The 57,671-nt window shown below is 72.4% G+C and carries 44 protein-coding genes (1 of these 44 running past the window's edge); 10 read left to right on the forward strand and 34 right to left on the reverse strand.

Translation table 11 applies throughout. The features are described 5' to 3' along the window. Nucleotides 1-202 precede the first annotated feature (202 nt). The 5 genes from ACWFR1_RS28385 to ACWFR1_RS28405 form a co-directional block, all read right to left on the reverse strand. On the reverse strand, nucleotides 203-397 hold the full coding sequence (locus ACWFR1_RS28385) for an acyl-CoA carboxylase subunit epsilon (protein WP_453555907.1): 195 nt from the start codon (nucleotides 395-397) through the stop codon (nucleotides 203-205). A gap of 15 nt (nucleotides 398-412) precedes the next feature. Further along, on the reverse strand, nucleotides 413-1,996 hold the full coding sequence (locus ACWFR1_RS28390) for an acyl-CoA carboxylase subunit beta (protein ID WP_453555909.1): 1,584 nt from the start codon (nucleotides 1,994-1,996) through the stop codon (nucleotides 413-415). A gap of 164 nt (nucleotides 1,997-2,160) precedes the next feature. Next, on the reverse strand, nucleotides 2,161-4,491 hold the full coding sequence (locus ACWFR1_RS28395) for a polysaccharide lyase 8 family protein (protein ID WP_453555911.1): 2,331 nt from the start codon (nucleotides 4,489-4,491) through the stop codon (nucleotides 2,161-2,163). A gap of 156 nt (nucleotides 4,492-4,647) precedes the next feature. Next, complete coding sequence (locus ACWFR1_RS28400) at nucleotides 4,648-8,520, reverse strand: endo-alpha-N-acetylgalactosaminidase family protein (protein ID WP_453555913.1); 3,873 nt, start codon at nucleotides 8,518-8,520, stop codon at nucleotides 4,648-4,650. A gap of 130 nt (nucleotides 8,521-8,650) precedes the next feature. Then, nucleotides 8,651-9,160 (reverse strand): hypothetical protein, encoded by a 510-nt coding sequence (locus ACWFR1_RS28405; RefSeq protein WP_453555915.1) that lies wholly within the window; start codon nucleotides 9,158-9,160, stop codon nucleotides 8,651-8,653. A gap of 262 nt (nucleotides 9,161-9,422) precedes the next feature. Between ACWFR1_RS28405 and ACWFR1_RS28410 the strand changes: the two genes are divergently transcribed. Further along, on the forward strand, nucleotides 9,423-10,034 hold the full coding sequence (locus tag ACWFR1_RS28410; protein WP_453555918.1) for a YceI family protein: 612 nt from the start codon (nucleotides 9,423-9,425) through the stop codon (nucleotides 10,032-10,034). 83 nt (nucleotides 10,035-10,117) lie between these two features. On the opposite strand, the gene ACWFR1_RS28415 is transcribed toward ACWFR1_RS28410, so the two are convergent. Together ACWFR1_RS28415 and ACWFR1_RS28420 are read right to left on the reverse strand one after the other, a co-directional pair. Continuing rightward, a complete protein-coding gene (locus tag ACWFR1_RS28415; protein ID WP_453555920.1) occupies nucleotides 10,118-11,275 on the reverse strand; it encodes a serine hydrolase domain-containing protein in 1,158 nt (385 codons plus the stop codon). Nucleotides 11,276-11,342: 67 nt separating this feature from the next. After that, on the reverse strand, nucleotides 11,343-11,789 hold the full coding sequence (locus ACWFR1_RS28420) for a DUF4267 domain-containing protein (RefSeq protein WP_453555922.1): 447 nt from the start codon (nucleotides 11,787-11,789) through the stop codon (nucleotides 11,343-11,345). A gap of 155 nt (nucleotides 11,790-11,944) precedes the next feature. On the opposite strand from ACWFR1_RS28420, the gene dnaN reads away from it, so the two are divergent. Continuing rightward, a complete protein-coding gene (dnaN, locus tag ACWFR1_RS28425) occupies nucleotides 11,945-13,048 on the forward strand; it encodes a DNA polymerase III subunit beta (RefSeq protein ID WP_453555924.1) in 1,104 nt (367 codons plus the stop codon). 45 nt (nucleotides 13,049-13,093) lie between these two features. On the opposite strand, the gene ACWFR1_RS28430 is transcribed toward dnaN, so the two are convergent. From ACWFR1_RS28430 to sigJ, 5 genes are all read right to left on the reverse strand, one after another. Next, entirely contained in the window at nucleotides 13,094-14,446 is a 1,353-nt protein-coding gene (locus ACWFR1_RS28430; protein WP_453555926.1) for a hypothetical protein, read from the reverse strand. A 64-nt stretch (nucleotides 14,447-14,510) separates the two neighbouring features. After that, a complete protein-coding gene (gene cimA, locus ACWFR1_RS28435) occupies nucleotides 14,511-16,142 on the reverse strand; it encodes a citramalate synthase (protein WP_453555928.1) in 1,632 nt (543 codons plus the stop codon). 283 nt (nucleotides 16,143-16,425) lie between these two features. Next, the gene (locus ACWFR1_RS28440) at nucleotides 16,426-17,766 is read right to left on the reverse strand and encodes an MFS transporter (RefSeq protein ID WP_453555930.1); all 1,341 of its coding nucleotides are present in this window, start codon (nucleotides 17,764-17,766) and stop codon (nucleotides 16,426-16,428) included. Between the two features lie 75 nt (nucleotides 17,767-17,841). Continuing rightward, nucleotides 17,842-18,387, reverse strand: a complete 546-nt coding sequence (locus tag ACWFR1_RS28445) for a TetR/AcrR family transcriptional regulator (protein WP_453556015.1) — start codon at nucleotides 18,385-18,387, stop codon at nucleotides 17,842-17,844. A gap of 118 nt (nucleotides 18,388-18,505) precedes the next feature. Then, complete coding sequence (sigJ, locus tag ACWFR1_RS28450) at nucleotides 18,506-19,432, reverse strand: RNA polymerase sigma factor SigJ (RefSeq protein WP_453555932.1); 927 nt, start codon at nucleotides 19,430-19,432, stop codon at nucleotides 18,506-18,508. A 124-nt stretch (nucleotides 19,433-19,556) separates the two neighbouring features. On the opposite strand from sigJ, the gene ACWFR1_RS28455 reads away from it, so the two are divergent. After that, nucleotides 19,557-19,952: a hypothetical protein gene (locus tag ACWFR1_RS28455; RefSeq protein WP_453555934.1), complete on the forward strand. Its 396-nt coding sequence runs from the start codon at nucleotides 19,557-19,559 to the stop codon at nucleotides 19,950-19,952. On the opposite strand, the gene ACWFR1_RS28460 is transcribed toward ACWFR1_RS28455, so the two are convergent. Genes ACWFR1_RS28460 through ureA form a run of 3 tightly spaced genes read right to left on the reverse strand, consistent with a single transcriptional unit; the run spans nucleotide 19,894 to nucleotide 23,356 of the window. Continuing rightward, nucleotides 19,894-20,943: an agmatine deiminase family protein gene (locus tag ACWFR1_RS28460; protein WP_453555936.1), complete on the reverse strand. Its 1,050-nt coding sequence runs from the start codon at nucleotides 20,941-20,943 to the stop codon at nucleotides 19,894-19,896. The genes ACWFR1_RS28455 and ACWFR1_RS28460 overlap by 59 nt on opposite strands. A 20-nt stretch (nucleotides 20,944-20,963) precedes the next feature. Continuing rightward, nucleotides 20,964-22,646 carry an urease subunit alpha gene (locus ACWFR1_RS28465; protein WP_453555938.1) on the reverse strand — a complete coding sequence of 561 codons (1,683 nt, stop codon included), beginning with the start codon at nucleotides 22,644-22,646 and terminating at the stop codon, nucleotides 20,964-20,966. Continuing rightward, a complete protein-coding gene (gene ureA / locus ACWFR1_RS28470) occupies nucleotides 22,646-23,356 on the reverse strand; it encodes an urease subunit gamma (protein WP_453555940.1) in 711 nt (236 codons plus the stop codon). Before ureA ends, ACWFR1_RS28465 begins: the two co-directional genes overlap by 1 nt. A gap of 136 nt (nucleotides 23,357-23,492) precedes the next feature. Between ureA and ACWFR1_RS28475 the strand changes: the two genes are divergently transcribed. After that, a complete protein-coding gene (locus ACWFR1_RS28475) occupies nucleotides 23,493-24,917 on the forward strand; it encodes a cytosine permease (RefSeq protein ID WP_453555942.1) in 1,425 nt (474 codons plus the stop codon). 34 nt (nucleotides 24,918-24,951) lie between these two features. Here ACWFR1_RS28475 and ACWFR1_RS28480 read toward each other — a convergent pair whose 3' ends face one another. The 4 genes from ACWFR1_RS28480 to ACWFR1_RS28495 form a co-directional block, all read right to left on the reverse strand. Further along, nucleotides 24,952-26,040 (reverse strand): branched-chain amino acid aminotransferase, encoded by a 1,089-nt coding sequence (locus ACWFR1_RS28480; protein ID WP_453555945.1) that lies wholly within the window; start codon nucleotides 26,038-26,040, stop codon nucleotides 24,952-24,954. Between the two features lie 259 nt (nucleotides 26,041-26,299). After that, nucleotides 26,300-27,340 (reverse strand): 3-isopropylmalate dehydrogenase, encoded by a 1,041-nt coding sequence (locus tag ACWFR1_RS28485; RefSeq protein ID WP_453555947.1) that lies wholly within the window; start codon nucleotides 27,338-27,340, stop codon nucleotides 26,300-26,302. A 114-nt stretch (nucleotides 27,341-27,454) separates the two neighbouring features. After that, nucleotides 27,455-27,586 (reverse strand): hypothetical protein, encoded by a 132-nt coding sequence (locus ACWFR1_RS28490; protein ID WP_453555949.1) that lies wholly within the window; start codon nucleotides 27,584-27,586, stop codon nucleotides 27,455-27,457. A gap of 252 nt (nucleotides 27,587-27,838) precedes the next feature. Continuing rightward, complete coding sequence (locus tag ACWFR1_RS28495) at nucleotides 27,839-28,747, reverse strand: LysR family transcriptional regulator (protein WP_453555952.1); 909 nt, start codon at nucleotides 28,745-28,747, stop codon at nucleotides 27,839-27,841. Nucleotides 28,748-28,848: 101 nt separating this feature from the next. Here ACWFR1_RS28495 and ACWFR1_RS28500 point away from each other — a divergent pair, with 101 nt between their 5' ends. After that, nucleotides 28,849-29,853, forward strand: coding sequence for a zinc-binding dehydrogenase (locus ACWFR1_RS28500; RefSeq protein WP_453555954.1), 1,005 nt, complete (start codon nucleotides 28,849-28,851; stop codon nucleotides 29,851-29,853). 91 nt (nucleotides 29,854-29,944) lie between these two features. Then, a complete protein-coding gene (locus ACWFR1_RS28505; RefSeq protein WP_453555956.1) occupies nucleotides 29,945-30,832 on the forward strand; it encodes an alpha/beta fold hydrolase in 888 nt (295 codons plus the stop codon). Between the two features lie 81 nt (nucleotides 30,833-30,913). Here the strand turns inward: ACWFR1_RS28505 and pruA are convergent, their stop codons facing one another. Both pruA and ACWFR1_RS28515 read right to left on the reverse strand, forming a co-directional pair. After that, complete coding sequence (gene pruA / locus ACWFR1_RS28510; RefSeq protein WP_453555959.1) at nucleotides 30,914-32,545, reverse strand: L-glutamate gamma-semialdehyde dehydrogenase; 1,632 nt, start codon at nucleotides 32,543-32,545, stop codon at nucleotides 30,914-30,916. A gap of 33 nt (nucleotides 32,546-32,578) precedes the next feature. Next, nucleotides 32,579-33,505: a proline dehydrogenase family protein gene (locus ACWFR1_RS28515; protein ID WP_453555961.1), complete on the reverse strand. Its 927-nt coding sequence runs from the start codon at nucleotides 33,503-33,505 to the stop codon at nucleotides 32,579-32,581. Between the two features lie 183 nt (nucleotides 33,506-33,688). Between ACWFR1_RS28515 and ACWFR1_RS28520 the strand changes: the two genes are divergently transcribed. Then, the gene (locus ACWFR1_RS28520; RefSeq protein ID WP_453555963.1) at nucleotides 33,689-34,801 is read left to right on the forward strand and encodes a PucR family transcriptional regulator; all 1,113 of its coding nucleotides are present in this window, start codon (nucleotides 33,689-33,691) and stop codon (nucleotides 34,799-34,801) included. Here ACWFR1_RS28520 and ACWFR1_RS28525 read toward each other — a convergent pair. The 9 genes from ACWFR1_RS28525 to ACWFR1_RS28565 form a co-directional block, all read right to left on the reverse strand. Then, on the reverse strand, nucleotides 34,798-38,961 hold the full coding sequence (locus ACWFR1_RS28525; protein WP_453555966.1) for a trypsin-like peptidase domain-containing protein: 4,164 nt from the start codon (nucleotides 38,959-38,961) through the stop codon (nucleotides 34,798-34,800). The two genes, ACWFR1_RS28520 and ACWFR1_RS28525, sit on opposite strands and share 4 nt — an antisense overlap. 6 nt (nucleotides 38,962-38,967) lie before the next feature. After that, nucleotides 38,968-39,279 carry a trypco2 family protein gene (locus ACWFR1_RS28530; RefSeq protein ID WP_453555968.1) on the reverse strand — a complete coding sequence of 104 codons (312 nt, stop codon included), beginning with the start codon at nucleotides 39,277-39,279 and terminating at the stop codon, nucleotides 38,968-38,970. A 130-nt stretch (nucleotides 39,280-39,409) separates the two neighbouring features. Then, entirely contained in the window at nucleotides 39,410-39,988 is a 579-nt protein-coding gene (locus tag ACWFR1_RS28535) for a TetR/AcrR family transcriptional regulator (RefSeq protein ID WP_453555970.1), read from the reverse strand. Between the two features lie 89 nt (nucleotides 39,989-40,077). Further along, nucleotides 40,078-41,667, reverse strand: a complete 1,590-nt coding sequence (gene serA, locus ACWFR1_RS28540; protein WP_453555973.1) for a phosphoglycerate dehydrogenase — start codon at nucleotides 41,665-41,667, stop codon at nucleotides 40,078-40,080. A 237-nt stretch (nucleotides 41,668-41,904) separates the two neighbouring features. Next, nucleotides 41,905-42,906 carry a ketol-acid reductoisomerase gene (ilvC, locus tag ACWFR1_RS28545; protein ID WP_453555975.1) on the reverse strand — a complete coding sequence of 334 codons (1,002 nt, stop codon included), beginning with the start codon at nucleotides 42,904-42,906 and terminating at the stop codon, nucleotides 41,905-41,907. Nucleotides 42,907-43,025: 119 nt separating this feature from the next. After that, on the reverse strand, nucleotides 43,026-43,553 hold the full coding sequence (ilvN, locus tag ACWFR1_RS28550) for an acetolactate synthase small subunit (RefSeq protein WP_121833425.1): 528 nt from the start codon (nucleotides 43,551-43,553) through the stop codon (nucleotides 43,026-43,028). Nucleotides 43,554-43,584: 31 nt separating this feature from the next. Beyond that, complete coding sequence (locus ACWFR1_RS28555) at nucleotides 43,585-45,435, reverse strand: acetolactate synthase large subunit (protein ID WP_453555978.1); 1,851 nt, start codon at nucleotides 45,433-45,435, stop codon at nucleotides 43,585-43,587. A gap of 227 nt (nucleotides 45,436-45,662) precedes the next feature. Continuing rightward, complete coding sequence (locus tag ACWFR1_RS28560; protein WP_453555981.1) at nucleotides 45,663-48,494, reverse strand: putative bifunctional diguanylate cyclase/phosphodiesterase; 2,832 nt, start codon at nucleotides 48,492-48,494, stop codon at nucleotides 45,663-45,665. 437 nt (nucleotides 48,495-48,931) lie between these two features. Then, entirely contained in the window at nucleotides 48,932-49,897 is a 966-nt protein-coding gene (locus tag ACWFR1_RS28565; RefSeq protein ID WP_453555984.1) for a 2-hydroxyacid dehydrogenase, read from the reverse strand. Nucleotides 49,898-49,972: 75 nt separating this feature from the next. On the opposite strand from ACWFR1_RS28565, the gene ACWFR1_RS28570 reads away from it, so the two are divergent. From ACWFR1_RS28570 to ACWFR1_RS28580, 3 genes are all read left to right on the forward strand, one after another. After that, on the forward strand, nucleotides 49,973-50,995 hold the full coding sequence (locus ACWFR1_RS28570) for an aldo/keto reductase (protein WP_453555987.1): 1,023 nt from the start codon (nucleotides 49,973-49,975) through the stop codon (nucleotides 50,993-50,995). A 103-nt stretch (nucleotides 50,996-51,098) separates the two neighbouring features. After that, on the forward strand, nucleotides 51,099-52,232 hold the full coding sequence (locus tag ACWFR1_RS28575; RefSeq protein WP_453555989.1) for a PQQ-dependent sugar dehydrogenase: 1,134 nt from the start codon (nucleotides 51,099-51,101) through the stop codon (nucleotides 52,230-52,232). Between the two features lie 14 nt (nucleotides 52,233-52,246). Next, nucleotides 52,247-52,528 carry a DUF6191 domain-containing protein gene (locus ACWFR1_RS28580; RefSeq protein ID WP_453556018.1) on the forward strand — a complete coding sequence of 94 codons (282 nt, stop codon included), beginning with the start codon at nucleotides 52,247-52,249 and terminating at the stop codon, nucleotides 52,526-52,528. Here the strand turns inward: ACWFR1_RS28580 and ACWFR1_RS28585 are convergent. From ACWFR1_RS28585 to ACWFR1_RS28600, 4 genes are all read right to left on the reverse strand, one after another. After that, the gene (locus tag ACWFR1_RS28585) at nucleotides 52,412-55,468 is read right to left on the reverse strand and encodes a helix-turn-helix transcriptional regulator (protein WP_453555991.1); all 3,057 of its coding nucleotides are present in this window, start codon (nucleotides 55,466-55,468) and stop codon (nucleotides 52,412-52,414) included. The genes ACWFR1_RS28580 and ACWFR1_RS28585 overlap by 117 nt on opposite strands. 7 nt (nucleotides 55,469-55,475) lie before the next feature. Beyond that, a complete protein-coding gene (locus tag ACWFR1_RS28590) occupies nucleotides 55,476-55,673 on the reverse strand; it encodes a hypothetical protein (RefSeq protein WP_453555994.1) in 198 nt (65 codons plus the stop codon). A gap of 161 nt (nucleotides 55,674-55,834) precedes the next feature. Continuing rightward, nucleotides 55,835-56,413, reverse strand: a complete 579-nt coding sequence (locus ACWFR1_RS28595) for a hypothetical protein (protein ID WP_453555997.1) — start codon at nucleotides 56,411-56,413, stop codon at nucleotides 55,835-55,837. 120 nt (nucleotides 56,414-56,533) lie between these two features. Continuing rightward, nucleotides 56,534-57,671, reverse strand: partial view of an MMPL family transporter gene (locus ACWFR1_RS28600; protein ID WP_453555999.1) — the 3' portion only. It continues 1,127 nt past the right edge of the window; only the last 1,138 of its 2,265 coding nucleotides appear in the window; its start codon lies beyond the right edge, outside the window — the gene reads right to left on this strand; the stop codon is at nucleotides 56,534-56,536.

Consider the following 57,671-nt stretch of genomic DNA (forward strand, 5'->3'; position numbering starts at 1 on the left):
CGTCGAGACCGTTCGCCCATCCTTCCCCGACGGCCCGCTTCCCGCCGCCGAGGTACGCGACGGCCGCCTCCTTCGTGCGTACGGCGGGCGTACAGCGGGCGTGCAGGAGCCGTACGGCGGGCGTCCGGCGGGCTCGTGCGGGCCGTGGTACGCCGAAGGCCCCCGCTCCGGGTGGGAGCGGGGGCCTTCGGTGCGGCGGGGGTCAGCCCTGCCAGGAGTGGGAGGGGCGGAAGCCCGACTGGCGCTCAAGGCGGCGCCAGCCGGCCGTGGAGCGGCCGTCGTACGTCTCGGTGGGCTGAGCGGACGCACGGGCGAGCAGGACCGCCGTGATGGCGGCGAGCTCCTCGGGGTCGGCGAGGCCCTTCTCGACACGGAGAAGATTGGCAGGGGTGGTCACGTGGGGTGGCTCCTCTTACTGAGGCGGGTTGCCGTGCTTGCGGGACGGCAGGTCGGCGTGCTTGGTGCGGAGCATCGCGAGGGACCGGGCGAGCACCTGGCGGGTCTCGGCGGGGTCGATGACGTCGTCGACCAGGCCGCGCTCCGCCGCGTAGTACGGGTGCATCAGCTCGGCCTTGTACTCCTTGACCATGCGGGCACGCATGGCGTCGGAGTCCTCGGCCTCGGCGATCTGCTTGCGGAAGATCACGTTGGCGGCGCCCTCGGCGCCCATGACCGCGATTTCGTTGGTGGGCCAGGCGTACGTCAGGTCGGCGCCGATGGACTGGGAGTCCATGACGATGTAGGCGCCGCCGTAGGCCTTGCGCAGGATCAGGCTGATCCGGGGCACGGTCGCGTTGCAGTACGCGTAGAGCAGCTTCGCGCCGTGGCGGATGATTCCACCGTGCTCCTGATCGACGCCCGGCAGGAAGCCGGGCACGTCCAGAAGAGTGATGATCGGGATGTTGAACGCGTCGCACATCTGCACGAAGCGGGCGGCCTTCTCGGAGGCCTCGATGTCGAGGACACCGGCCAGCGACTGGGGCTGGTTGGCCACGATGCCGACGACCTGGCCGTCGAGCCGGGCCAGGGCGCAGATGATGTTGCGCGCCCAGCGCTCGTGGATCTCCAGGTAGTCGCCCTCGTCGACGAGCTCCTCGATGACCTTGTGCATGTCGTACGGGCGGTTGCCGTCGGCGGGCACCAGGTCGAGCAGCACGTCGGAGCGGCGGTCCGCCGGGTCCTCGGAGGCGACGGTGGGCGGGTTCTCGCGGTTGTTCTGCGGGAGCATCGACAGGAGGTAGCGGACCTCGGCGATGCAGGTCTCCTCGTCGTCGTACGCGAAGTGCGCGACGCCGGAGGTCTCGGCGTGCACGTCGGCGCCGCCGAGGCCGTTCTGGGTGATCTCCTCGCCGGTGACCGCCTTGACGACGTCCGGTCCGGTGATGAACATCTGCGAGGTCTCACGGACCATGAACACGAAGTCGGTCAGCGCGGGGCTGTACGCGGCGCCGCCGGCGCACGGGCCGAGCATCACCGAGATCTGCGGGATGACCCCGCTCGCCCGGGTGTTGCGCTGGAAGATGCCGCCGTAGCCGGCGAGCGCCGAGACGCCCTCCTGGATACGGGCGCCCGCGCCGTCGTTCAGCGAGACCAGCGGCGCACCGGCCGCGATGGCCATGTCCATGATCTTGTGGATCTTCGTCGCGTGGGCCTCGCCCAGCGCACCGCCGAAGATCCTGAAGTCGTGCGCGTAGACGAAGACCGTACGGCCCTCGACCGTGCCCCAACCGGTGATCACACCGTCGGTGTACGGCTTCTTCGCCTCCAGCCCGAAACCCGTCGCCCGGTGCCGGCGCAGCTGCTCGACCTCGCTGAAGGAACCGGCGTCGAGCAGCAGCTCGATGCGCTCGCGAGCGGTCAGCTTGCCCTTGGCGTGCTGGGCCTCGGTGGCCCGCTCGCTCGGGCCGCGGAGCGCCTGCTCGCGCAGGACGTGCAGCTCGGCCACTCGGCCACGGGCGTCAGCGGGCTCGCTCGGGATCTCGTCCACAACGGTCATGTGTCGACCCTACGAAGCCGGACAAGAAAACCCCGCCGTCGACTCCGTACAGTCTCCCGTGTCGATTCCTGGTGGGGCTGGACAGAACCGTCACCTGTCCAGCCCGAGTCAACAGCCAGGGACCCCCCGTGTTTGTAGGGTTCTCACACAGGCCGAGTCGGCGCCTAGACGAGGACCTCGCAACGGTGCGTGGCACCCGCCGTACCGGGGGTGATCCGCAGACGGAGCGAGCCGCCCGTCCCGAGCACCTCCACCGAGGGGTCGTGCGCCAGCACCCGGCGGACCGGGCGGTCCCAGGTCAGCTCGATCGGCTGACCCGTGCGGGGCGGTTCGGCGACCCTCAGGTCGAGCATCGAGCGGTGCCTGCGGACGAGGACGCTCGCCGGGGCGGTGACCGTGAGCGGCCCCACCGTACCGGCCTGCCAGAAGTTCGCGGCGGTCAGTCCGACGGACGGGACGGCGACCGCCTGCCGCTCGGCGGTGTTGTCGAGAACACGCAGCCAGTCCGGGTCGGCGGCGCGGGCGGCGACCCGGGCCCGGGAGGCGCCGGGCAGCAGCGCGTACACGTAGGAGGCGGCGACCGGGTCCGTGCCGTGGTCGAGCCAGAGCGTCCGGTACCGGCGGGTGCGGCGCTCGGTCGAGCTGGTGGTGTTGATGTCGCTCCAGGCGCCGGTGCGGTCGTCGAGGACGGTGCGGAGGTTCGCCGTGCCCTCGGGGAGGACCCAGCCTCCGTGGCCGTCCAGGTGCGCCCAGCGGTCTCCCGTGGCGAAGGCCTGGGTGCCGGCCTCGCCGAGGAGGCGGTTGTCGACGACGGTCTCGACGGGCACCCCGTCGGTCGCGGTGATCCCCGCGCCGAGGCAGATGACGGCGTCCGCCGCGCAGAACCAGGACTTCCGGGCCTCCAGGGTGGAGCCGAGGCCCTTGAGGTGCTGGCCGACGGCCGCGTACTCGCCGTCGGTGGCCCCGCCGACCCACCGGACGGCCGGCCGGGGCGCGCCCCACTCGCCGCCGGCGCGGTCGGCGAGCCGCTTGGTGGAGACGGTGGTGCCGGGGAGGCGGTACGGGTCGACGGTGGGCCAGAACCAGTCGGTGTACTGGTCGCCGAGGTCGGGCGTCCACCAGGAGAGCATGCCGGCGCCGGTGTGCCAGCCGCGCGGGTTCTCGCCGTTGCCGCACTCGTAGTACGAGATCCGCTGCGAGGCCATGGCGATGTTGGCGGCCCAGCCGGGGCGGCGGTGCACGGCCCGGTCCATGGCGGCGAAGAGCCGGTGCCCGGTGGGTTCGGGGGCAGCCGGGACGGGGGCCGCGGCCACGGCGTGCAGCCGGGCGAGGTCGGCGACGCCGAACTGGCGGGCGGCGAGGATCGGGGAGACGGTGTCGCGCTCGATCCACCCCTTCACGCGCGCGTGCCAGCGGTCGCGTTCGGCGGCGGAGGCCCCGCCCGCGAGGAGGGCGACGGCCGCGATGACGCCCTGGCCGTGGAAGTGGTCGGAGCGCATGATCTGGCGGTCGTCGTTCTTGAGGTATCCGCGGCTGATGGCGCGGCCGTTGACGCTGTCCATCATCAGGCCGTCGTAGATGAGGGGCGCGTAGGCCTTCTCGACGCTGTCGAGGACGATCTGGCGGTTCGGGTCGGTGACGGCCCAGCTGGAGCCGGCGAGGAGCGAGAAGAGGCGGCCGAGGCCGTCGAGCATGACCTGTCCGTACGTGCCGGAGTAGGCGACCCAGGTGTGCTGGACGAAGGAGCCGTCGGCGTAGAGACCGTCGCCCTGGGTCACGTACGGGAAGACGGGCGAGAGGGCGTCGCGGGCGAGGGCGATCTTGGCGGGGTTCGCGCCGAGGACCCCGCGCAGGGCGACCGAGCGGCACAGGTCGACGCGGTTGGCGCCGGTGGAGGTGCCGCTGTAGTTCGTGAGCACCGCGTCCGGGACGAAGTGGTCGACGGCGGCGCAGGCGGCGGCGATCCGCTCGGCGCCGAGGTGCGGGTGGAGTGCGGCGACGATGTCCATGAGGAGGCGGGGACTGCCGATCTGCCACTCCCACCAGTTGCCGTAGCGCGGTGCGCCCGCGCGGTAGACCGTGGCGGAGAGGTGGTCGAGTCCGGTCAGGACGTCGGCGAGCAGGGCCGGGTCGCCGGTGAGGCCGGTGCCGGGCTGCGCGTACGCCTGGGTCATGGTCCACAGGCGGCTGTAGCTCTGGGTGATGCCGGCCGGCGGGTCGAAGGTGACGCCGGGCCAGAGGGAGGTGGGCGCGGGGGCCATGGAGGCGCGGAAGGCGCGGGCGAGCGTGCCCGTCTCGGCGAGCTTGGAGGCGTAGGGCTCGGCCCCGGCGTCGAAGCCGGAGCCGAGCTGGAGGTCGAGCCAGCGGAGGCGGAGCGCCTCGAACTCCCCTTCCGCCTCCGCCGCGTGGGCGGTGGGGAGAGGGAGTCCGAGGGCCGCGGTCGCGGCGGACGCGGTGATCAGGAACGTACGGCGGGACCAGGCGGGGACGGACACGGGAGCCTCCCGGGGGAAGTGGTGGAGACCGTTCGACGCCTGGTGTAACACCGGTTTTCCGACGCAATCAATGAGCACGACAGGGAGGAGCGAAAGCGCTTTCCGCCTTGCCTCGGCCACTCGGCCGCCGCGTCACCCGCCGCATCGGCCGCCGCTTCAGCTCCCGCAGTGGAAGCGGGCGTTCCCCCAGTCCGCGTGGTCGTTGCCGTTGCCGTCGCCGCCGTCCCCGACCACCAGGTCGACGTAGGAGGCGCCGGTGACGTCGGCGGTCAGCGACCAGGCGGTGTCCGTGGCCTTGAGGACCGGGGACTTCACCTTCTCCGTGCCGTCCGCGAGGACGCTGAACTGGACGGTGCCCCGGCTGGCCTGGACGTCGTCGACCCCGACCTCGGCGGTGAGGGAGGTGCACCGGCCGCCGAGGTAGTAGCGGACCTTGGCGGGGGCGTGGCTGCCGAGCCCCTTGGCGTACGTCACTCCCCCGATCCGCAGCGCGGAGCCGTCGCCGGTGCCGGTCTCGCCGTTGGAGAGGTCGCGCTCGACGGGTCCCCAGCCGTTGGCGGCCGAGGTCCAGTCGAGGTCGCTCGCCCAGCTGTCGGCGGTGGGCGGCGGGGGCAGGGTGCGGACGGTGGTGGCGGCGGTGAGCTTCCGGGCGCCTCCCCCGAGGTCGTACGTGACCTCGGCGCCGAGCGTGTACGGGCGGTAGGGGGCGTCCACGGGCGGGGTGACCCGCCAGGTGACGGTGGCGCTGCCGCCCGCCGCGACCGGCTCGACGGCGACGGGCGCGGCCGGTTCGGCGGTCCAGCCCTCGGGGAGGGCGATCGCGGCCCGGGCGCCGGTGATCGCGGCGGCCTCGTCGTTGGTGACGGTCGCCGTGACCTCGTTGGCGCGGCCGGGCTCCAGGGTCTCCGGGGCGGTGACGGCGAGGGTGCCGCAGGCGGCCCGATCGGCGGCCGGGCCGAGGTCGGTGACGGTGAAGGAGTCGAGGACGAAGTCGGCGCCGTCGGGGGCGTCGCCGCGCTTGCGGAGTCCGGTCCAGGTGTCGCCGCAGCCGGCCGTCACGGTCTCGGAGAAGTGCCCGGTCGTCCGCTGCTGCCCGATCGGGGTGCGGCGGGTCTCGACGGCCGGTCCGCTGCCGCTCGTCCGGTCGTAGCCGGTGACCCACTCGTAGGCGCCGGCGTGGCTGGACTGGTAGTCGTACGCGACGCGGTAGCTGTGCCCGTCCTTCATCGGGACGGTCCAGGGCGCGGTGCGGTAGACGAGCCCGCTGTTCTCGTCGTGGGACTTGAGGGACTCGGCGCCGCCGATGACGTCGTCGATCAGCTTTCCGTTCCAGCCGGCCTGGGTGTAGGGCGCGTGCAGCTGGGCGATGTGGGTGCGCGGGTCGGTCGTCCCGCCGGAGTCGCCCTTGAGGAAGGGGCCCCAGCCCTGGTCGACGGCCTCGAAGTCCTCGTACGCGACCGCTCCGGCCTTGGTGGCGGGGTCGTTGGCCACGATCCGGACGTCGTCGGTCCGGACGGTCGCGGTGCTGCCGCTCGCGGCCTCGATCCGCAGCGGGGTGGACCCGTCGGCGGGGGCGGTGAAGGTGACCTTGGCGCGCTGGAAGCGGGTGCCGTTCCAGTCGGAGGCGGCGACCCGGTCGTCGAGGGCGGAGCGCTCGACGGTGACGGACTGTCCGCCGATGGAGAGGGTGGTGGGGCGGGTCTTGCCGGCTTCGACCTCCACGAGGGCGGAGGCGGTGTACCGCTCGCCGGGGGTGAGGCCGGTGATCCGCTGGTGGACGGAGGCGGCGGCGGTGCCGGTGAGCTTCGCGCTGTTGCGGCCCTGGGCGTCGGTGTCACGGGCGACGGTGCCGGTCTTCGACCAGGCGCCGAGCCGGCTGTCGTTGAAGCCGGGGTCCTTCACCGGGGTGCCCTGACCCCAGAGCGGGTCCTGGGCGACGGGGGCGGCGCGGTAGAGGACGTACGGCTGTCCCGCGACGGCGTCGAGGGTGATGCGGCCGTTGACGGGCCGGACGGTCGCGGTCTGGGTGCGGCCGTTGTCGGTGAGCTTGTGGACGGTGTACGAGGCGGTGCCGGGCACGGCCCAACTCGTCTTCCCGCCCGTCTTGTTGTAGTGGTAGAGCTTGGTGCCGCCGGCCCAGGGGAGCAGGTAGGCGTCGCCGTCGAGGACCTTGCGGCCGTTCTCGTAGAAGGTGCGGCGGCCGTTCTCGACGGTGCCGCGGACTCCCCCGGTGAAGGTGAGGTCGTTGCCGTTCCAGCGGGTGATCTTCTGCTGCTGGAGGTACTTGGCGGGCAGGTTGCGCTGCCAGATGTTGGCGGTGAAGTCGTTCCAGTCGGTCTCGCCGGTCCAGCCCTCGAAGTCGACGAGCGCGGTCTGGCCGAGGACCGGGTGGTTGTTCCAGACGTCCTTCTCGCCGTTGCGGATGAAGCGGACGATCTGGGAGTTGAGGCCCTTGTTGGTGGCGCCGCCGTAGTCGAGGTCGTTGGCCCAGTGGGACCAGAGGGAGGCCCGCTCGAACTTCTCGGACCACTCGGTGGCGACGTTCCAGCCCTGCTTCTGGACGGCCTGGACCGTCTTGTCGGCGATCCAGCCGTGCGTGTAGTAGACGTCGATGTAGAGCGCGGAGAGGTTGGGGTCGGTCTCGTCGCGCAGCTGCTGGAAGCGGCGGGCGAGGTCGCCGCTGTTGATGTCCCGGCGCTGGTCGATGTAGTAGCTCTGGTTGAGCCAGTTCCAGCCGGGCTTCGTCCGGTCGACGAGGGTCTCGCTGAAGTTCTTCGCCTCGGGGTACGACTCGGTGGCGTTGACGTGGACGCCGAATCCGGCGCCCCACTTCCTGCCCTCCTTGAGGAGGACGTTGAGGTCGTCGAGGCCGCCGGCGCGCTTGTTGTAGTTGCCGCCGTAGTCGGGGTGGGCCGAGTCGTGGCCCTCGGAGCCGTACCCCTTGAGCAGGGCGAACTGGCCGAGTCCGTCGGTGGCGAGCGAGATCCGCTTGACGTCGTCGAGGGTGCGCAGGAAGGGGTGGGTGGCCTGCGAGGCGAAGTTGAACGGGATGTGGGCGACGACCCGGCCGGGGGTCTGGTCGCTGCCGGGGGCCTTGATCCCGATCGTACGGAAGGCGACGGCGCCGTCCTGCCAGTCGGTGGCGCCGTCGGCGTTGGCGTCGGGGGTGACGACGACCTTGGCCCAGGGCAGGTCGTCGCCGCTCTCGGGCTGCGGGGCGCCGGCGCCCCGGTAGGTCCACTGGCCGGACCAGACGCCGACGCGGGTCTCGGTCGCGGTCGTCCTGGCCTGGTGCCAGAAGCGGGCGCCGTCGCGGGCGGAGGCGCCGGAGGGCTTGTCGTAGCTGGAGTTGGACTCGACGGCGGCGGCCAGCTGCCCGGTGTTGACGAGCGCGTAGCTCGCGCCGACGGGCGCGGTCTGCGCCGGGGTGCCCGCGGTGACCTGGGCGAAAACGTCGGCGGTGCGGGTGGAGTCCGGGTCGAGGCGGGTGAAGGCGGTGGCGGCGCCGCCGTCCGACGAGCCCACGGAGACGAGGTCGTGGCCGGGTATGTCGAGGGTGCCGACGCGGAAGGTGTCGGTGTCGCGGACGGCGGTGACCCGGAAGGTGGTGGTCCGGCCCTGGACGCTCAGGCTCGCGTCGATCTCGACGCCGGGCAGGTCGGGGAAGGCGAGGGTGTACGCGGCGGAGGAGGCGGTCAGGACGGGGGCGCCCTTGGCCTGGACGGCGTAGGGGGTGCCGTTGAGGACGACCCGCGTCACCGGGGCCGTACTGCCGAGGAGGCGGGCGCCGCCGGCGCGGTCGGTGTACGAGAGGACGCGGGGGAAGTCCTCGGCGACGGCGACGGAGAGCTGGGCGGAGGCGATGACGGCGCCGGCCGTGGTGGTGGCCGCGGCGGCGGCTGCGGCTGCGTCCTCGGCGAGGGGGGTGCCGGCCTCTGCCAGCGCCGGGCCGGACAGGGCGAACACGGCGGATGAAGCGGCGGCGAGCGCGCAGGCCGCACGGATTCTTCGCGACTTGGGGAGGGGCATGCGCACTAGTTGGCCCCGTCCCCCCGGCACCGTCAACGAGATCGCGCCGCACGGGCCCCTCCAGTCCAAGAACCCCCTCCGGTTAGTCCAAGTGACCATCGGAGAGGGCCTTTTCGGGCGGGGCGTACGGTCAGCAGCCGCCGCAGTTGTAGAAGGTCACGTCCCAGTGGTTGCCCTCGTCGGCGTAGATGTTGCCCGCGCCGGACTTCCACTGCGGGGAACCGTCACCGCGCAGGCCGATGTAGGTGAACGTGTTCTTGATGTAGCTCCCGACGCACGTGTACTTGCTGAAGTCGAGCTTGTAGCCGTTCCAGTGCGAGTACGTGCCGCTCGCGTGCCCGGTCTCGGTGCCGCCCGTGACGTTGAGGGCGCAGCCGCTGGCGCTCTTGAGGGTCTGGGCGCCCTGGGCGGTGGCGAGGTTGAGCTGCTCGAAGGACGTACAGGTGGAGTTGTAGCGGTCGGAGCAGCCGCCGGACGAGGACCAGGTGATGCCGGAGTTGCGGAACATCGAGGTCGCGGTGGCGTGGCTGATCTTGGTGACCGCGTGGGCCTCGCCCGGGGCGGTGAGGACGCCGACGCCGGGGGCGAAGAGCGCCCCGAGGACGAGGGCGAGGGCGGTGAGGACGGAGCGGAGCTTCATCGGGAGTGCCTCCTGCTGGTGACCGTGACGGTTAGGGACGGCGGTGCAGGTGGTGCCGGTGGCGCGGAGGAATCAGTGACGCAGGGAGATGGTGCCGTAGTTCTACGCGCGTCCGAAAGAGGGCCTCGGCGCCCTGGCGGCCTCGATCGGGTGAACGGTTTCCAGAGATGTTGAAAGTTGAACGGAATGGGGTTACAGTCATTCTCGTTGAAGGTTCAACAAGAACCGCTCAGCACACATCCCGATCAAGGAGCTGTCAGTCATGGGTCTGTTCAACCGCAAGAGCAACGAGTCCGCCGTCGCCACCGCCACCCTCCCGGTGGACCCCGCCCTGGCCGCCCTGACCGGTGACTACACCATCGACCCGGCCCACAGCAGCATTGGCTTCACCGTCCGTCACGCCATGGTCACGAACGTCCGCGGCACCTTCGCCGAGCACGAGGGCGCGCTGAAGCTCGACGGCTCGAACCCGGGCGCCTCCTCCGCCTCCATCGATGTCAAGATCGCCTCCATCGACACGGGCATCGGCGACCGCGACGGTCACCTGCGCAGCGGCGACTTCTTCGACGCCGAGCAGTTCCCGCTGATGAGCTTCCGCTCGTCGACCGCCGAGCAGCTGGGCGGCGACAAGTACCGGATCACCGGCGACCTGACCATCAAGGACGTCACCAAGCCGCTCTCCATCGACCTGGAGTTCAACGGCACCGCGACCGACGTCTACGGCAACGAGCGCGTCGGCTTCGAGGGCTCCGCCGAGATCCTGCGCTCCGCCTGGGGGCTGACCTGGAACGCGGCCCTGGAGACCGGCGGCGTGATGGTCAGCGACAAGGTCAAGCTGAACTTCGACATCTCCGCGATCAAGAACGCCGCCTGACCCCGGCTTCGCCCCGGACGACACACGAGCGCGCCCGCCCTCCGCGACAGCGGAAGGCGGGCGCTCGGCGTTCCCCCTACGGCTCAGACGGCCCGCTCGGCCGCCTCGACGACCGCCGGGACCAGCCGGTCGTTCTCGGCCGCGCCCGGGCCCGCCATGAAGCCGAAGCGGCGGCGCGCGTAGCTGTACGCGAGGCCGGTCGCCGGGTCGGCGAAGGCCTGGGAGCCGGGAGCGCCGCTGTGGCCCACGGCCGCCGGGCTCAGGGAGGGGTGGCGGGTGGCGAGCGGGACGAAGCCGAGCCCGAAGGCGTTCTCCGAGCCGGTCACGAGGTCGGTGCCCTCGGAGTGGATCCGGGCGACCTCGGCGAGCGTGTCGGGCGCGAGGAGCGGGGGCCGGCCGTCGAGCTCGCCCGCGATCGCCGCGTACATCCGGGAGAGGCCGCGCGCGGAGCCGATGCCGCCGCCGGAGAGGGGTGCCCGCTCCCGTACCGCACGGGAGTTGGCGTAGCCGACGATGTCGAAGGGCGGGTCGGCGTGGAAGTTGAACGCGATGGCCAGGAGGCTGTCGGGGGCGATCGGGTTCGCGGCGAGGAGTGCCTGCTCGGCAGGGGTGGGCAGCATCGGCAGGGCCGTACGGAAGCGGGGCTCCAGCTCCTCGGGCAGGCCGAGGTAGTAGTCGATGCCGTACGGGGCGCGGACCCGCTCCTCGTACAGCGCCTGGACCGTCCGGCCGGTGGCCCGCAGGACCACCTCGCCGACCAGGGCGCCGATCACCAGGGCGTGGTAGCCGTGGCCGGTGTCCGGCTCCCAGAAGGGCCGCTGGCCGGCGAGGCGGGCGGCTGTCAGACGGTCGTCGGCGAGCTCCTCGAGGGAGAGGCCGCCGTCGGCGCCGATCACGCCGGAGCGGTGGGCGAGCAGCTGGCGGAGCGTGATCTTCTCCTTGCCCTCGGCGGCGAACTCGGGCCACCAGGAGGAGACCTCGCGGTCCAGGTCGAGGGCGCCCTCCTGGACGAGGAGGGCGGCGATCAGGGCCATGGCGCCCTTGGAGGAGGAGTAGAGCCCGAGCAGGGAGTCCCCGTCGACGCCGTCACCGCCCCAGAGGTCGACGACGAGCCGGCCGCGGTGGTGGACGGCGAGCTGCGCGCCGCCGTCCCGTGCCTCGTTCGCGGCGACCTCCGCGAACGCCTCTCGTACGGACTCGAATCCGGGCTCCACCGTGCCGTGGACGCGGACGTCACTCATCGCGTGCTCTCCCCCTGCTGCCTGTTTGCTGTTTGTTGCTGCCTGTTGCTGTCGGTCGCTGTCGTGATCAGACGGTAGAACCCGCAAGGACCCGATTCCCTTCCCGCACCGGCGCGTTCGTCCCGACCCCGTCCCGGGACGTCACGAAGAGCAGGCCGGCCGTGAGGAGGACGACGACGCCGGTCGCGGCGTGGATGCCGAGCGCGGCGGCGTAACCGCCTCCATGAGTGAGGACGGCGAGGCAGTCCCCGAAGGGGACGATCGCGAGGAGCAGCATCACCCAGGCCAGCGGGCGGCGCTTGCCGAGGGCGAGCAGGGTGAGCACGACCGCGCCGTTGGCGAGGTCGCGAACCGCCTTGACCGTGAAGTACCCGGCGGCGTCGCCCTGGGGCCAGGCGGGGATGCCGAAGCCGGTGGCCGCCCACTCCGGGGCGAACAGGAAGTTGATCCCGAACCAGAGGCAGGCGAGGCCGAGCAGGACGGACAGGACGGTGGCGAGGCGGTGTGTGGCCATGATTCCCCCAGAGGATCGATCTAGCGGCGCTAGGACTGGTGGCAACACTAGACCTAGCATCGCCCCCATGTCTAGCAGCGCTAGAACCCTGTGTGAGGTACGCCTGAATCCGCTGGTCGACGCCGTTGTCAGTGGGGGTCGCTAGCGTCGGGGACATGGAATTCCGTATCGACAGCGGCGTGTTGACCGACGCCGTCGCCTGGGCCGCGCGTGTGCTGCCCGCCCGCTCCCCGATGCCCGTCCTCGGCGGCCTGCTCCTGGAGGCGTCGGAGGGCCGGCTGCGGGTGTCCGGACTCGACCACGACGCCTCCGCCCGCGTCGAGGTCGAGGCCGACACGATCGTCGAGGGCCGCGCCCTGGTGCTCGGCCGCCGCCTGCTCGACATCTGCAAGGTGCTGCCGCACGGCCCCGCGGAGCTCGCGGTGGAGGGCGCCCGCCTCGCCGTGACCTCGGGCGGCGCCCGCTTCGGCCTCTCCCTGCTGCCGCTCGACGACTACCCCGCCCCGCCCGCGCCGCCCGAGGTCCGCGGCCTGGTGGACGGGGACGCCTTCGCGGCGGCGGTCGGCCAGGTGGCCGTGGCGGCGGGCCGGGACGACTCCCTGCCGGTCCTCACCGGGATACGGCTCGCCCTGGACGGTACGACCATGACGGTGGCGGCCACCGACCGCTACCGCTACGCGGTCCGCACCCTGGAGTGGAAGCCCGAGGGGGACGCCGACCCGGAGCCCGCCGACGTGGTCGTCCCGGCCCGCCGGCTGGCCGAGATCGCCCGCTCCCTCGCGGGCGGCGGGCCGGCCCGCCTCGCGCTCGACTCCGGCTCGATCGGCTTCGCGAGCGCGGGCATGCGCACCACCACCCGGCTGCTCGACGGCCGGCTCCCCCGCCACGACAAGCTCTTCGCCCTCGGCGACCACGTCCTGGCGGTCACGGAGCGGGCGCCGCTGACCGAGGCCGCCAAGCGGGTGGCGGTCGTCGCCGAGGGCGACAGCCCGGTCCAGCTGACCTTCACCGCCGCGGGAGTCCACCTCCAGGCGGGGTACGAGGACGACGTGGCCTCGCAGCACGTCCCGGGCACCCTCACCGGGACGGACTCCATGACGGTCGCCTTCAACCCCGGCTACCTCCTGGACGCGCTGACCTCGCTGGACGCCCCGGAGGTCCGCTTCCACCTCCTCGGCCCCGGCCAGCGGGCCCTGCTGACCGACGCCGAGGACCCGACCCACCGGCACCTGCTGATGTCGGTGAAGCCGCTGGTCTGACGTCGGTCGAGCGGTGCGCCGGTGCTGTTCCGCACGAGGGTGCGGTCAGAAGCCTCCGCCGCCGTCGAATCCGCCGCCGCCCCCGAAGTCGCCGCCACCGAAGCCACCGCCTCCGCCGAAGTCGCCACCGGAGAAGTCACCGCCCGAGAAGTCGCCACCGGAGAACTCGCCGCCCCCGAAGTCGCCGCCGCCGTACTCGGTGGCGTACGCCGGGGTGGCGAGCGCGGAGCCGAGCATGGTGCCCACGAGGAGGCCGGGGAGGAGGCCGCCGCCGAAGTAGCCGCCGGCCCAGGGGCCGTAGGCAGGGCCCGCCTCCCAGTAGGGGCGGCGGCCCGAGTCCGTGTCGACGGTGCGGGTGAGGGGGTCGAGGCCGTCGTCGAGGCGGGCGGCGTCGGCGGCGCAGACCGGGACCTGGCGGGCGGCACTGCCGGCGGGCCGCCACTCGCGGTCCTCGGTGGAGGGGCCGTGGCGCGGGTCGAAGAAGCAGGGGGCGCGCCGCTCGGGCAGCGGGCGGGATTCGCGGCGGGCGGCGAGGAGGGCGAGGGAGAAGCGGCCGTCGTCTAGGGCCTGCGTGACCGCGCGGACGTCGTGCGGGTGGGTCGCGGAGCCCATGAGGGACTTGGCCTTGTCGTACGAGTCGAGGGCGCGTTCGTAGTCGCCGCGCTTGGCGTCGTCGGCGCCGGGCTCGGCGGGGTGGAAGTCGAGGCGTTCGAGCTCCTCGCCGAAGGCGGTGATGTCCTCGTCGACGACGACCCGCAGCTTGTCGAGGGCCTCGCGCTCCTCGGCCTCCTTGCGGAGCCTCTTGCGGCGGACGACGGTGTACGCGGCTCCGCCGCTCACGGCGACGACCGCGCCGAGGGTGACGAGTCCGGCGACGGGGACCCCGGAGTCGGCGCCCACGGAGCCCCAGGTGGCGGGGGCGGAGCCGCGCATGGCGGGGAGGGCCTGGTCGGCGAAGTTGTTCAGCTCGGTGGCCGCGTCGACGCCCGGCTGACGTACGGAGGAGACGAGGTTCTGGACGGCCCGCTGCGAGAGGACCGAGGAGTCGGCCTTCGCGTCGAAGCCGTCGCCGAGGCGGATCGCGTACAGGCCGGTGACACCGGTCTGGGTGCGCAGGATCTGGAAGAGGTCCTCCGGCGGGAACGCCGCGTTCGCCGGCAGGACGGCCACGAAGAGCGGCTTGTCCGCGTCCTTGATCTTCTGGGCGAGGGCGTCCGCGTCGGCCTGCGAGAGCTGGGCGGCGGCACCCGGGTCGACGTACACCGGGCCCTGCTTCAGGGCGGCGGCGACGTCGGGTATCCCCGTGGCCCTGGCACCCACGGAGGGGGCCAGGGCCAGGAGCAGCAGGAGTATCAGCCCGGCGAGGGCCGACAACGCGGTGAGCGACCTGGTCCTCATGTCTCGACGCTACCCGAACGCCGCAGAACAAGACATAGCGGACCTGTCGGTTTATTTCGACGAACTACTCGGCGGGGTCGATCCCGGCCCGCAGCAGTCCGTACGTGAAGGCGTCCTCCAAGGCCTGCCAGGAGGCCGCGATGACGTTCTCGCCGACGCCGACCGTCGCCCACTCGCCGTTGCCGTCGCTGGTGGTGATCAGGACCCGGGTCGTGGACTCGGTGCCGTGGCGGCCCTCCAGGATGCGGACCTTGTAGTCGACCAGCTCGAACTTGGCGAGCTGCGGGTAGATCCGCTCCAGGGCCGCCCGCATCGCCAGGTCGAGGGCGTTGACCGGGCCGTTGCCCTCGGCGGTGGCGACGATCCGCTCGCCCTTGGCCCAGAGCTTGACGGTGGCCTCGTTGGCGTGGGTGCCGTCGGGGCGGTCCTCGACGATCGCGCGCCAGGACTCCGTACGGAAGTAGCGGCGGGCCCGGCCCTCGGCCTCCTCGCGGAGCAGCAGCTCGAAGGAGGCGTCGGCGGCCTCGTACGTGTAGCCCTGGAGCTCGCGCTCCTTGACCCGCTCGACGACGCGGGCGACGAGCGCGCGGTCGTCGCCCAGGTCGACGCCGAGCTCCTTGCCCTTGAGCTCGATCGAGGCCCGGCCGGCCATGTCGGAGACGAGCATCCGCATGGTGTTGCCGACGAGCTCGGGGTCGATGTGCTGGTAGAGGTCGGGGTCGACCTTGATGGCGGAGGCGTGGAGCCCCGCCTTGTGCGCGAAGGCGGAGACGCCGACGTACGGCTGGTGCGTGGAGGGCGTGAGGTTGACGACCTCGGCGATGGCGTGCGAGATCCGGGTCATCTCGGCGAGCGCGCCCTCGGGCAGGACCTTCTTGCCGTACTTGAGCTCCAGGGCCGCGACGACGGGGAAGAGGTTGGCGTTGCCGACCCGCTCGCCGTAGCCGTTGGCGGTGCACTGGACGTGCGTGGCGCCCGCGTCGACGGCGGCGAGGGTGTTGGCGACGGCGCAGCCGGTGTCGTCCTGGGCGTGGATGCCGAGGCGGGCGCCGGTGTCGGCGAGGACGGTGGCGACGACGGCCTGGATCTGGGCGGGGAGCATGCCGCCGTTGGTGTCGCAGAGGATGACGACGTCGGCGCCGGACTCGTACGCGGCGCGGACGACGGCCTTGGCGTAGTCGGGGTTGGCCTTGTAGCCGTCGAAGAAGTGCTCGCAGTCGACGAAGACGCGGCGGCCCTGGGAGGCGAGGTGGGCGACGGTGTCGCGGACCATCTCCAGGTTCTCGTCGAGGGTCGTGCGCAGGGCCAGTTCGACGTGCCGGTCGTGCGCCTTGGCGACGAGGGTGATCACCGGGGCGCCGGAGTCGAGCAGCGCCTTGACCTGCGGGTCCTCGGCGGCGTTGCCGCCGGCCCTGCGGGTGGCGCCGAAGGCCACGAGCTGGGCGTTCGTGAACGTGATCTCCTGGCGGGCGCGGGCGAAGAACTCCGTGTCGCGCGGGTTGGCGCCGGGCCAGCCGCCCTCGATGAAGCCCACGCCGAACTCGTCGAGGTGGCGCGCGATGGTCAGCTTGTCGGCGACGGTGAGGTTGATGCCCTCACGCTGCGCCCCGTCACGCAGCGTCGTGTCGAAGACGTGGAAGCTGTCGTCGACGTGGCGGTCGTCGAGGCTCGGGCTCTCGCCGTTCTCCGTGGTCATGACTGTGATGGCTCCTGTCGGATGTGGCTCCGGAAGGTCTGGATCCACTTGCCCCCATTCTCACGCGCTGTACGTCTCCGGCGTGGGTGGGGCCGGAAAACGAAAAAACCCCTCGCGGGTGCGAGAGGTCTGCGCGCGGGTCTGAGGCACGGTGTCCACTGCCGCGGGAGTTGTGCCGCGGAATCAGTGGCCACTGCGGACCGGCGCGCCGCTGCCGATAATCATCGTGGTAGCAAGCACGCCGGAAGTCTGACACAGGTGGGGAGCCGCCGGGACGGCGGTCTCACGATACGGGCAGCTGATCCCGCTTCTGTCCGGGCAGGGTCCCGGGGCCGCCGGAGCCCGCGGCGCCGACCCGGCCCAGGTCGATGTCCCGGGTCTCCCGCATCGCGAGATAGACGACCAGGGAGACGGCCGCGCAGCCCGCGACGTACCAGGAGAAGCCGGATTCGATGCCGGCGTCCTTGAACCACAGCGCCACGTACTCGGCGGTGCCGCCGAAGAGCGCGTTGGCGATCGCGTACGGGAGGGCGACGCCGAGGGCGCGGATGCCGGTCGGGAAGAGCTCGGCCTTCACACAGGCGTTGATGGAGGTGTAGCCGGTGACGACGAGCAGCGCGAGCAGGGAGAGGCCGAGGGCGGGCCAGAAGGAGCCCGCGTGCTTCAGCATCGCCAGGATCGGCACGCTGAGGAGGGTGGAGCCGACCGCGAAGGTGATGAGGAGCGGGCGGCGGCCGATCCGGTCGGAGAGCCGGCCGGCCAGCGGCTGGAGGCAGGCGAAGACGATGAGGGCGCAGAAGGAGACCAGGGTCGCGGTCTGCTTGGGCAGGCCCGCGGAGTTGGAGAGGTACTTGGTGAGGTAGGTGGTGTACGTGTAGTAGGCCACGGTCCCGCCCATGGTGAGCGCGACCACGAGGAAGGCCTCGCGCCGGTGCGCCCAGAGCGCCTTGAGGGTGCCCTGTTCGCCGGCGGCGACGCCGTCGCCCGCGGTCTCCTCGTACACCTCCGTCTCCAGCATCGTGCGGCGCAGGTAGAAGACGACGGCCGCGCCGAGGGCACCGATGACGAACGGGATGCGCCAGCCCCAGCTGTGCAGGGCCGCGTCGGACATCGTCCGCTGGAGGACGATCAGCAGACCGAGGCCGAGGATCTGGCCGGCGGTCATCGACACGTACTGGAAGCTGGAGGCGAAGCCGCGGTGCTCCGGCGCCGAGGCCTCCGTGAGGTAGGTGGCGCTGGCGGCGTACTCGCCGCCGACGGAGAGGCCCTGGAGGAGGCGGGCGATCAGGAGGACGGCGGCGCCGCCGTAGTCGGCGACGGCGTAGGTGGGGGCGACGGCGATCAGGAGCGCCGAGGCGGACATCAGGGTGACGGTGAGGGTGAGCGCCGTCTTGCGGCCCTTGCGGTCGGCGACCCGGCCGAGGAGCCAGCCGCCGACGGGCCGCATGAAGAAGCCGACGGCGAAGATGCCGGCGGTGTTCATGAGTTTGGCGGTGTCGTTCCCCTCGGGGAAGAAGGATCCCGCGAAGTAGGTGGCGAAGCTCGCGTACACGAACCAGTCGAACCACTCGACCATGTTGCCGGCGGAGCCGACCCAGATCTTCTTCCAGTGCTCTCGTCCCATGGACCGGAACCGTGCCGGAGTTCCCGCCCGGGCAACAAGGCTGTAGCGCGCAACGATCCTGTGTACTTACGTGCGTTACGGTCGCGGCAGCAGGTCCTGCTCGATGAACTCCCGTACGTGGGCGAGGACTTGAGGCCTCCCGGTGCCCGGGATCCCGACGGCCACATGCACACTGAAGCCGTCGAGCAAAGCCCTCGTGCGGGTGGCGAACCGGTCCGGGTCGACCGCCCGGAACTCCCCCCGCGAGACGCCCTCGGCGAGGATCGCGACCAGGTCCCGGTGCCAGGCCCCCTCGATGGCGGCCTGCCGGGCGCGGGCGTCGTCGTCGGCGTTCTGCGAGCGGTTCCAGACCTCCAGCCACAGGGTCCAGTGCGGGTCGCGCGGCCCGTCGGGCACGTACACGTCGACGTATCCGTCGAGCCGCTCGCGCGCGGTCCCCGGCCGGGCGAGCAGGGCGCTCCGCGCGGCGCCGAGCCGTCCCTCGCTCCACTCCAGGGTCTGGAGCAGCAGCTCGTCCTTGGTGCGGAAGTAGTAGAGCAGGTGCCCGCTGCTCATCCCGACCTGTCGCCCGAGCCCGGCCATGGTGAGCCCGTCGAGCCCGCGCTCGGCGATGGTGTCCATCGCCGCGGCGAGCACGTCCTCGCGGGGCGGGGCGGCCTGGTTGCGGCGGCGGGGAGGGGGTGGGGTCGGGTCGCTGCTCTGACTCACCCGTATGTTCTACAGGATGGCCCCGCGGAGGTCAGACCGGGCCGGTCCCGGTCCACGCACGGAGTTTCTCGGGGTTGCGGACCGCCCAGATGCGGCTGACGCGATCACCGTCGAACCCGAAGGCGGCCACGGTCACGGTCACGCCGGTGTGCTGGGCGACGAGCCCGGGCACGCCGTTGACCGTCCGTTCCAGGAGCTTCAGGCCGGGGGCCTTGTCGGCGATGTGGATCAGGTACGCCGCGACCTCCTCGCCGCCCTCGACCGGGTGGAGGACGGTGCCGACCAGACCGCCGCCGTCGGCGACCATCGCGGCGTCCGGGTCGAGGAGGCCGACGAGGGCCTCGATGTCCCGGGCCTCCCACGCCTCCTTGAAGTGCCGCACCAGACCGGCCTGCCCCGCCGAGGGCGCCGCCGGGGCCTGCGCGGCGCTGACGCGCCGACGGGCCGAGGTCGCCAGCTGGCGGCAGGCGGCGGACGTCCGGCCGATGATCTCGGCGATCTCCGCGAAGGGGTAGCGGAAGACGTCGTGGAGGACGAACGCCACGCGTTCGGCCGGTGTCATCGACTCCAGGACGACGAGGAAGGCCATGCCGACCGACTCGTCCAGGGTGATCCGGTCGGCGGGGTCGTCCCCGGCGGCCCACTCCGCGCGGTCGGGCAGCGGCTCGGGTATCCAGGCGCCGACGTAGCGCTCGCGCCGGGCCCGCGCGGAGCCGAGCACGTCGAGGCAGATGCGGCCGGCCACCGTCGTCAGCCAGGCGCCGGGCGACAGGATGGCCGCCCGCTCCCGCTCCGACAGGGCGTACCAGCGGGTGTACGTCTCCTGCACGGCGTCCTCGGCCTCGGCCAGCGAGCCGAGCAGCCGGTAGGCGACGTCGGTGAGATGGCGCCGCTCGCCGACGACCGCGCTCGGGTCCGGCTCGGACCGGTCGTGCCCCGGCTCCGTCTGTGTGCTCATGGCGACGACCGCCCCCCGCTTCCCCGTGAGACCGACGCCTCACCTCACATTTCGCGGGGCTGCGTCGTCGGACAGTCGAGAGAGTACCGATCCACCGCCGCGAGGCAGAAGAAGGGACCACATCATGGCCGTACGGACGACGCCGTCGCCGGGCAGGTTCACGTTCCCGCAGGTCGCGGTCGCCCTGCAGACCCTGGCCCTCTTCTTCCAGTCGGTCACCGCCGGGATGCTGCTGTCCGGGTCCGTCGGCCTCACGCTGCACGACGCCGGATCGAAGGTGATGTACGGCGCCTCGATGCTGTACGTGATCGCCGGGGTCCTGGCGTGGAAGCCGGGCGGAGGGTCCCCCCGCCCGGCCCTGTACGCCACCGGCTTCCTCGTGCTCGCCTCGGTGCAGGTGGTGCTCGGCGTGACGCACCAGCCGGCCTTCCATGTCCCCCTGGGCATCGTGATGTTCGCCCTCAGCGTGCTGGCGCTGGCCGCCACGGTGCGGACTGCACGCGCGGCTGCTGCTGCGTGATGCAGTGGATGCCGCCGCCGCCCGCGAAGATCGCCCGTGCGTCGACCAGGGTCACCGTGCGCTCCGGGAAGAGGCGGCGGAAGATCTCGGCGGCGAGCTCGTCGTGCGGGTCGTCGAAGGCGCACAGGACCACGCCGTCGTTGCACAGGTAGTGGTTGATGTAGGAGTAGTCCACCCAGTCGCCCTCCTCGTCCTTGAGGACGGTGGGGGCCGGGATCTCGACGACCTCCAGGGGGCGGCCCTGGGCGTCCGTCTGGCCGCGGAGGATGCTCACGTACATCCGCGAGCGCTCGTAGTCCGGGTGGGCCGGGTCCTGCTGGCTGTGGACGAGGACCGTGCCCGGGCGGGCGAAGGCGGCGACGATGTCGACGTGCCCCTGGGTGCCGAAGAGGCCGTAGTCGCCGCTGAGGCCGTGCGGGAGCCAGATCGCCTTGGTGGTGCCGAGCTTGGCGTGGATCTCGGCCTCGACCTGCGCGCGGGTCCACTCCGGGTTGCGGCCCGCACCGAGCTGGACGGTGTCGGTCAGCAGGACCGTGCCCTCGCCGTCGACGTGGATCGCGCCGCCCTCGTTGACGAGGGGGGAGGAGAGCACGGGGACGCCGGCGAGGTCCGCGACATGGCGGGCGATCTTGGAGTCGTGCTCCCAGCGGGCCCAGTCCTGGGCGCCCCAGCCGTTGAACACCCAGTCCACGGCGGCCAGTTCGGTGCCGTTGGTGACGAAGGTCGGGCCGATGTCGCGCATCCAGGCGTCGTCGAGGTCGCGCTCGACGAGCTCCACGTCGTCGCCGAGGAGGGCACGCGCGGAATCCGCGTCGCCGGGGGCGACGACCATCGTCACCGGCTCGTAGCGGCGTACGGCCCGGGCCACGGAGGCCCAGGCGGCGCGCGCCTCGGCGAGCTCCTCGTCGTTGGTGAAGGTGGGGTTGGTGCTGGGCCAGGCCATCCAGGTGCGCTCGTGCGGCGTCCACTCGGCGGGCATGCGGTACGTCATGAGTCAGGTCCTAGAGGGAGTCAGAGGAAGTAGAGGCGGTTGAGGGAGACGGACTCGGCCGGCTCGGAGCGGATCGGCGATCCGTCGAGCGAGACGAGGCCCGTACGGCCGTCGACCTGCACGTCTCCGGTGCGGGAGTTGAGCACCAGGTCCGCGGGGCCGATGCCGCGCGTGCCGCGTACGGGGACGCGGCGGCGGCGGGTCGGCATGGCGTCGGAGCCGAGGTCGACGGCGGCCCGGGCCACGAACGCGACGGAGAGGTCGGCGGCCGTGGCGCCGTGGGCGCCGAACAGCGGTCCGAGGACGAGCGGTTCACAGGTGTCGGTGGCGGCGTTCGGATCGCCCACGACCCCCCACGCGGGGAAGCCGGACTTCAGCACCAGCTGCGGCTTGGCACCGAAGAACTCCGGCCGCCACAGCACGATGTCGGCGAGCTTGCCGACCTCGATCGAGCCGATCTCGTGGGCGAGGCCGTGGGCGATGGCGGGGTTGACGGTGAGCTTGGCCAGGTAGCGCAGGACGCGCGCGTTGTCGTCGTGCGCGCCGTCGCCCTCCATGGGTCCGAGCTCGGCCTTCATCTTCCCGGCCATGGCGAAGGTCCGGCGTACGGTCTCGCCGGCCCTTCCCATCCCCTGCGCGTCGGAGGAGGTGATCCCGATCGCGCCGAGGTCGTGCAGGACGTCCTCCGCGCCCATCGTCCCGGACCTGATCCGGTCGCGCGCCATGGCGGCGTCGCCCGGGAGGTCGGTCTTCAGGTCGTGGACGGAGACGATCATCCCGTAGTGCTCGGCGACCGCGTCGCGGCCGAAGGGCAGGGTCGGGTTGGTGGAGGAGCCGATGACGTTCGGCACGCCCGCCATCTTCAGGACGTTCGGTACGTGCCCGCCGCCGCAGCCCTCGATGTGGAAGGCGTGGATCGTCCGCCCGTCCAGGACCCGCAGGGTGTCCTCGACCGACAGGCACTCGTTCAGGCCGTCGCTGTGCAGGGCGACCTGCACGTCGTGCTCCTCGGCGACCCGCAGGGCGGTGTCCAGGGCGCGGGTGTGGGCACCCATGTCCTCGTGGACCTTGAAGCCGGACGCCCCGCCCTCGGCGAGGGCCTCCACGAGCGGCGCCGGGTCCGAGGAGGAGCCGCGGGCCAGGAAGCCGATGTTCACCGGCCAGGCGTCGAAGGCGTTGAAGGCGTGGCGCAGGGCCCAGGGCGAGTTGACGCCGACGCCCCAGACCGGGCCGAACTCCTGGCCGATGATCGTGGTGACACCGCTCGCGAGCGAGGCCTCCATGATCCGGGGGGAGAGCAGGTGGACATGGGTGTCGACGGCTCCGGCGGTGGCGATGAGGCCCTCGCCGGAGACGATCGAGGTGCCGGTGCCGACGACGACGTCGACGCCGTCGAGGGTGTCGGGGTTGCCGGCTCGGCCGATGGCGTGGATCCGGCCCTCGCGGATGCCGACGGACACCTTGCGGATGCCCTGCACGGCGTCGATGACGAGGACGTTGCTGATGACGACGTCGCAGGTCTCCCGGACGGCGGCGGCCTTGAGGTGGAGGCCGTCGCGGGCGGTCTTGCCGAAGCCGGCGAGGAACTCGTCGCCCTGCTTCTGGGAGTCGGACTCGACGCGGACGACGAGGCCGGAGTCGCCCAGGACGACCCGGTCGCCGGCGCGGGGGCCGTGCACGGAGGCGTACTCGTACGGGTCCATCAGTTGCCCTCGATTCCCAGGTAGCCGCACGCCAGCGCCCTGCGCAGGGCCTCTTCCTTCGCGCCGGGCGCGTCGAGCGGGCCGTCGACCAGGCCCGCGAAGCCGATGGCGACGCGCGCGCCGCCGATCGGCACGAGACCGACCTCGGCCTCGCCGCCCGGGTCGAAGCGGAAGGAGGCGCCGGCCGGGATGGCGAGCCGCATGCCGTAGGCAGCGGCGCGGTCGAAGTCGAGGCGCGGGTTGGCCTCGAAGAAGTGGAAGTGGGAGGTGACGCTCACGGGCACGGTCGCCGTGTTCCGTACGAGGAGGGTGACCTCGGGCGCGGGCTCCGGGTGCTCGGGGCCGGGGAGCAGGGCGCCCGGCGCCTGCGCGCCCAGCCGTCCGCCCCCCGCCTCGTGGGGGGACCCCCAGCCGATCGGGTCGGAGACGACCGCGAGGCGGGAGCCGTCGTCGAAGACGGCCTCGACGTGGACCTCGGTGACCACGTCGGCGACGCCGGGAAGGACGTCGTCGGGGCCGAGGACCGAGCGGGCCTCGGCGATCGCGTCGGCGAGTCGCTTGCCGTCGCGGGCCGCCTCGCAGACGGCGTCCGCGATGAGCGCGGTCGCCTCGGGCACATTGAGCCGCAGGCCCCGGGCCCGGCGGGCACGGGCGAGCTCGGCGGCGCCGAAGAGCAGCAGCCGGTCGCGTTCCGTGGGGGTCAGTCGCACGTCCGAAACACCTCCTGTTTGAGCGACACTCTAAATGTTGAGACGCTGCGAGCCAAGGATTGACGTGGCTGACAGCCGTAGGTCACATTGAGCGCCACTCTAAAAGCACCTCCCACTCCCCTCCCCAGGAGTCCCCATGCCGATAGAACAGCGCGGAGTCGACACCATTCCCGAGGCCGAACGCACCAGCGGCCCCCGCGATCTCGTCTCGATCCTGCTCGGCTCCAACCTCTGTCTAGGGGTGATCGTCTTCGGCTGGCTCCCGGTCTCCTTCGGCCTCGGCCTCTGGGCCTCGGTCACCTCCGTCGTCGCCGGGACGGTCGTCGGCGTCGCCGTCACGGCCCCGCTCGCCCTCGTCTCCCTGCGCACCGCCACCAACCTCTCCACCTCCTCCGGCGCCTTCTTCGGCGTCCGCGGCCGGCTCGTCGGCTCGGTGGTCGGACTGCTGCTGTCCCTCGGCTACACCGCGCTGACGCTGTGGATCGGCGGAGACGTGATGGTGGGCACGCTGGCCCGGCTGGTCGGCCTGCCGACCGGCGGCGTCTCGCACGCCGTCGTCTACGCGCTGCTCGCCGCGGGCACGGTCGTCGCCGCGGTCTACGGCTACCGGCTGCTGCTCAAGCTGAGCAAGGCCCTCGCGGTCGGCATGACCCTGCTCCTGGCGCTCGGCCTGGTCGCGTACGCCGGGGACTTCACGACGGCCGCCGTACCGGAGACCCCGTACCTGCTCGACTCGTTCTGGCCGACCTGGCTGCTCTCCGCGGTCGCCGCCGGGCTCAGCGGACCGGTCGCCTTCATCACCCTGCTCGGCGACTACACCCGCTACATCTCGCCCGAACGGCACAGTGAGAGGAAGGTCTGGCGCGCCACCTGCCTCGGCCTCCTCGTCGGCCTGCTGATCCCCCAGCTCTTCGGCACGTTCACCGCTCTCGCGGCCCGCGGGGGCCTCGACTACGCCGGGCCGCTCGTCGACGCCTCCCCCGTCTGGTACCTCGTGCCGCTGCTCCTCGCGGCCACGGCCGGCTCCGTCGGCAACGCCGGACTGATGCTGTACTCGATGGGGCTCGACCTCGACGCGATCCTGCCCCGGGCCACCCGGGCGCGCGCCACGCTCGTCGTCGCGGCGGTGGCGACGGCCTTCGTCTTCCTCGGCCACTTCGCCTCGGACGCCCAGACCGCCATGACCTCGTTCGTCCTGCTGCTCACCGCGATCGGCACCCCGTGGGCCGTCATCACCCTGACCGGGCACGCGCGCTGCGGGGGGACGTACGACCCGGAGGCCCTCCAGGTCTACAACAACCGCTCGCGCGGCGGGATCTACTGGTTCTCGGCGGGCTGGCACCCGCGTGCCACCGCCTCCTGGGCGATCGGCGCGGTGGTCGGCCTGGCCGGGGTGTCGACGCCGCTCTACGAGGGGCCGCTGCTCGCCCTGACGGGCGGGATCGACTGCAGCTTCGTGCTGTCGGGGCTGGTGGGCGGCGCGCTGTACGCCGTACTGACGCCGACGAGGGCCCCCGAGACGGTTCCTGCCGTCCCCGAGGCCCTCGCGGAAGTGGAGTAGCGACCAGCCGGAGTAGCGCCGGCTGGTCCAGCGACTAGCCCAGCTCGTGCATCCAGCCGTGGACGTCCTCGGACTTGCCCGTCTGGATGGCGAGCAGCGCCTCGCGCAGCTTCATCGTGACCTCGCCGGGCTCGCCGCCCGACTGCTGCCACTCGCCCCGCTCGGACTTGACCGTGCCGACCGGGGTGATCACGGCGGCGGTGCCGCAGGCGAAGACCTCGGTCAGGGTGCCGTTCGCGGAGTCGGCCTGCCACTGGTCGATGGAGACGCGGCCCTCCTCGGCCTCGTAGCCGAGGTCCGCGGCGACCTTGAGGAGCGAGTCGCGGGTGATGCCCGCGAGCAGCGAACCGGTGAGGGTCGGGGTGACGATCTTGTTCCCGTACACGAAGTACAGGTTCATGCCGCCGAGTTCCTCGACCCACTTGTGCTCGACCGCGTCGAGGTAGGCGACCTGGATGCAGCCCTTCTCGGCGGCCTCGGCCTGGGCGAGCAGGGAGGCGGCGTAGTTGCCGCCGGTCTTGGCGTCGCCGACGCCGCCGGGGACGGCACGGACGCGGTCCTCGGAGGCCCAGATGGCGACCGGCTTGACGCCCGCCGGGAAGTACGCGCCGGCCGGGGAGGCGATGACCACGAACAGGTACTCGTTGGCCGGGCGGACGCCCAGGCCGACCTCGGTCGCGATCATGAAGGGGCGCAGGTAGAGAGACTCCTCACCGCCGTGCGCCGGGACCCAGGACCGATCCTGACGGACCAGGGCGTCACAGGCCTCGATGAAGGTCTCGACCGGCAGCTCCGGCATGCCGAGCCGACGCGCGGAGTACTGGAAGCGGCGGCCATTGGCGTCGGGGCGGAAGGTGGCGACCGTGCCGTCAGGGCGGCGGTACGCCTTCAGCCCCTCGAAGATCTCCTGGGCGTAGTGAAGGACGCTGGTCGCCGGGTCCAGGTGCAGCGGGCCGTACGGCACCAGCTGACCGTCGTGCCAGCCGCGGCCCTCGGTCCACCGGATGGTGACCATGTGGTCGGTGAAGTGGCGGCCGAATCCGGGGTTGGCCAGGATCGCCTCGCGCTCCGCGTCGGACAGCGGGCTGGAGGAGGGCTTGAGCTCGATCGTGGGCGTCGTCATGAGTGCGTGTCCTTCACCGGTTGTGTGTGTAGGACCGCGCTCCCGCCTCAGTCATCGGCTGACGTCCGTGACTGTGTGGACGTCCGAGCATGCCCGCATGCCGCGGCCCCACGTTCGATTATCGCTCGCGGGGGCCGGTGCACGAAACGGGTGAACGCGGTCCAGGGTTCGATGGTGGCACCCTTCGGCCGCACAGGTACAGCCGCCGGGTGCAGGTGTGACCCGGCGGCTGCTGTCAGATGTCAGTCGGCTGCGCGGGTCAGCTCGCTACTCGCGCGGCGAGCGCGTCGCCGATCTCGGCCGTCGTACGGACGGCGGCGCCCCGCTCGGTCAGGTCGGCGGCGACGGCCTGCTCGACCCGGACGGCCTCGGACTCGTAGCCGAGGTGGCGGAGCAGGAGGGCGACGGAGAGGACGGTGGCCGTGGGGTCGGCCTTGCCCTGGCCCGCGATGTCCGGCGCGGAGCCGTGGACCGGCTCGAACATGGACGGGAACTCACCGCTCGGGTTGATGTTGCCCGAGGCGGCGACGCCGATGCCGCCGGAGACGGCCGCGGCGAGGTCGGTGATGATGTCGCCGAAGAGGTTGTCGGTGACGATGACGTCGAAGCGGGCCGGATCGGTGACGAGGAAGATCGTCGCGGCGTCGACGTGCAGGTAGTCGGTGGTGACCTCGGGGAACTCCGCTGACACCTTGGTGAAGATGTTCGTCCAGAGGTGGCCGGCGAAGGTCAGCACGTTGTTCTTGTGGACCAGCGTCAGCTTCTTGCGCGGACGGGCCTGGGCGCGGGCGAAGGCGTCCCGGACGACCCGCTCGACACCGAACGCGGTGTTGACCGAGACCTCGGTGGCGACCTCGTGCGGGGTGCCCTTGCGGATGGTGCCGCCGTTGCCCGTGTACGGACCCTCGGTGCCCTCGCGGACCACGACGAAGTCGATCTCGGGCTGGCCGGCGAGCGGGGTCGCGACGCCGGGGAGCAGCTTCGAGGGGCGCAGGTTCACATGGTGGTCGAAGGCGAAGCGGAGCTTCAGCAGGAAGCCGCGCTCCAGGACACCGGACGGCACCGACGGGTCGCCGATGGCGCCGAGCAGGATGGCGTCGTGCTTCTTGAGGGAGTCGAGGTCGGCGTCGGTGAGGGTCTCACCGGTGGCGTGGTAGCGCTTGGCGCCGAAGTCGTACTCCTCGGTCTCCAGCTTCACGTCCTGGGGAAGGACGGCCGAGAGGATCTTGAGGCCCTCGGCCACGACCTCCTGGCCGATGCCGTCGCCGGGAATGACTGCGAGATTGATGCTGTGAGACATGTCGGCACCCTACTCTTCGTCCCATCGTCTGACACGTTCCGTCCATCATGTGGACGAAGGAACAGCCCGGACGGACGAGCGGGCGACGGGTCCCGAGCGGGGGGACCCTTCGGGTCAGTGGCCGGTGGAGCCGCCGTTGTCACGGCGGTCGAGGGCGCGCTGGAGGGCGGCGGCGGCGTTCCGACGGGCCTCGTCGCTGGAACGGCCGGCGGAGTGGCGGACGCGGGGGGCGGTCTGCGTGGTCATGAGGGATCGACTCCTTGAGATCAGTGGTGATCCGAAAGTGCGGAGATCAGTGGTGATCGAAGGTGCCGGCAGGGGCGGGGAGCGCCGCCGCAGGGGTTGCCTGCACAGGGGCGTCGCGCTCTCGACCGCCATTCGCTGATGTAGCGAGACGTTCGGCTTCTACAAAGCTAGGGCAGGACGCCGCATCTGTCTCCACAATTACTCGGACTTCCTAGTATCTGAGACGGCGCGGCACCGAGGGTCGCTGGGGAGTCACCCCGCCGCGGCCCGCAGCTCCCGGATGAGGGCCCGTACGGCGAGGGAGGCCGCCAGTTCGGGGGTGGTGACGTAGCCCACCGAACGCGTCGGGCGCTCCGGACCGAGATCGGTGATCTCGACGGAGGGCGGTGCTCCGACCAGGGAGAGCTCCGGCATCACGGCCATCCCGTAACCGGTGCTCACCATCGCGAGCACCGCTCCGTCGTCCTCGGCCTGCACCGTCGCCGGCGGCAGCCACTCCTGCCTCGCCCACCAGTCCCGGGTGTACGAGGAGCAGTTCTCCGTCCAGTCGACCAGCGGCAGCGAGCGCGGCGCCGGGTGCCCGGCCGGGTGCACCAGCGCGTACCCCTCCTCCACCAGTACGCCCCCGACCAGCTCCGGCGGCACGGGCGAGGTGGTCCCGACGGTCGCGATCCCCAGGTCCGCCCGCCCGTCGAGGACTTCCCCCGCCGTGCCGCGCCCGACCTCCCGCACGATCCGCACCTCGGGCACGATCTCCGGGTGACGCGCCGTCAGCCGCCCCAGGGCGCGCGGCAGCAGATGCAGCGCCGCGCTGCGGAAGGCCGCGATGCGCAGCGGCCCGGCGAGGGTGACCGACTCCGTACCGCCGCCGGCGCCACTCCCGCTGCCGGTGCCGCTGCCGCGCACCTCGGCGGCCATGACGTCCAGGAGCCGGAGCACCCGCCGGGCGTGCGCGAGGGCCCGCTCCCCGGCGGCCGTCGGAGTGGCGCCGGTCCGCCCCCGGTCGAAGAGGACGGCGCCCAGCTTGCGTTCGGTGGTGCGCACCGAGTGCGAGACGGCGGACTGGGTCATCCCGAGGGCGACGGCCGCGGCGGAGAAGCCGCGCTCACGGCCGACGGCCACGAGGACGCGCAGTTCGCGCGGGGCAAGGTCATCTTTCACGACGGCTCCCACCTGCCGGTATGAGCGGCATTCATGGATCGGCCGCGGCCATCGACGCTACCCCCTGCCCGGGCCCGGGATCCCCTCCTACCGTCTGCCCCATGACCGACGCCACCATGATCACCGTCCAGCAGACCGCCCGCCCCACCGGTTTCCCCACCCCCGATCTCTTCTCCTTCGTCGAGTCCCCCGTCCCGGCGCCGGAGCCGGGCACCGCCCTCGTCGAGAACCTCCAGTGGTCCGTCGACCCCTACCACCGCGAGGCGATGGACACGGACGAGATCTGGACCCTGGACTCCCCCATGGAGGGCCGCACCCTGGGCCGCGTGCGCGACTCCCGCGACCCGGCGCTGCGCCCCGGCGACCTCGTCCTGCACCGCAAGGGCTGGCGCACCCACGCCCTGGTCACGAAGGACGAGGCACGCCCGGTCCCGGACTTCGGTCCCGGCGTCCCGCTCGCCGCACACCTCAGCCTGCTCGGCGGTACGGGCCTGTCGGCCTACGTGGGCCTGACCCGGATCGCCCGGCTCCAGCCGGGCGAGGACCTCTTCGTGTCCGCGGCGGCGGGCGGGGTGGGCACGGCGGCGGGCCGGCTCGCCCGGCTGCTCGGCGCGGGGCGACTGGTGGGCAGCGCGGGTTCGGCGCGCAAGGTGGCCCACCTGACGCAGGAGGTGGGCTTCGACGCGGCCTTCGACTACCACGACGGGCCGGTCGCCGAGCTGCTCGCGAAAGCGGCGCCGGAGGGGCTCGACGCGGCCCTGGACGGGGTGGGCGGCGCACACCTGGAGGCCGCGATCGCCTCGCTGCGCCCGTTCGGCCGGATCGCCTGGGTGGGCGCGGTGGGCCAGTACCACGCGCTCTCCACTCCCCCGCCGGCCCCGCGGAACCTCTTCGACGTGGTCGGCAAGAGCCTCCGCCTCGAAGGCTTCCTCGTCAGCGACCACACGGACGCGCTGGAGGAGCTGTACGACCTGACCGTCCCGCGCCTGCGCGACGGGTCGCTGCCGCTGGACGTGACGGTGGTGGAGGGCTTCGAGAACATCGTCGACGCGTTCCTGGGGATGCTGCGCGGCGAGAACCTCGGAAAGATGCTGGTGGCCACATAACCGCCTAACAACCATTGACAGGTTAGCTCCTGCCTGATGGAGTCAAGCCATCAAGCCGCCACCGGCAAGACGCACTTAAGGGGTTAGAACGATGTCCGTGCTGCCGATCCACCACCGCACCGTCACCGTCCGCGGCCACGAGATCGCCTACCGCGAGGCCGGCCCGGCCGACGCCCCCGCCCTGCTCCTGCTGCACGGCTTCCCCACCAGCTCGCACATGTTCCGCGACCTGATCCCGCTGCTCGCCGACGACTACCGGCTGATCGCCCCCGACCACCTGGGCTTCGGCCGCAGCGCCGCCCCCTCCGCCGCCGACTTCGACTACACCTTCGCCGGACTGGCCGCGCTCACCTCCGCGTTCACCGAGGCCCTGGGCCTGGACCGGTTCGCGCTCTACATCCAGGACTACGGCTCCCCGATCGGCCTGCGCCTCGCCCTCGACCACCCCGAGCGCGTCACCGCGATCATCAGCCAGAACGGCAACGCCTACGACGAGGGGCTCGGCGCCGAGGCCTGGGCGCCGGTCCTCGCCCTGATCGCCGAGCGCACGCCCGAGACCGAGGAGCCGGTCCGCGGCATCCGCTCCCTCGACGGCATCAGGTGGCAGTACGAGACCGGGGTCCCCGCCGAGTACCGCGACCTGCTCAGCCCCGACGCCTGGCACCACGACGCGGCCCTCATGGCCCGCGAGGGCCAGGACGAGATCCAGCTCGGCCTCATCGCCGACTACGGGTCGAACTTCGCGCTCTACCCCGCCTTCCAGGAGTACTTCCGCACCTCCCGGGTCCCCCTCCTCGCCGTCTGGGGCGAGGGCGACCAGGTCTTCGTCCCGGCAGGCGCCGAAGCCTTCCGCCGCGACCTCCCCGACGCCGAGATCCACCTGCTCCCGACGGGCCACTTCGCCCTGGAGACCCACGCGCCGGCCATCGCCGGCCTGATCGGCGACTTCCTGAAGCGGCGGGTCGCGAAGGGGCGATGAGAACCGCCCCCGTCCTCGAGTTGGGGGAACTGAGGAGGGGGGCGGTGTCGGGGGCGGGCCTCAGCGAGGCCCGGAGGGGCGTCAGCCCATGTGCGGGTAGCCGTACTCGGTCGGCGGAACCAGCGTCTCCTTGATGGCGCGGGTCAGCGTCCAGCGCATCAGGTTCTGCGGGGCGCCGGCCTTGTCGTTCGTACCCGAGGCACGGCCGCCGCCGAAGGGCTGCTGGCCGACGACGGCACCGGTCGACTTGTCGTTGATGTAGAAGTTGCCCGCCGCGAAGCGGAGCTTCTCCATCGTGTAGGCGGCCGCCGCACGGTCACCGGAGATGACCGCGCCGGTGAGGGCGTAGTCCGAGGCCGACTCCATCTGGGTCAGCATCTCGTCGTACCGGTCGTCCTCGTAGACGTGGATCGCGAGGATCGGGCCGAAGTACTCGGCCTTGAAGACCTCGTTCTCCGGGTCGGTGCACGCGATGACGGTCGGGCGGACGAAGTAGCCCACCGAGTCGTCGTAGGTGCCACCGGCGACGATCGTGCAGGTCGGGTCGGCCGCGGCACGGTCGATCGCGGCCTTGTTCTTGGCGAACGAACGCTCGTCGATGACGGCGCCGATGAAGTTCGACAGGTCGGTGACGTCACCCATGGTGATGCCGTCGACCTCGGCCGCGAACTCCTCCTTGAAGCCGTCGTTCCAGATGGAGGCCGGGACGTACGCACGCGAGGACGCGGAGCACTTCTGGCCCTGGAACTCGAACGAGCCACGGGTCAGCGCGGTCTTCAGGATGGCGCGGTCGGCGCTCGGGTGGGCGACGACGAAGTCCTTGCCGCCGGTCTCGCCGACGATCCGCGGGTACGAGCGGTACGTCTCGATGTTGGTGCCGACCGTCTTCCACAGGTGCTGGAAGGTCTTGGTCGAACCGGTGAAGTGGATGCCCGCCAGGTCGCGGTGGTTCAGGGCCACCTCGGAGACGGCGATGCCGTCGCCGGTCACCAGGTTGATGACGCCCTTCGGCAGACCGGCCTCCTCCAGGAGCTCCATGAGGAGCACGGCGGAGTGCGTCTGCGTCGGGGACGGCTTCCAGACGACCACGTTGCCCATGAGGGCGGGGGCGGTGGGCAGGTTGCCCGCGATGGCCGTGAAGTTGAACGGCGTGATCGCGTAGACGAAGCCCTCCAGCGGGCGGTGGTCCAGTCGGTTCCACACACCCGGGGAGTTGGCCGGCGGCTGCTCGGCCAGGATCTGGCGGGCGTACGCCACGTTGAAGCGCCAGAAGTCGACGAGCTCGCACGGGGTGTCGATCTCGGCCTGCTGGGCGGTCTTCGACTGGCCGAGCATGGTGGACGCGGCCAGCGTCTCGCGCCACGGGCCGGCGAGCAGCTCGGCGGCGCGCAGGATGATCGCGGCGCGGTCGTCGAAGGCCATCGCGCGCCAGGCCGGGGCCGCGGCGAGGGCCGCGTCGATCGCGTCCTGGGCGTCCTGCGTGGTGGCGCCGCGGAACGTGCCGATGACGGCCTGGTGGTTGTGCGGCTGGACGACCTTGAACTCCTCGCCGCCGCCGAGGCGCTTCACGCCGCCGATGGTCATCGGCAGCTCGCGCGGGTTCTCGGCCAGCTCCTTGAGCTTGATCTCGAGGCGGGCGCGCTCGGGGGAGCCGGGGGCGTAGCTGTGCACCGGCTCGTTGACCGGAGCGGGGACCTGGGTGACAGCGTCCATGGTTCGCAGTACTCCTTGTGAGAGGTGGTGGGCTCAGCCCTTGGTGAGGATGGAGCGGACGAAGAACAGCAGGTTGGCCGGCTTCTCCGCGAGACGGCGCATGAAGTAGCCGTACCAGTCGGTGCCGTACGCCGTGTAGACGCGCATGCGGTGGCCCTCGGCGGCGAGACGGTTCTGCTCCTCGCTGCGGATGCCGTACAGCATCTGGAACTCGTACTCGTCCAGCTTGCGCCCGGCGCGGCGGGCCAGCTCCTGGCCGATGGAGATCAGACGCGGGTCGTGGGAGCCGATCATCGGGTAGCCCTCGCCGTCCATCAGGATCTTCATGATCCGGACGTACGCCTTGTCGATCTCGGGCTTGTCCTGGATGGCGACGGAGGCGGGCTCCTTGTAGGCGCCCTTCACGATCCGGACGCGGGAGCCGTTGTCCGCGAGGCGGCGGGCGTCGTCCTCGGTGCGGAAGAGGTACGCCTGGATGACGCAGCCGGTCTGCGGGAAGTCCTTCCGCAGCTCCTCGTGGATGGCGAACATCGAGTCGAGGGTGGTGTGGTCCTCGGCGTCCAGGGTGACCGTGGTGCCGATCTCGGCGGCGGCCTCGACGACGGGCCGGACGTTCGCGAGGGCCAGCTCGTGCCCGTCCTCAAGGGACTGGCCGAACATCGACAGCTTCACGGACATCTCGGCGCGGGGGCCGAGGCCCAGCTCCTTGAGGCGGCCGATGAGCTCCAGGTAGGCGTCCCGGGCGGCGTAGGACTGCTCGACGGTGGTGATGTCCTCACCGACGACGTCGAGGGTGACCTCCAGGCCGCGCTCGCTCAGCTCCTGGACGATCGGGACGACGTCGCCGACCGTCTCACCGGCAATGAAGCGGGCGACGACCTGCTTGGTCCCGGGGGCGGCCGACACGAGACGGCGCATCTTGTCGCTGCGCGACGCGGCGAGAATCACGGGACCCAGCACGGGGCACCTCCAGAAGGACAGGGTGACGAAGAGGGCTGTACCCGGTCTTTCGTAAGAGAAGGGGAACAGCACGGAGAACCACCGTGAAACCTATGGATCGCTCCGATCCTCTGCCATCGACAGCTGTCACGCATCCGTGCGCGGCATCTCATACAGATGTCTGAGAGGTGCGAGAATGGCGCCGTGAAGGGCGATTACCAAGAACTGGTCGACGAGATCTCCGCGCTGTTGGGCGCCCCGGCGACGCTGGAGAACCGCGATTTCGGGCTGATCGCCTTCGGGGCGCACGACAGCGACGACGACAGCGCGATGGACCCCGTCCGGACGCGGTCGATCCTGACCCGGAAGTCGACCCCGGCGGTCCGCGCCTGGTTCGAGGGCTTCGGCATCACCCGGGCGACGGGCCCGGTCCGCATCCCCGCCGCCCCGGACGCCGGGGTGTTCCGGGACCGGATCTGTCTTCCCGTACGCCATCGGGGCGTCGTCCTCGGGTACGTCTGGCTGCTCGACGCCGAGCCCGGCCCCACGGCCGCCCAGCTCGCGTCCGCCATGGAGGTCGCCACCCGGATCGGCGGGCTCCTCGCCGACGAGGAGCGCGCGGGCGCCGACCTCTCCCGCGAGTTCGCGGCGGTGCTGACCGCCGGGCGCGGCTGGCAGAGCGACATGGCCGTCGCGGCGCTCCGGGCGGCCCTGGGCCCCAGCGCGGACGGTCTGCACACCGTCGTCTGCGTGACCCCCTGGCAGGGCGAGGCCCCCGCCGTCCGGGCGGTTCCCGGCGCGGCGGCGGTCACCGCGCTCCCGGAGGGCGAGTCCCTCGCCGTCCTCGTACGGCTGCGCACGGCCGAGGACCTCTCCCCCGCGCGCACCGCCGCGGAGCGGCTGCGCGGCACCGCGCCGGCCGGCATCGCGACCCCCCGGCGGGGCCTCGCGGAGCTCCCGGCGGCCTGGCGCGAGGCCAGCACGGCCGCCCGTGCCGCCACGGCGCAGCCGAAGCTCGGCCCGGTCGCGGAGTGGGCCGGGATCGGCCCGTACCGCCTGCTCGCGGCGCTCTACCACCCCGAGATCGACCCCGCCGTCGCGCCGCTGCTCGCTCCCGCCCACGCCGAACTGGCCCGCACGGCCGAGGTGTTCCTCGACAACGCGGGCCAGGCGGGCCGCACGGCGGCGGCCCTGGGCATCCACCGGCAGACCCTCTACTACCGGCTGTCCCGGGTCGAACAGCTGACGGGCCTGGACCTGGACGACGGCGAGGACCGCCTGCTGCTCCACATGTCCCTGAAGTCCGCCCGGCTCTAGGGCTTGTCCGGCGGATCAGGGGCGGGCCTGTCCGGCGGATCAGGGGCGCCGCCGAGCAGGTCGATCGTCAGCGGCGCGAGTTCCGGGTCCGCGAGGACCACGGCGGGCAGCAGGGCCGGGGTGCGCTGCTGATCGGCGAGGAGGCGGAGCACCTGGCGTCGGGAGCGCGCCGGATCCACGGCCGTCCCGGCCGTCACCAGTGCCGCGAGTGCCTTCGACTCGTCCGCTCCGCCCTGGCCTGAGGCGAAGCAGGTGAAGGCCTCGTCCAGCGCCGCGACCGCCTTCGCGTGCTCGCCCTGCCGGGCCAGGGCCTCCGCGAGGGCGGCGAGCGCCGGTACCCGGTGGTCCTGGTGGGCCGCGTGCATCCGTCGCAGGAGTCCGTGGACCTGCCCGATGCGCCCTGTCCCGGCGGCCGCGACCGCCAGACGCGACCAGGCGCGGCTGCGCGCGTACGCGGCCGCGTCCCACCGCTCGACGGCCTGCCGTGCCAGGTCGAACAGTTCGTCGGCGAGGGCTCCGTGCCCGCGGGTGGCGGCGATCTCCGCCACCGCGCCCAGTGCCTCCGCCTGGTCCGTCGGCAGGGAGATCCGGAGCGCCTGCCGCCGCGCCGCGTCGAAGTCCCAGCGGACCGCCAGGGCGATCGCGGGGCCCGAGGGCGGCCACGGGACGCCCAACGGGCGGACGAGCGCGGCGAAGTGCTCGGCCCAGCCCGGCTCCCCCGCCCGGGCGGCCAGGAAGGCGGCCGTCGCGACGGGGTCGTCCTCCCTGCCCATGTGGACGACCTTCCCCGAGGCCGGGTGTGCCTCCCGCGCCAGGCCGGTCAGCCGTGCGGTCAGGGCGAAGTGCCCGCCCTGGGCGGAGCCGACAGCGGCTTGCCGCAGCAGGAGACTGCGGTGCGGCGTGTCGCTGAACGCGGCGAGCGTCCGCACCCGGTCCAGGTCGCCCGTCCGGGCCGCACCGACGGCCAGCGCGGCCGCCGCGCGTTGCGCCCAGTCGTTGTCGCCGTCGGCGTCGGCGAGGGCGAGCACCCGCTCCGACTGGTCGAGCCGGCCGGCGCTGCCGACCGCCTCGGCCAGGGCGAGTCGTTCCCAGAAGTGGCGTCCCGGAACGGTCAGCGCCCGCAGGATCCCTTCGGCCCGGTCGGGGCGCCCGCACCGCGCGTTGGCGGCGGCGAGTTCCCGGCGCGGGTCCTGCTGGGTGCCTGCCAGAGACTCCGGGGAGGGCAGCCGCTCGGCACGGTCGAGGAGCCGTCCGGCCCGCTCCGCGTCCCCGCGCTCGTACGCCGCCTCGGCGCACGCGGAGAGAGCGCCCGGCCGGTGCCGCACCTCGTCCACCTCGTCGGTCAGGGCGTCGGCCCGCTCCTGGTCCCGGAGAAGCTCGTACAGCGGGGCGAGCCGCGCCCGCGTCCGGTCCCGCTGACCTGGGCCGGCCGCCGACGGCAGGCGCGTGAGCGCCTCCTCGGCCAGCCGCCGGGCGGTGCCGTCGTGCCCCGTACGCGCGGCGGCCTCGACGACGTCCGGCACGACGAGCAGGTACGCGTCGTCATCGAGCCCGCGCAGCGCCGCCTCCGCCCCTGCCAGGGCGCGCCGGCAGTCGGCCGCGTCGCCGAGCCGTCCGGCCGCGCGCGCGAACAACGCCTGCGTCCGCGCCTGCTCCGTCCTCTCCCGCGGTACGGGAAAGGCGGCGAGGGCCCCGTCGAGACCCCTGACGAGCACGGACTGGAGGGCGACCTCGTCGCGCTGCGTGGAGGGGGCGGAGCTCTCGGAGCGGACCAGCCGCTCCGCCGCGCCGATGAGCGCGAGGGCGGTGTCCCGCTCGCCGGCCGCCGCGTGCTCCCCGGCCGTCTCGGCGAGGGACTTCGCCCGCACGTTCCCGCTGCCGTCGCCGCGCACCCTCAGGGACTCCGCGGCCGCGTGCAGCAGTTGCCGCCCCAGCTCCGGTGCGTCCAGGCCGAAGGCGGCGCGGCCGACGGCGGCCAGCCGCGGAGCGTCCCAGACGGCGCCCGCGGGGCTGCGCCGGGCGGCTTCCCAGGCCAGCTGGGCGAGGCCGTGGAAGCGTTCCCGCTCGCCCAGGTCCGCGGCGACGAGGGCGAGGCCCGCGTACGCCCGTGCGGAGGACCAGATCACGGAGGCCAGGTAGTCCGCCCTGGCCCACTGGCCCTGTTCGGCCCAGCCGATCGGGATGTCGGCGGGGAACCCGAAGCTGGGGTCGGCCGGAACCTCGAAGAGCCGGTAGCGGCGCATCGCCAGGACGGCCGCGGCGCGCAGACCGTCTCCCTCCCCCACCGCCAGCGCCTGGAGCGCGTTGCCGATCTCGCGTGCGGCGTCGGTGTCGTGGCCGGTGCGGCGCTGCCACAGGGCCACGCGCTCGGGGGAGGGCAGGGCCGTGAGTCGGTCGGTGTCGGAGGAGGCCAGGAGTACGGCCGGGTAGTGGGCGACGAGATAGCCGGGGGTGTCGTCGGGCCAGTCGCGGCGCGCGTAGCTGTCCGCCCAGGCGTGCAGGGCCGCCCGGTGCCGTGCCGCGGCGGCACCGATCTCCGCGAGGGTGGCCCGGCGCAACTCGTCGTGGGCGAAACCGAAGCGTTCGGCGGCCCCCTCGGCCCCGCCGTCCGCGTCTCCCCCGCCGGTCACGCCAGTCACGTCGGCCGCGCCGGCCGCGCCGGCGTCCGAGGACAGCACCCGCGCCGGGACCGAGCGGACAAGGGTCCGCAGGTCGTACGGATCGAGGGCGCCGCCCGCCGTCTCCAGCACGGCGCCCAGGTCGTCCAGGGTCATCGGGCCGCCCACGGCGAGGGTGCCGAGGACCGCGCGTACGTCGCGGTCGGGCAGCAGGGTGGTGAGTTCGTCCGTGGCCCGTTCGCGGAGCTGGTCCGCCCGGCGGGTCGGGGACAGCGGCACCCTGGGGCAGCGCTCCTCGTCGCGCAGGGGATGGTCACGCGGCACGGCCGCCGGGATCGGCGGCATCGCGCGGCTGAGGACCAGGACGTGGCCGGTGGCGCCGGTCTCGGTGGGCAGCAGGGCGGCGATCGGCGGCGACTCGTCGTTCTCGTCGAGGCCGTCGACGAGCAGCAGCAGGTTCCGGCCGTGGAACGCGGCATGGTCGTTCGCCCGCTGCCAGAGGCTGTCCAGGGTGCCCTGCCCGGAGAAGGTCTGCGGCGGGTCGCCGAGCAGGGCGGCCAGTTGGTCGCAGACCTCCTGCTGGAACTGCCGGGTCTGTTCGCCGAAGCTGCGGGAGACGAAGAACGACACGACGTCGACGTCGGGCGGCGGGAAGGCCGCGAAGTGCGCGGCCAGGGCGGTCTTCCCCGCCCAGGGCGGGCCGGTGATCCACCGGTACGAGGCAGGGGGAGGCGCGTACGAGCGCGCGAACCGCGCGATCTCCGCCAGCTCCGTCTCCCTGTCCTGCAACTCCCCGGCCTGGCGGGCGAGCCTCCGGACCCGCCGGGTGTAGGCGGCGGTGCGGCGCACCGGACGCAGGTCGGGCTCGGCGCCGTCGGCGAGGAGGAGGGACCTCAGGTTCGGGTCGGCGGCGACGGCGGAGAGCGGGGTGGCGTGCAGGACGGGGGCGTCGCCGGCGGCGGAGACGACGACGCCGATCAGGGCGTCCTCGGCGAAGACGGCCCCGCCGGACAAGCCGCGCCAGCGCGCTCCGGTGGCGTCGGACCGTGCGTGGCCCCGGAGCTCGAGGCGGCCGGTCTTGACGTACGAGTGGGTCGCCACTTCGGCGGTCACCTGGTAGCTGTCACGGACCGCGACCCGGTCGGCGTCGACGAGGCCGGCGAGCGCGGGGAAGCCGGTCGCCGTGACGGGGACGATACGGGCGGGGTCGGTGTCCAGCCGGCCGAGCACCGGCGGCGGGGTGACGCCACCCGGGGCGGACGGTCCGGTCAGCCGGACGAGGGCCAGGTCGGTCTCGGGCGTGGCCGACCGCCAGACGGGCTCGGCGGGATGGAGCGTGGGCCGCCCTCCGAGCCGTACGGACACCCTGCTGTCCGCGGGGGCGTCGTCGAGCAGGTGGCGGGCGGTCAGGACAAGCCGCTCGCCGAGGAGATAGCCGGACCCGAAGACGCAGCCGCCGCCGTCCGGGCCGACGAGTATCTCGGCCACGCGCTCCAGGGCGGGCTGCCCGATGGGCCCGATGGATCCGGTGGAGACGGTCATGACGGGTCAGCGAGGCTGCCCGGGCAGCCGGTCGCCGACCATGACCGGGCCGTTCGCTTCCTCGGGGGTGAGCGAGAGGGTGATGCGCTGCCGGGACTCGGTGGTCTGCTTCCCCGAGCCGCCGACGCCGACCACCCAGAACTTGATCTCTCCGGTGGCGCCGGCCTCCCGGGTGGTGGCGATCTCCAGCTCCAGTTCCACCGGCCCCACGCTGAAGCGGAGGTCCTGTCCGCTCGCCGCGTCCTGGGCCCTGCGGAGCTCGCTCCTCAGCGCCCCGATCCACTCGGCGAGCCCGGCCACAGGGGAGACGTCCGTCATCGGCGACCCTCTCGGTTTCCCGGGATCGGCGTCCGTCGCGCCGATGCCCTGGCGTCCCATCGTGGCACCCGAACGGCGGAGTGTCCGGGGAATCGACGATCTCCCGCCGCCCCGCGCTCATGACCTGCCGTCAGCTGCCCTCCCCCATCAGGACCCTGAGCCCGGCGGTGAGGTCCTCCGCGCTCGGCGCCGTCTCCGGGTCGACCATCCACTGGATCATCACGCCGGTGGCGAGGGCCTGGCAGAGGAGACCCGCCACTCGCGCCTTCTCCGGGTCCGCCTCGGGGTCGATGCCGAGGAAGCCCTGGGCCATGCCGAGGCGGCCCTCGCGCTGGGGTTCCTTGATGGCCTCGCGGAGCTTCTCGTCGTCATCGATGCGGGTGACGACCTCGGTCTGGAGCTTCCAGACCGGACGGCTCGGCCCGGCCGCGGCGATCACCTGCTCCCAGACGGCGTGGAAACGCTCGTACGGGTCGGCCGGCAGCGCCTCCGCACCCTCCGCGCCGGCCGCGCCGGCCTGGTCCCCCCACTCCTCGGTGAGGGCCAGGAAGGCCTGCTGGAGCAGCGCGTCCTTGGAGCCGTAGTGGTAGCCGATGGAGGCGAGGTTGGTGCCCGACGCGGCGACGATGTCGCGCGCCGTGGTGCGCCCGTACCCCTTCTCCAGGAGGCAGCGCTTGGCGCCTTCGAGCAGGTCTTCCTTGTGTCCCATGACAGCACTGTACCCGGCCGCTAGACAATCGTGTAAGACGAACGTCTAGAAACCGGGTACGCGTACGTGTGTCCGTACGGGGTGGTGCGTCAGATCAGGTTGACCGTGCGCGCCGAGGCGGCGCCGATCTCCTCGGCGATCTCCGCGAGGACGGCCGCCGGCAGCGTGTCGTCCACAGTGAGCACGACGAGCGCCTCGCCGCCCTCCTCCGCGCGGGAGACCTGCATGCCCGCGATGTTCAGACCGGCCTCGCCGAGGATCCGGCCGACGGTGCCGACGACGCCCGGGCGGTCCTCGTAGCGCAGCACGACCATGTGGTCGGCGAGCGCCAGGTCCACGTCGTAGTCGCCGACCGCGACGAGCTTCTGGAGGTGCTTGGGGCCGGCCAGCGTGCCGGAGACCGCGACCTCCTCGCCGCTCGCCAGGGTGCCGCGCACGGTGACGACGTTGCGGTGGTCGGGCGACTCGGAGCTCGTCGTCAGCCGGACCTCGACGCCGCGCTCCTGTGCGAACAGCGGGGCGTTGACGTACGACACGGTCTCGTCGACGACGTCCTCGAACACACCCTTGAGCGCGGAGAGTTCGAGCACCTTCACGTCGTGCTGGGTGATCTCGCCGTAGACCTCGACGTCGAGACGGGCCGCGACCTCGCCCGCGAGGGCGGTGAAGATCCGGCCGAGCTTCTCGGCGAGCGGCAGACCCGGCTTCACGTCCTCGGCGATGACACCGCCCTGGACGTTGACCGCGTCCGGGACCAGCTCGCCAGCGAGCGCCAGGCGCACCGACCTGGCGACGGCGATACCGGCCTTCTCCTGGGCCTCGTCCGTGGACGCGCCGAGGTGCGGGGTGCAGACGACCTGGTCGAGCTCGAAGAGCGGGGAGTCCGTGCAGGGCTCCTTCGCGTACACGTCGAGGCCCGCGCCGGCGACCCGGCCCTCCTTGAGGGCGGTGTACAGCGCCGCCTCGTCCACGATCCCGCCGCGCGCGGCGTTGACGATCCGGACGGAGGGCTTGACCTTGTGCAGCGCCTCGTCGCCGATGAGACCGAGGGTCTCGGGGGTCTTCGGCAGGTGGACGGTGATGAAGTCGGCGACTTCGAGCAGCTCGTCCAGGGCGAGGAGCTTCACGCCCATCTGAGCGGCACGGGCCGGCTGCACGTAGGGGTCGTACGCGACGATCTTCATGCCGAAGGCGGACATGCGCTGGGCGACCAGGACGCCGATGCGGCCGAGGCCGACGACGCCGAGGGTCTTCTCGCTCAGCTCGACGCCCGTGTACTTGTTGCGCTTCCACTCGCCGTTCTTCAGGGCGGTGTTGGCCTGCGGGATGTTGCGCGCGGTGGCGACGAGCAGACCGCAGGCGAGCTCGGCGGCGGTGACGATGTTCGAGGTCGGCGCGTTGACGACCATCACGCCGGCCTTGGTGGCGGCGGAGACGTCGACGTTGTCCAGACCGACACCGGCACGGGCGACGACGCGCAGCTTGTTCGCGGCGGCGAGGGCCTCGGCGTCGACCTTGGTCGCGGAGCGGACCAGGATCGCGTCCACATCGGCGATCGCGGGGATCAGCTCGGCGCGGTCGGCGCCGTTGCAGTGCCGGATCTCGAAGTCCGGGCCCAGCGCGTCGACGGTGGCGGGCGACAGCTCTTCAGCGATGAGTACGACAGGTTTCGAGCTCACGTGAGTCCTCACAGATCCAGTGCGGACGGCCGTCCCGACGGCCGCAGGCGGTGGAGGGGGCTTGCCGCGTGAAAGCGCACGACGCTGTGGGCCTGACGCGTATGTTGTTGAGAAGTGTAGTGGTGCGTCGGCGCAGCTCATACGCCTCGGTGGAAGGATCACCCGTCCGTGGTTGGACGGGGTGTCCAACGAAGCGGGAAGGGGCCGGACACACTGTCCGGCCCCTTCCCCGAAGGCTTACGCCTCCTCGTCGTTCACCCAGCTCATGAGCTTCCGCAGCTCCTTGCCGGTGGTCTCCAGGAGGTGCTCGGAGTCCGCGGTCTTGTACTCGTTGTACTTCTTCAGACCGCCGTGGTACTCCGCCATCCACTCCTTGGCGAAGGTGCCGTCCTGGATCTCCGCGAGGACCTTCTTCATCTCGGCCTTGGTGGCGTCGGTGATGATCCGCGGGCCGGTGACGTAGTCGCCCCACTCGGCGGTCTCGGAGACCGACCAGCGCATCTTCTCCAGGCCGCCCTCGTACATGAGGTCGACGATGAGCTTCAGCTCGTGGAGGCACTCGAAGTAGGCGATCTCCGGCTGGTAGCCGGCCTCGGTCAGGGTCTCGAAGCCCGCCTTGACCAGCGCCGCGGTACCACCGCAGAGGACGGCCTGCTCACCGAACAGGTCGGTCTCGGTCTCTTCCTTGAAGGTCGTCTTGATGACGCCCGCGCGGGTGCCGCCGATGCCCTTGGCGTACGAGAGCGCCAGCGCGAAGGCGTTGCCCGTCGCGTCCTGCTCGACGGCCGCGATGCACGGAACGCCGCGGCCCTCCTCGTACTGACGACGGACCAGGTGGCCCGGGCCCTTCGGGGCGACCAGGGCGACGTCGATGCCCTCGGGGACCTCGATGAAGCCGTAGCGGACGTTCAGGCCGTGACCGAAGAAGAGCGCGTCGCCCGCCTTCAGGTTGTCCTTGATGGACTCCTCGTAGACCTTCGCCTGGATCGGGTCCGGGGTCAGGATCATGATGAGGTCGGCCTCGGCCGCGGCCTCGGCCACGGAGACGACGCGCAGGCCCTGCTCCTCGGCCTTGGCCTTGGACTTCGAGCCCTCCTGGAGACCGACGCGGACGTCGACACCGGAGTCACGGAGCGACAGCGCGTGGGCGTGGCCCTGGCTGCCGTAGCCGATCACCGCGACCTTGCGGCCCTGGATGATGGACAGGTCGGCGTCGTCGTCGTAGAACAGCTCGGCCACTGGAAATCTCCTTGAGGTGCTGGTGTTGCGTCCCACCGTACGGGGGAGCGCTTGAGGGAAGCTTTGGGGTCTCGTCAGTCGGACCGCCGGGTGGACCGGCGGTTGACCTCCGATGACTCTCAGGCGCTGCGGTCGAGGGCCCGCAGGGACCGGTCCGTGATGGACCGGGAACCACGCCCTATGGCGATCGTGCCGGACTGGACGAGCTCCTTGACGCCGAACTGCTCGAGCATCTTGAGCATGGCGTCGAGCTTGTCACTCGAACCGGTGGCCTCGATGGTGACCGCCTCGGGCGAGACGTCCACGGTCTTGGCGCGGAACAGCTGCACGATCTCGACGATCTGGGAGCGGGTCTCGTTGTCGGCGCGGACCTTCACCAGGACGAGCTCGCGCTGGATCGCGGCGCTGGGCTCGAGTTCGACGATCTTCAGGACGTTGACCAGCTTGTTGAGCTGCTTGGTCACCTGCTCCAGGGGCAGGCCCTCGACATTGACCACGATGGTGATGCGGGAGATGTCGGGGTGCTCGGTGACACCGACGGCGAGCGAGTCGATGTTGAAGCCGCGGCGGGAGAAGAGCGCGGCGATCCGGGCGAGGATGCCGGGCGTGTTCTCGACGAGAACGGAGAGCGTGTGCTTGGTGGACATGTCTGGGTCTCTTCCTTTTCGCTCTTCGCTGTCAGTCGTCTTCGCCGTCGCCGAAGTCGGGGCGCACGCCCCGCGCGGCCATGACCTCGTCGTTCGAGGTTCCCGCGGCGACCATCGGCCAGACCTGGGCGTCCTCGTGGACGATGAAGTCGATGACGACCGGACGGTCGTTGATGGCGTTCGCCTCGGCGATGACCTTGTCCAGGTCGGCCGGGTCCTCACAGCGCAGGGCGACACAGCCCATGGCCTCGGAGAGCTTCACGAAGTCGGGGACGCGGGTGCCCTTGTTCGCCTGGACGTCGTCCGGGCCCGAGTGCAGGACCGTGTTGGAGTAGCGCTGGTTGTAGAACAGCGTCTGCCACTGACGGACCATGCCGAGGGCGCCGTTGTTGATGATGGCGACCTTGATCGGGATGTTGTTCAGCGCGCAGGTGGTGAGCTCCTGATTGGTCATCTGGAAGCAGCCGTCGCCGTCGACCGCCCAGACCGTGCGGTCCGGCATGCCGGCCTTGGCGCCCATGGCGGCGGGGACCGCGTACCCCATCGTCCCGAGGCCGCCGGAGTTCAGCCAGGTGGCCGGCCGCTCGTAGTCGATGAAGTGGGCGGCCCACATCTGGTGCTGGCCGACGCCGGCCGTGAAGATCGTGCCCTCGGGGGCGAGCGCGCCGATGCGCTGGATGACCTGCTGCGGCGAGAGGCTGCCGTCCTCCGGCAGGTCGTAGCCGAGCGGGTAGGTCTCGCGCCAGCGGCTCAGGTCGCTCCACCAGGCGGTGTAGTCGCCCTTGTTGCCCTCGCTGTGCTCGGCCTGGACGGCCTGGACCAGGTCGGCGATGACCTCGCGGGCGTCACCGACGATCGGGACGTCGGCGGCGCGGTTCTTGCCGATCTCGGCCGGGTCGATGTCCGCGTGGACGATCTTGGCGTACGGGGCGAAGCTGTCGAGCTTGCCGGTGACGCGGTCGTCGAAGCGGGCGCCCAGGGCGACGATCAGGTCGGCCTTCTGGAGCGCGGTGACGGCGGTGACCGCGCCGTGCATGCCGGGCATGCCGACGTGCTGCGGGTGGCTGTCGGGGAAGGCGCCGAGGGCCATCAGGGTGGTGGTGACCGGGGCGCCGGTGAGCTCGGCGAGGATCTTCAGCTCGGCGGTGGCGCCGGCCTTGATGACGCCGCCGCCGACGTACAGGACGGGCCGCTTGGCGGCGGAGATCAGCTTCGCGGCCTCGCGGATCTGCTTGGCGTGCGGCTTGGTCACCGGGCGGTAGCCGGGCAGGTCGGTCTGCGGCGGCCAGCTGAAGGTGGTCTTCGCCTGGAGGGCGTCCTTCGCGATGTCGACCAGGACCGGGCCGGGGCGGCCGGTGGAGGCGATGTGGAAGGCCTCGGCGATCGTCCGCGGGATGTCCTCGGCCTTGGTGACCAGGAAGTTGTGCTTGGTGATCGGCATCGTGATGCCGCAGATGTCCGCCTCCTGGAAGGCGTCCGTGCCGATGGCCTTGGAGGCGACCTGGCCGGTGATCGCGACGAGCGGGACGGAGTCCATGTGCGCGTCGGCGATCGGGGTGACGAGGTTGGTCGCGCCGGGGCCGGAGGTCGCCATGCAGACGCCGACCTTGCCGGTGGCCTGCGCGTAGCCGGTGGCGGCGTGGCCCGCGCCCTGCTCGTGCCGGACCAGGATGTGGCGGACCTTCTCCGAGTCCATCATCGGGTCGTAGGCCGGGAGGATACAGCCGCCCGGAATGCCGAAGACGGTGTCGGCGCCGACTTCCTCGAGAGAACGGATGAGGGCCTGCGCGCCCGTGACGTGCTCGACGGTCGTGGCGGGCTGCGCGCCGCCGCGGGGCCGCGGCTGCGGATGGTGCCCGGTGGCCTGGTCGGTCATCAGCATCTCTTCTCGAAGCAGAGGGTGTTTGCGAGGCGTTTTGCGAGGGTTTACGTCGCCCTGGGGGTGATCCAGTGCAACAAAAAACCCCTCGTGCCGTGAGGCAAGCGAGGGGAGCGCGTCGGGTGCTTTCTCAGCGGGCCTGTGAGGGCCGCGCTTCAGCCGACGCGCTTTCCAAGTACGAGAATTCGGGTGCGCATGGCATTGACCCTCCCTCTCCCACCTCGCCACTGTCAAGTGGGTGGGACGGGCGTCTCAGAATGTGAGCAGAATGGGGGACGGTTTCCGGCCCGTACGGGGACCCCTCCGGGGAGCGGGTACTCGTCCCGTACGAGGGCCCTGCGCAGGCGGTACTCGTCGAGCGGGCCCGAGAAGGCCATGCCCTGGGCGTGACTGCAGCCCATGGCGCGCAGCGCGAGCACCTGCTCCGGTACGTCGACGCCCTCGGCGACGGTCTGCATCCCGAGCTCGCCGGCGATACGGAGCACCCCTCGGGTGATCTTCCGGAGCCGGGCGGACTCGACCACGCCCTCGACGAGCCCTCGGTCCAGCTTCAGTATGTCGACGGGAAGCCGCCGGAGGGCGTCGATCGCGACATGTCCGCTGCCGAATCCGTCGAGGGCGATCCGCACCCCGAGACGGCGCAGGGTCACGAGGCGCTGTTCGAGTTCGTCGAGAGAGGTCCGGGGGTCGCTGTCGGCGAGCTCGATGATCAGCGAGCCGGACGGCAGCCCGTGCCGGGTGAGCAGCGACTCGACCGAGCCGAGCGGGAGCGAGCGGTCGAGGAGGCGGTGGGCGGAGAGCCGGATGGACACGGGCGCGCGGTGGCCGATTCCCGCCCGCTCGGCGGCCTGCTCCACCGCCTCTTCGAGGAGCCAGCGGCCGAGCTCGGCGGTGCGCTCGCCGTCGTCGGTGACGCGGAGGTATTCGGCGGGGGTGAAGAGGATGCCCTGGGTCGAGCGCCAGCGCGCCTGGGCGCTGACGGCGGAGATCCGGCCCGTGGCGAGGTCGACGACCGGCTGGTGCAGCAGGGCGAACTCGCCGTCGTGGAGGGCGGTGCGCAGCCGGGCGGCCAGCTCGGTCCGCCGTACGACCTCGGCCTGCATCTGCGGGGCGTACAGCTCGACGCGGTCCTTGCCGGCGGCCTTGGCGCGGTACATCGCGAGGTCGGCGTTGCGCAGGAGGTCGCCGGCCTCCATGCCGGGCTCGGCGAAGGCGACACCGATGGAGGCGGCGACCCGCACCTCGTTGCCGCCGTCGACGCGGTACGGCCGGGAGAGGGTGAGCCGGAGCCGGTCGGCGATCTCCTGGACCTGGGTCTCGCGGGCGGCCTGCTCACGGCCCCCGTCGCCGAGGATGAGGGCGGCGAACTCGTCGCCGCCGAGCCGGGCGGCGGTGTCGCCGGCCCGGACGGACTCCTGGAGGCGGCGGGCGGCCTGGACGAGGAGGTCGTCGCCGGCCTGGTGGCCGAGGCGGTCGTTGACCCCCTTGAAGCCGTCGAGGTCGATGAAGAGCACAGCGGTGCCGGGGTCGGAGGACCTGCGGCCGCCGAGCGCCTGTCGGACCCGCCGGGTGAACAGCGCCCGGTTGGGCAGGTCGGTGAGCGGGTCGTGCTCGGCGTTGTGCTGCAACTGGGCCTGGAGGCGGACCCGTTCGGTCACGTCCCGGCTGTTGAAGATGAGGCCGCCCTGGTGGCGGTTGACGGTCGACTCGACGTTGAGCCAGTCGCCGCGGCCCGAACGGAAGCGGCACTCGATCCGGGTGGTGGGCTCCTCCGCGGGCGAGGCCGCGAGGAACCGGCGCACCTCGTGGACGACGGCGCCGAGGTCCTCGGGGTGGATGAGGGAGGCGAGCTCGGAGCCGATGAGGTCCTCGGCCTCGCGGCCGTACACACCGGCGGCGGCCGGGCTGACGTAGCGGAGTATCCCGGTCGGCGCGGCGATCATGATGACGTCGCTCGAGCCCTGCACGAGGGACCGGAAGTGGTTCTCCTTCTGGGCCAGTTCATGGGTCAGCGCGATGTTGTCGAGGAGCATGATGCCCTGCCGCACGACGAGGGCGAGCACGACCGCGCAGCCGGTGAGGACGACGACCCGGTCGACCCTGCGGCCCTCGACGACGTTGTACAGGATGCCGAGGGTGCAGACGGCGGCGGCGAGGTACGGCGTGAGGGCGGCGAGCGAGCCCGCGACCGGACGGCTGTGCAGCCACGGACCACGGTCGGCGGCGGTGCTGTCGGGCAGGCGTCGCACCCCCCAGGGCGCGTACGCCAGGAGGAGGGAGCCCGCGAACCAGCCGGCGTCGAGGAGCTGTCCGGACGCGTAGTTCTCGCGGAGCAGCGGCGAGGTGAACAGGGCGTCGCACAGGACGGTCAGGGCGAGCGCGGCGATCGCGGTGTTGGTCGCCGAGCGGTTCGCCTGGGAGCGCCGGAAGTGCAGGGCCAGGACCATGCTGACGAGGACGATGTCGAGCAGCGGGTAGGCGAGCGACAGAGCGGCCTGGGCGACGGACTCGCCGTCGAAGTGCGCGGTACGGGCGAGGGCGAGGCTCCAGGAGAGCGTGAGCAGGGAGCCGCCGATGAGCCAGGCGTCGAGACCGAGGCAGACCCAGCCGGCCCGGGTGACGGGCTTCTTGGCCAGGACGAGGAGTCCGACGACGGCGGGCGGGGCGAAGAGTAAGAAGAAGAGGTCGGCCACGGAGGAGTCGGGGACCTGCGTCCGCAGGACGACCTCGTACCACCCCCACACCGCGTTCCCCGCGGCGGCCATGAAGGAGGAGAAGGCGAAGAGCAGCCACGCGGGGCGGTCGCTGCCGCGGTGGGCGCGGGCGTAGAGGAAGCAGGAGACCGCGGCGGTGAACGCGGCGGCGCTGAGTCCGAAGTCACCCATGAAGAGCGCGAGTTCTGGCGACCCCCAGCCGAGGGACGCGCCGGTCGTGTACCCCGCGCAGATGAGCCCCAGGGCGATCTGGGCGAGGACAGAGCCGATTCCGGAGCGGTCGCGGTCGGGGCGCCCGGCGTCGCCGGCGACGGGGCGGCGCGCGATGACCGCTCCGGGCGCGCTCACCGGTCCCTCCGGCGTCGCGCCACCGCACCCGGCCGGCTCGTGCGGACGCGCGGGCGGCTCCTCGGCACCTCCGGGGGCGTGCCCGTCGCAGTCGTGCGGTCCGGCGGCGCGTGGCGCTCGGAACGGCGTGGCCTGGTCCGGCACCGAACGCGCGAGACCGGCAGAGAGGCGCGGGAGGCCGGCCGGCGGCGTCGCCGCCGCGTCGGATCGTCGGTCCTCCGGCCGTGCTTCACCCGTCGCCCCCCTCGAAATCTGATGACCCGTCACTTCGCTCCCCAGCGTCAGCCCGTCATCGACGCAGTCCCCCGCTCCGGGACGATACACCAGGACCGTCACTCAGGGACAGGGTTGCTGTACTCTCCGTGACTACCTGGGGCTTGTGAGCGGCGCGCGTCGGGGGCGCGCGGCGCCCGTCCCGGCCGGCCGGGCCCTGGGGCTCAGCCGGTGGTGAGGAGGACGTTCGCCAGCTCCTCCCCCGCCGCGAACCGCCGCAGCTGCCCGGCGATCAGCCGCTTCGCGCGCGGCATGAACGCCGAAGTGGAACCGCCCACATGGGGACTGATCAGGACACCGGGAGCGTGCCACAAAGGATGCCCGGCCGGCAGCGGTTCCGGGTCGGTGACGTCGAGCGCCGCCGTGATCCGTCCGCTCTCGACCTCCTTGAGCAGCGCGGCCGTGTCCACGACCGGCCCGCGGGCGACGTTCACGAGCAGCGCCCCGTCCTTCATCCTGGCCAGGAAGCCGGCGTCGGCGAGGTGGTGGGTCGCGGGCGTGAGCGGAGTGGACAGCACGACCACGTCGGCCTCCGGAAGCAGCGCGGGCAGCTCCGCGAGGGCGTGGACCGGGCCGCGCTCGGTGGTACGCGCGGAGCGTGCGACGCGCGCCACCCGCGCGCACTCGAACGGCGCGAGCCGGTCCTCGATGGCGGCGCCGATCGACCCGTACCCCACGATCAGCACGGACTTGTCGGCGAGCGCCGGGTAGAAGCCGGCCCGCCACTCCTCGGCGTCCTGGCCGCGGACGAACCCGGGAATGCCGCGCAGTGAGGCCAGGATCAGCGCGAGCGTGAGCTCGGCGGTGCTGGCCTCGTGCACGCCCTTCGCGTTGCAGAGGGCGACCCCGGGGCCCAGCGAGGGGATGCCGGGCGTGACGTGGTCGATGCCCGCGGAGAGGGTCTGCACGGCCCGGAGGGAGGTCATCTCCGCCAGCGGCCGTACGGCGATCTCCGATCCCTTCATGTACGGGACGACGTAGAAGGCGCAGCGCGCGGGATCGGCGGGGAAGTCCGGTCCGCCGTCCCAGAAGCGGTAGTTCAGGCCCGAATCGCCCGGCACGGGGAGTCCTTCGATCTCGCCCGCGGGAACCGGAAGCCACACGTCTGCGGTGCTGTCTTCGAATGTCATGACCGGGAGGCTATGCGAAGAATCCCGCGCGCCATTGGTTACTTTGGGGGACGGCACAGGGAGGGGTACCGGCAGGTGGAGCGCAGGACTATCGGGGCGACGGCGCTCGACGTGGGTGCGATCGGCCTGGGGTGCATGCCGATGAACTGGGCGTACAGCCGTTCGCAACAACGGGGGGACCGCTCGCTGCGGACCGTGCACACGGCACTTGACGCCGGGATGAGCCTGCTCGACACCGCCGACATGTACGGGCCGTTCACCAACGAGCTTTTGCTGGGGCGGGTGTTGAAGGAGCGGCGGGCGGAGGCCTTCGTCTCGACGAAGTGCGGGCTGCTCGTCGGCGACGGCGGCGGGCGGCGGCACGTGGTCGCCAACGGCAGGCCGGGGTACGTGCGTCGGGCCTGCGACGCCTCGCTGCGGCGGCTCCAGACGGATGTGATCGACCTCTACCAGCTGCATCGCGCGGACCCCGAGGTGCCGGTCGAGGAGACCTGGGGCGCGATGGCGGAGCTGGTGTCGGCGGGCAAGGTGAGGGCCCTCGGGCTGTGCGCGGTCGGCGCCAGGTCGGCCCGCAGGGGCGCGATCGGGACCGCCCGTGACGGCTATGAGGGAACGATCCGCCAGCTGGAGCGGATCCAGCAGGTCTTCCCGGTGGCGGCGGTCGAGGCAGAGCTGTCGGTGTGGTCGCAGGAGGCGCTGGTCCGGCTGCTGCCGTGGTGCGCGGCCCGCGGGGTGGGCTTCCTGGCGGCGATGCCGCTGGGGAACGGTTTCCTCACCGGGACGCTGACGCCGGGCGGCGGCTTCGAGCCGGACGATCCGCGGGCCCGGCACCCGCGGTTCACGGCCGAGATGATGGCGGCGAACCAGCCGCTGGTGGCGGGTCTGCGGCGGGTCGCCGCGCGGCACGGCGCCGAGGTCACCCCGGCGCAGGTGGCGCTGGCGTGGGTGCTCGGCCGCGGGTCGCACGTCGTGCCGGTGCCGGGGGCCAAGCGGGAGCGGTGGGTCGGGGAGAACGCGCGGGCGGCGGACCTGCGGCTGACGGCCGGGGACCTCGCGGAGATCGCGGCGCTGCCGGCGCCCCGGGGGTCGTGGGACTGAACGCCGATCGGAATCGGGCGTCGGCGGGGCGGGAACCCGATCGGGTCGGGCGGTGTATCAAAGGTGTGGGGAAGCCACTCGACTCGTCGAAGGGGACCGGACCATGAGCCGTCCTGCTGTGCTGAAGGCCCTGTGGGGCACCGCCGCGCTCCTGCTCGTGGCGGGGTGCTCGTCGGGCGGGGGCGACGGGGGCGGTGAGCCCTCCCGTACGGCTCCGGCGACAGCATCGGCCTCCGCCCCCGCCTCGGCCCCGGCCCCCATGCGCGACGGCCGGGTCACCGTGGCGGGCACCCTCACCGAGGAGCTGGCGTCGCCCTGGGGGCTCGCGGAGCTGCCCGGCGGCGACCTGCTCGTCTCCTCGCGGGACGAGGGGACGATCACCCGGATCGACGGGAGGACCGGCGCGAAGACCCCGCTCGGCGAGGTGCCCGGGGTCGTCCGGGCCGGCGAGGGCGGCCTCCTCGGGGTCGCGGTCCGCGACGGCTGGGTGTACGCGTACCTGACGGCCGCGCACGACAACCGGATCGTGCGCATGCGGTACGGAGGCGGGGACGGCGACCGGCTCGGGGCGCCGCAGCCGGTGCTCACCGGCATCCCGAAGGGATTCGTGCACAACGGCGGGCGGATCGCGTTCGGGCCCGACGGGATGCTGTACGCGGGCACGGGCGAGACGGGCCAGACGGGGCTCGCCCAGGACCGGGCCTCGCTCGGCGGGAAGATCCTGCGGATGACACCCGAGGGCCGCCCGGCGCCCGGCAACCCCTTCCCCGGCTCGTTGGTCTACTCGTACGGGCACCGGAACGTGCAGGGGATCGCCTGGGACGCGGAGGGGCGGCTGTGGGCGGCCGAGTTCGGGCAGGACACCTGGGACGAGCTGAACCTGATCGGACCGGGGCGCAACTACGGCTGGCCGGAGGTCGAGGGGCGGGCCGGGAAGGCCGGCTTCGTGGACCCCGTGGCCCAGTGGTCGCCCTCGGAGGCCTCCCCCAGCGGCATCGCGTACGCGCGGGGCGCGATCTGGATGGCCGGGCTCAGGGGAGAGCGGCTGTGGCGCGTACCGCTCTCCGGAGCGGAACGGTCCGGGGAGCCCGAGGCGTTCCTGAAGGGTACGTACGGACGGCTGCGCACGGTCCTCGCGGGCGGTGACGGCCGGCTGTGGCTCGTGACCAGCGAGACCGACGCCCGGGGCACGCCCGAGGACGGCGACGACAGGATCCTCCGGCTGGAGGTGACGTAGAGGAGGCGGTGACCGTGTTCGGCGGACTGGACGAGTTCTTCGCACCGGGGCGCAGGCACGCCGAGGAGGAGCGCCGCAGACAGGCCCTGACCAGGGAGGACCCGGGCGACGCCGACCCGGCGCGCGGCCCGATAGACCTGCGGTCGGGACGCGTGACGATACGGATCCCCCGCCCGGGGTCAGAGGGTCGTGTCGAGGAGGTGGAGGCGGTGGGCGAGGGCGGCGGCCTCGCCGCGGCCGGCGACGCCGAGCTTGGCGAGGATGTTGGAGACGTGGACGCTCGCCGTCTTCGGTGAGATGAAGAGCGCCTCGGCGATCTGCCGGTTGGTGCGGCCGGCGGCGACCAGGCGCAGGACGTCCTGTTCGCGCGGGGTCAGGCCGAAGCTGTCGTCGCCGGGCTCGGCGGCAGCCGGGGCGGGCTTCTCCGGGGCCAGGGAGAGGCGGGCCCGGGCGGCGAGGAGTTCCACGTCCTCGCGGAGCGGGCGGGCCCCGAGGCGGACGGCGGTGGCGTGGGCCTCGCGGAGCAGGGCCGTGGCCTCCTCCCGGTGGCCGCCTTCGACGAGGAGGGCGTCGGCGAGGCGGTGGCGGGCGCGGGCCAGTGGGGCGGGGCGGTCCAGCGGTTCGTAGGCGGCGACGGCCTCGGCCCAGCGGGTGGCGGACTCGCGGTCCTCGGCGCGGGCCAGTTCCTGGGAGACCTGGAGGGAGTGGGCGGCCCAGATCGGGGCGGGGGCGGCGAGGGCGCGGACGCAGCGGCGGATCAGGGCGATCGCCTCGGTGCGGCCCTCGGCGGCGGCGGGCAGTCCCCGGCTGTCGGCCTCGGCGGCGGCCGCGGTGAGGACGAGCGGCCAGCCGTAGCGGTGGGTGCCGGGCGGGAATCCGGCCTCCGCGGCGGCGGCGAGCTGGGCCCGGACGTCCTGGACGCGGCCCTCGGCGGCGGCCACGGCGATCGCGACCTGGGCCATGGGCAGGGTGTACTGCGGGATCGGGTCGCGGGTGCCGTAGACGGCGCGGGCGTCGGCGAGGTGGCGGGTGGCCGCGTCGAGCTCGCCCCGCGCCGCGGCGAGCTGGGCGAGGCGGAGGGAGGCCGAGCCCCGGGGCTTGCTGCCGGAGGCCGAGCTCTGGAGCCGCTCGGCGGCCTCGCGTGCCTCGTCCCAGTGGCCCAGGGAGAGAAGGGACTCGACGCGGTTGGCCTCGATCCAGCCGATGCTGCCGACGAGCCCGTAGGAGCGGGCGAGACGGATGCCGGCGTCGGCGGTCTCGACGGCCTCGCGGGAGCGGCCGAGGGCCTCCAGGGCGGAGGAGATGTTGATGTGGGCGCGCGCGGCCTCGCTGAACTGGCCGAGGGCCGTGGTCCGTTCGCGTACCTCGTGCATCTCGGCGAGACCGGCCTCGACGTCCCCGGCGGCGGTCATGATGGTGCCGAGGGTGAGGCGGGCGTTGAGTTCGATCGACTCGGCCTTGACGTGCCGGGCGTACTCGACGGCGCGTTCGGCGGCGGTGAGGGCCTCCGGGCCGGGGTTGCGGAGCATGCCCCAGCCGGCGGCGCCGACGAGGACCACGGCGTGGACGGCGGACGGCGGGAGGCCCTTGACCAGCTCCTGGGCGCGGGCGATCTCCTCCCAGCCGTCGCCGCGGCCGAGGTTGGACTGGAGGCGGGCCCTCTCGGTCCAGAACCAGGCGGCGCGCAGGGGATCGTGCGCGTCCTCGCCGTCGAGGAGGCGGAGAGCCATCCGGCCGATCTTCAGGGCGCGTTCGTGTTCGCCGCTGAGCCGGGCGGCGACGGCGGCCTCGGCGAGGAGGTCGAGGTAGCTGAGCGGGGTGGTCTCGGGGTCGCAGCCGCACGGAGGGTAGGCCTCGGCGTAGTCCATGGGCCGGAGCTCGCGGCGGATCTCGGCGGGAACCTCGTCCCAGAGCTCCATGGCGCGCTCCAGGAGGCGGAGCTGCTCGGCGTAGGCGTGGCGCTTGCGGGTGGCGACGGAGGCACGGAGGACGGCCGGCAGGGCCTTGGCCGGGTCGTGCGCGTGGTACCAGTACGTGGCGAGCCGGGGGGCCCGCTCGCCGGGCCGGACAAGCGCCGGGTCGCTCTCCAGGGCCTCGGCGTAGCGGCGGTTGAGGCGGGAGCGTTCGCCGGGGAGCAGGTCGTCGCTGACGGCCTCGCGGACGAGGGAGTGACGGAAGCGGTAGCCGTCGCCGTCGGGGACGGCGAGCAGGATGTTGGCGCCGACGCAGGCCCGCAACGCCTCGATGAGCTCGTCCTCGGTGAGCCGGGCGACGGCGGCGAGCAGACCGTACTCGACGGTGGAGCCGCCCTCGGCGACGATCCTGGCGACCCGCTGGGCGTCCTCGGGGAGCGTCTCGACCCGGACGAGCAGGAGGTCGCGCAGGGAGTCGCTGAGCTGGCCGGGGGCGCAGCCGGCCTCGTGGGAGACGACGAGCTCCTCGACGAAGAAGGCGTTGCCGTCGGAGCGTTCGAAGACCTCCTCGACGAGCCCGGGGGCGGGTTCGGCGGCGAGGATGCCGGTGAGCTGGCGGTGCACCTCGGTGCGGGTGAAGCGGGAGAGCTCGATGCGGCGGATGGTGCGGAGCCGGTCGAGTTCGGCGAGGAGGGGGCGCAGGGGGTGGCGGCGGTGGATGTCGTCGGCGCGGTAGCTGGCGACGACCACGATGCGGCCGCGGCGGAGGGTGCGGAGGAGGTAGGTGAGGAGGTGCCGGGTGGAGGTGTCGGCCCAGTGCAGGTCCTCCAGGACGAGCACGACCGTACGGTCGGCGGCGAGCCGCTCCAGGAGCCGTACGGTGAGTTCGAAGAGGCGGGCGGTGGAGTCCTCTTCGGAGGACTCGTGGCTGCCGGGGTCGCCCAGCTCGGGCAGCAGTCGGGCGAGCTCGCCCTCCTGGCCGTCGGCGGCGGCGGTCAGTTCGTCGGGCAGCTTGCGGCGCAGCGAGCGCAGGGCGGTGGCGAAGGGCGCGAAGGGCAGACCGTCGGCGCCGAGCTCCACACAGCCGCCGACGGCGACGACGGCGCCGCGGTCGCAGGCCGTGTCGAGGAACTCCTCGATGAGCCGGGTCTTGCCGACCCCCGCCTCACCGCCCACGAGCAGGGCCTGGGGCTCTCCCGCGGTCGCGCGGGAGAGCGCCTCGGTGAGGGCGGTGAGTTCGCCGGCGCGGCCGACGAAGACGGGGCTGACTGACCTGGTCTCCACGGCGCCGAGCATCGCACAACCATCCGCACGGTCGCTCATACGGGGGTCACGCGGCCCGGACGAAGTGACCGCGTCCGGCGCCGCTCACCGGCCCCTCCGTGTCATGGCCCCCTGTGCGGCGGCCGAAGCGACGCAGACCCCGGGCCGCACCGGTGGACTCGGCGGCCTCGTGGGTGAGTCGCCGGGCGGCGGCCTCACGGACGAGCTGGGCGTGGTTCATGCGGTGGAGTTCGTACTCGAACATCGGGTGCTCCCTGGTGGCTTCGGGTTTCGGTATCGCTCCTTGCGATGCCTCTACTCTCGGTTCCCAGGGGGTGCGGTCACATCGGGCGAGTGCCGCATGTTCGGCGTACGGGGGGCCTTAGGCGGACCTCAGGGGGTCCTTAGACGGGGTGGGTACGCCCCTCAGGAGCCGGTGGTGGGCAGGCTGAGGAACAGGTCGAAGTAGGTGCCGACCGACAGGAGCAGCCCGAGGCCGCCCAGGACGGCGCCGCCGAGGGCCACCGCGCGGACCCAGACGGGGCGCTCGGGGCGGGCGAGGACCAGGACGAGGACGGCGGTGACGAGCGCGAGCAGCGCGAAGACGCCGTTGACCAGGGCGGTGCTGTGCCAGGCGTCGCCGTAGATCTCGGAGATCTGCTGGGCCGGGGCGGCGGACTGGGAGTTGATCTGCCCGATGAGCGTCTCGCGCTCGGAGACGACCTTGCCGGTCCAGGTGCCGGTCAGGGCGACGGCGCCGAGGGCGGCGGAAACCACGGCAGCGCCGCCGGCGCCGACGCCGGTGCCCGCGGGGACCTCCGCCAGGAGCTCGTCGGCCGGCTCGTCGTCATCCAGCTCGTCCAGCTCGTCGGCGGCGTCCGCGTCGACGGGCTCGGCGGTGGCCTCGGCGGTGGCCTCCGCGGCCGACTCGACCTCCGGGGCGGCCTCGGTCTTCGGCTCCGCGGCCGTCTCTTCGGTCTTCTCGTCGGTCTTCGTGATGTCCATGCGGCGCACGCTAGGCGGCCCACATGAGAACTGCCTTAAGACGCCTTCGCCGCGGTCCTGACGGCGTTCTCGGCGGCGCTCTCGGCGGCGCTCTCAGCGGCGTCCTCGGCCGCGCGCCGCTCAGGCGCGCACATCGTCCTTCTCCCCTGCCGTCGCCACCGTCACGCGCTGCCCCGGTATCGACGCACGGGCGTCCGCCGCGGCCCGGCACTCGGGCGGCTCGATGCTGATCCGCGGCAGGATCCGGTCGAGCCGCTTCGGGAGCCACCAGTTCGCCCCGCCGAGCAGGTGCATGAGGGCGGGGACGAGCAGGGTGCGCAGGACGAAGGCGTCGAGGGCGACGGCCGCGGCGAGCCCGATGCCGAACATCGCGATGACCCGGTCGCCGGAGAGGACGAAGGCGAGGAATACCGCGATCATGATGACGGCGGCGGAGTTGATCACCCGGCTGGTCTCGGCGAGGCCGACCCGGACCGCCCGCCGGTTGTCGCCGGTCTCCAGCCACTCCTCGTACATCCGGCTGACCAGGAAGACCTGGTAGTCCATGGAGAGCCCGAAGAGGACGGAGACCATGATCACGGGGAGGAAGGGTTCGATCGGTCCGGCGCTGCCGAGGCCGAGGAGCTCGCTCCCCCAGCCCCACTGGAAGATCGCCACGACGACGCCGAAGGCGGCGGCGACGGCCGCGACGTTCATGGCGGCGGCCTTGAGCGGGATGCCGATCGAGCGGAAGGCGAGCAGGAGCAGCAGACAGCCGAGCGCGATGACGACGCCGACGAAGAGCGGCAGCTTGCCGACGATGATCTCGGCGAAGTCGTCGTAGGAGGCGGTGACGCCGCCGACATGGACGTCCAGGGAGGTGCCGGCCTCGGCCTTCGGAAGGACGTCCTGACGGATCCGGTCGACGAGGTCGCTGGTCGCCTTGGACTGGGGCGAGGAGTCGGGGACGACGGTGAGGACGGCGGTGTCGCCTGAGCTGTTGTACGTGACCGGGGAGACGGACGCGACCCCGCGGGTGGCGGAGAGCTCGGTCGGCAGCTGGTCGAGGGCGACCCGGTCGTCGGCGCCGTCGAGACCGGTGACCAGGGTGAGGGGACCGTTGACGCCCGGCCCGAAGCCCTCGGCGATCAGGTCGTACGCCTGGCGGGTGGTCGAGGTGGCCGGACCGTTGCCCTGGTCGGAGGTGCCGAGGTGGAGCGAGAGGGTGGGCAGCGCCAGGACGGTCATGACGACGGCGGCGACGGCCCCGAGGAGCTTC

The organism is Streptomyces sp. NPDC055103, from assembly GCF_053607625.1.

Coding starts and splice junctions, on each gene's coding strand:
- ACWFR1_RS28390 (WP_453555909.1), bottom strand. CDS start 1,996: ATGACCGTTGTGGACGAGATCCCGAGCGAGCCCGCTGACGCCCGTGGC.
- ACWFR1_RS28400 (WP_453555913.1), bottom strand. CDS start 8,520: ATGCCCCTCCCCAAGTCGCGAAGAATCCGTGCGGCCTGCGCGCTCGCC.
- ACWFR1_RS28405 (WP_453555915.1), bottom strand. CDS start 9,160: ATGAAGCTCCGCTCCGTCCTCACCGCCCTCGCCCTCGTCCTCGGGGCG.
- ACWFR1_RS28410 (WP_453555918.1), top strand. CDS start 9,423: ATGGGTCTGTTCAACCGCAAGAGCAACGAGTCCGCCGTCGCCACCGCC.
- ACWFR1_RS28415 (WP_453555920.1), bottom strand. CDS start 11,275: ATGAGTGACGTCCGCGTCCACGGCACGGTGGAGCCCGGATTCGAGTCC.
- ACWFR1_RS28420 (WP_453555922.1), bottom strand. CDS start 11,789: ATGGCCACACACCGCCTCGCCACCGTCCTGTCCGTCCTGCTCGGCCTC.
- dnaN (WP_453555924.1), top strand. CDS start 11,945: ATGGAATTCCGTATCGACAGCGGCGTGTTGACCGACGCCGTCGCCTGG.
- ACWFR1_RS28430 (WP_453555926.1), bottom strand. CDS start 14,446: ATGAGGACCAGGTCGCTCACCGCGTTGTCGGCCCTCGCCGGGCTGATA.
- cimA (WP_453555928.1), bottom strand. CDS start 16,142: ATGACCACGGAGAACGGCGAGAGCCCGAGCCTCGACGACCGCCACGTC.
- ACWFR1_RS28440 (WP_453555930.1), bottom strand. CDS start 17,766: ATGGGACGAGAGCACTGGAAGAAGATCTGGGTCGGCTCCGCCGGCAAC.
- ACWFR1_RS28445 (WP_453556015.1), bottom strand. CDS start 18,387: ATGGACACCATCGCCGAGCGCGGGCTCGACGGGCTCACCATGGCCGGG.
- sigJ (WP_453555932.1), bottom strand. CDS start 19,432: ATGAGCACACAGACGGAGCCGGGGCACGACCGGTCCGAGCCGGACCCG.
- ACWFR1_RS28455 (WP_453555934.1), top strand. CDS start 19,557: ATGGCCGTACGGACGACGCCGTCGCCGGGCAGGTTCACGTTCCCGCAG.
- ACWFR1_RS28460 (WP_453555936.1), bottom strand. CDS start 20,943: ATGACGTACCGCATGCCCGCCGAGTGGACGCCGCACGAGCGCACCTGG.
- ACWFR1_RS28465 (WP_453555938.1), bottom strand. CDS start 22,646: ATGGACCCGTACGAGTACGCCTCCGTGCACGGCCCCCGCGCCGGCGAC.
- ACWFR1_RS28475 (WP_453555942.1), top strand. CDS start 23,493: ATGCCGATAGAACAGCGCGGAGTCGACACCATTCCCGAGGCCGAACGC.
- ACWFR1_RS28480 (WP_453555945.1), bottom strand. CDS start 26,040: ATGACGACGCCCACGATCGAGCTCAAGCCCTCCTCCAGCCCGCTGTCC.
- ACWFR1_RS28485 (WP_453555947.1), bottom strand. CDS start 27,340: ATGTCTCACAGCATCAATCTCGCAGTCATTCCCGGCGACGGCATCGGC.
- ACWFR1_RS28490 (WP_453555949.1), bottom strand. CDS start 27,586: ATGACCACGCAGACCGCCCCCCGCGTCCGCCACTCCGCCGGCCGTTCC.
- ACWFR1_RS28500 (WP_453555954.1), top strand. CDS start 28,849: ATGACCGACGCCACCATGATCACCGTCCAGCAGACCGCCCGCCCCACC.
- ACWFR1_RS28505 (WP_453555956.1), top strand. CDS start 29,945: ATGTCCGTGCTGCCGATCCACCACCGCACCGTCACCGTCCGCGGCCAC.
- pruA (WP_453555959.1), bottom strand. CDS start 32,545: ATGGACGCTGTCACCCAGGTCCCCGCTCCGGTCAACGAGCCGGTGCAC.
- ACWFR1_RS28525 (WP_453555966.1), bottom strand. CDS start 38,961: ATGACCGTCTCCACCGGATCCATCGGGCCCATCGGGCAGCCCGCCCTG.
- ACWFR1_RS28530 (WP_453555968.1), bottom strand. CDS start 39,279: ATGACGGACGTCTCCCCTGTGGCCGGGCTCGCCGAGTGGATCGGGGCG.
- ACWFR1_RS28535 (WP_453555970.1), bottom strand. CDS start 39,988: ATGGGACACAAGGAAGACCTGCTCGAAGGCGCCAAGCGCTGCCTCCTG.
- ilvN (WP_121833425.1), bottom strand. CDS start 43,553: ATGTCCACCAAGCACACGCTCTCCGTTCTCGTCGAGAACACGCCCGGC.
- ACWFR1_RS28555 (WP_453555978.1), bottom strand. CDS start 45,435: ATGCTGATGACCGACCAGGCCACCGGGCACCATCCGCAGCCGCGGCCC.
- ACWFR1_RS28565 (WP_453555984.1), bottom strand. CDS start 49,897: ATGACATTCGAAGACAGCACCGCAGACGTGTGGCTTCCGGTTCCCGCG.
- ACWFR1_RS28575 (WP_453555989.1), top strand. CDS start 51,099: ATGAGCCGTCCTGCTGTGCTGAAGGCCCTGTGGGGCACCGCCGCGCTC.
- ACWFR1_RS28585 (WP_453555991.1), bottom strand. CDS start 55,468: ATGAGCGACCGTGCGGATGGTTGTGCGATGCTCGGCGCCGTGGAGACC.
- ACWFR1_RS28590 (WP_453555994.1), bottom strand. CDS start 55,673: ATGTTCGAGTACGAACTCCACCGCATGAACCACGCCCAGCTCGTCCGT.
- ACWFR1_RS28595 (WP_453555997.1), bottom strand. CDS start 56,413: ATGGACATCACGAAGACCGACGAGAAGACCGAAGAGACGGCCGCGGAG.